General features: G+C 42.3%; 47 protein-coding genes. 22 read left to right on the forward strand and 25 right to left on the reverse strand.

Features of this window, described 5'->3' with window-relative positions; all coding sequences use genetic code 11:
• Positions 1-205: 205 nt before the first annotated feature.
• A complete protein-coding gene (locus tag FRX45_RS19735) occupies positions 206-613 on the reverse strand; it encodes a DoxX family protein (RefSeq protein WP_152270207.1) in 408 nt (135 codons plus the stop codon).
• A gap of 188 nt (positions 614-801) precedes the next feature.
• Here FRX45_RS19735 and FRX45_RS19740 point away from each other — a divergent pair, with 188 nt between their 5' ends.
• From FRX45_RS19740 to FRX45_RS19750, 3 genes are all read left to right on the forward strand, one after another.
• Positions 802-3,840: a tetratricopeptide repeat protein gene (locus FRX45_RS19740; protein ID WP_152270208.1), complete on the forward strand. Its 3,039-nt coding sequence runs from the start codon at positions 802-804 to the stop codon at positions 3,838-3,840.
• A 36-nt stretch (positions 3,841-3,876) separates the two neighbouring features.
• A complete protein-coding gene (locus tag FRX45_RS19745) occupies positions 3,877-5,550 on the forward strand; it encodes a hypothetical protein (RefSeq protein ID WP_152270209.1) in 1,674 nt (557 codons plus the stop codon).
• Positions 5,551-5,666: 116 nt separating this feature from the next.
• On the forward strand, positions 5,667-6,338 hold the full coding sequence (locus FRX45_RS19750) for a hypothetical protein (protein WP_152270210.1): 672 nt from the start codon (positions 5,667-5,669) through the stop codon (positions 6,336-6,338).
• Positions 6,339-6,360: 22 nt separating this feature from the next.
• Here the strand turns inward: FRX45_RS19750 and FRX45_RS19755 are convergent, their stop codons facing one another.
• From FRX45_RS19755 to FRX45_RS19770, 6 genes are all read right to left on the reverse strand, one after another.
• Positions 6,361-7,017: a hypothetical protein gene (locus tag FRX45_RS19755; protein ID WP_152270211.1), complete on the reverse strand. Its 657-nt coding sequence runs from the start codon at positions 7,015-7,017 to the stop codon at positions 6,361-6,363.
• 259 nt (positions 7,018-7,276) lie between these two features.
• Positions 7,277-7,942 carry a hypothetical protein gene (locus FRX45_RS19760; protein ID WP_152270212.1) on the reverse strand — a complete coding sequence of 222 codons (666 nt, stop codon included), beginning with the start codon at positions 7,940-7,942 and terminating at the stop codon, positions 7,277-7,279.
• A 145-nt stretch (positions 7,943-8,087) separates the two neighbouring features.
• Positions 8,088-9,815 carry a sodium:solute symporter gene (locus FRX45_RS19765; protein ID WP_152270213.1) on the reverse strand — a complete coding sequence of 576 codons (1,728 nt, stop codon included), beginning with the start codon at positions 9,813-9,815 and terminating at the stop codon, positions 8,088-8,090.
• Entirely contained in the window at positions 9,812-9,934 is a 123-nt protein-coding gene (locus FRX45_RS23750) for a hypothetical protein (protein ID WP_262884219.1), read from the reverse strand. The genes FRX45_RS19765 and FRX45_RS23750 overlap by 4 nt, the downstream gene beginning before the upstream one ends.
• A gap of 7 nt (positions 9,935-9,941) precedes the next feature.
• Positions 9,942-10,103: a hypothetical protein gene (locus FRX45_RS23375; protein WP_193311786.1), complete on the reverse strand. Its 162-nt coding sequence runs from the start codon at positions 10,101-10,103 to the stop codon at positions 9,942-9,944.
• Complete coding sequence (locus FRX45_RS19770; protein ID WP_152270214.1) at positions 10,081-12,636, reverse strand: PIG-L family deacetylase; 2,556 nt, start codon at positions 12,634-12,636, stop codon at positions 10,081-10,083. The genes FRX45_RS23375 and FRX45_RS19770 overlap by 23 nt, the downstream gene beginning before the upstream one ends.
• 151 nt (positions 12,637-12,787) lie before the next feature.
• Between FRX45_RS19770 and FRX45_RS23380 the strand changes: the two genes are divergently transcribed.
• Positions 12,788-12,961 carry a hypothetical protein gene (locus FRX45_RS23380; RefSeq protein ID WP_193311787.1) on the forward strand — a complete coding sequence of 58 codons (174 nt, stop codon included), beginning with the start codon at positions 12,788-12,790 and terminating at the stop codon, positions 12,959-12,961.
• Positions 12,962-12,985: 24 nt separating this feature from the next.
• Here FRX45_RS23380 and FRX45_RS19775 read toward each other — a convergent pair whose 3' ends face one another.
• Positions 12,986-14,230: a DEAD/DEAH box helicase gene (locus tag FRX45_RS19775; RefSeq protein ID WP_152270215.1), complete on the reverse strand. Its 1,245-nt coding sequence runs from the start codon at positions 14,228-14,230 to the stop codon at positions 12,986-12,988.
• A gap of 385 nt (positions 14,231-14,615) precedes the next feature.
• Positions 14,616-14,855: a hypothetical protein gene (locus tag FRX45_RS19780; RefSeq protein WP_152270216.1), complete on the reverse strand. Its 240-nt coding sequence runs from the start codon at positions 14,853-14,855 to the stop codon at positions 14,616-14,618.
• A gap of 428 nt (positions 14,856-15,283) precedes the next feature.
• Here FRX45_RS19780 and FRX45_RS19785 point away from each other — a divergent pair, with 428 nt between their 5' ends.
• Positions 15,284-16,645, forward strand: coding sequence for an acyl-CoA dehydrogenase family protein (locus FRX45_RS19785; protein WP_152270217.1), 1,362 nt, complete (start codon positions 15,284-15,286; stop codon positions 16,643-16,645).
• Positions 16,646-17,004: 359 nt separating this feature from the next.
• Here the strand turns inward: FRX45_RS19785 and FRX45_RS19790 are convergent, their stop codons facing one another.
• The 3 genes from FRX45_RS19790 to FRX45_RS19800 are packed head-to-tail and all read right to left on the reverse strand — an operon-like array spanning position 17,005 to position 18,788.
• A complete protein-coding gene (locus FRX45_RS19790) occupies positions 17,005-17,655 on the reverse strand; it encodes a carbonic anhydrase (RefSeq protein WP_152270218.1) in 651 nt (216 codons plus the stop codon).
• Between the two features lie 41 nt (positions 17,656-17,696).
• A complete protein-coding gene (locus tag FRX45_RS19795; RefSeq protein ID WP_152270219.1) occupies positions 17,697-18,419 on the reverse strand; it encodes a YebC/PmpR family DNA-binding transcriptional regulator in 723 nt (240 codons plus the stop codon).
• Between the two features lie 48 nt (positions 18,420-18,467).
• Positions 18,468-18,788, reverse strand: a complete 321-nt coding sequence (locus FRX45_RS19800) for a YbjQ family protein (protein WP_152270220.1) — start codon at positions 18,786-18,788, stop codon at positions 18,468-18,470.
• A 205-nt stretch (positions 18,789-18,993) separates the two neighbouring features.
• Here FRX45_RS19800 and FRX45_RS19805 point away from each other — a divergent pair, with 205 nt between their 5' ends.
• A complete protein-coding gene (locus FRX45_RS19805; RefSeq protein WP_394350043.1) occupies positions 18,994-20,193 on the forward strand; it encodes an MFS transporter in 1,200 nt (399 codons plus the stop codon).
• 76 nt (positions 20,194-20,269) lie between these two features.
• Positions 20,270-20,551 carry a DUF721 domain-containing protein gene (locus FRX45_RS19810; RefSeq protein ID WP_152270222.1) on the forward strand — a complete coding sequence of 94 codons (282 nt, stop codon included), beginning with the start codon at positions 20,270-20,272 and terminating at the stop codon, positions 20,549-20,551.
• Between the two features lies 1 nt (position 20,552).
• Here the strand turns inward: FRX45_RS19810 and FRX45_RS19815 are convergent, their stop codons facing one another.
• Positions 20,553-20,987 (reverse strand): CBS domain-containing protein, encoded by a 435-nt coding sequence (locus FRX45_RS19815; RefSeq protein WP_152270223.1) that lies wholly within the window; start codon positions 20,985-20,987, stop codon positions 20,553-20,555.
• A gap of 275 nt (positions 20,988-21,262) precedes the next feature.
• On the opposite strand from FRX45_RS19815, the gene FRX45_RS19820 reads away from it, so the two are divergent.
• From FRX45_RS19820 to FRX45_RS19835, 4 genes are all read left to right on the forward strand, one after another.
• Positions 21,263-22,951 (forward strand): T9SS type B sorting domain-containing protein, encoded by a 1,689-nt coding sequence (locus FRX45_RS19820; protein WP_152270224.1) that lies wholly within the window; start codon positions 21,263-21,265, stop codon positions 22,949-22,951.
• A 9-nt stretch (positions 22,952-22,960) separates the two neighbouring features.
• Positions 22,961-23,983: a PorP/SprF family type IX secretion system membrane protein gene (locus tag FRX45_RS19825; protein ID WP_226805473.1), complete on the forward strand. Its 1,023-nt coding sequence runs from the start codon at positions 22,961-22,963 to the stop codon at positions 23,981-23,983.
• Positions 23,984-24,010: 27 nt separating this feature from the next.
• Positions 24,011-26,050: an OmpA family protein gene (locus tag FRX45_RS19830; RefSeq protein ID WP_152270225.1), complete on the forward strand. Its 2,040-nt coding sequence runs from the start codon at positions 24,011-24,013 to the stop codon at positions 26,048-26,050.
• Positions 26,051-26,183: 133 nt separating this feature from the next.
• Complete coding sequence (locus FRX45_RS19835) at positions 26,184-26,627, forward strand: hypothetical protein (protein WP_152270226.1); 444 nt, start codon at positions 26,184-26,186, stop codon at positions 26,625-26,627.
• Between the two features lie 105 nt (positions 26,628-26,732).
• Here the strand turns inward: FRX45_RS19835 and FRX45_RS19840 are convergent, their stop codons facing one another.
• Positions 26,733-28,154 (reverse strand): Gfo/Idh/MocA family protein, encoded by a 1,422-nt coding sequence (locus FRX45_RS19840; protein ID WP_152270227.1) that lies wholly within the window; start codon positions 28,152-28,154, stop codon positions 26,733-26,735.
• A gap of 185 nt (positions 28,155-28,339) precedes the next feature.
• Here FRX45_RS19840 and FRX45_RS19845 point away from each other — a divergent pair, with 185 nt between their 5' ends.
• The gene (locus FRX45_RS19845) at positions 28,340-29,068 is read left to right on the forward strand and encodes a copper homeostasis protein CutC (protein ID WP_152270228.1); all 729 of its coding nucleotides are present in this window, start codon (positions 28,340-28,342) and stop codon (positions 29,066-29,068) included.
• A 349-nt stretch (positions 29,069-29,417) separates the two neighbouring features.
• On the opposite strand, the gene FRX45_RS19850 is transcribed toward FRX45_RS19845, so the two are convergent.
• Entirely contained in the window at positions 29,418-30,728 is a 1,311-nt protein-coding gene (locus tag FRX45_RS19850) for a PQQ-dependent sugar dehydrogenase (protein ID WP_226805474.1), read from the reverse strand.
• Positions 30,729-31,088: 360 nt separating this feature from the next.
• Here FRX45_RS19850 and FRX45_RS19855 point away from each other — a divergent pair, with 360 nt between their 5' ends.
• A complete protein-coding gene (locus FRX45_RS19855) occupies positions 31,089-32,288 on the forward strand; it encodes an NAD(P)/FAD-dependent oxidoreductase (protein ID WP_152270230.1) in 1,200 nt (399 codons plus the stop codon).
• Between the two features lie 155 nt (positions 32,289-32,443).
• Here the strand turns inward: FRX45_RS19855 and FRX45_RS19860 are convergent, their stop codons facing one another.
• Complete coding sequence (locus tag FRX45_RS19860) at positions 32,444-33,811, reverse strand: hypothetical protein (RefSeq protein ID WP_152270231.1); 1,368 nt, start codon at positions 33,809-33,811, stop codon at positions 32,444-32,446.
• Between the two features lie 155 nt (positions 33,812-33,966).
• A complete protein-coding gene (locus FRX45_RS19865) occupies positions 33,967-34,980 on the reverse strand; it encodes a LacI family DNA-binding transcriptional regulator (RefSeq protein ID WP_152270232.1) in 1,014 nt (337 codons plus the stop codon).
• 114 nt (positions 34,981-35,094) lie between these two features.
• On the opposite strand from FRX45_RS19865, the gene FRX45_RS19870 reads away from it, so the two are divergent.
• From FRX45_RS19870 to FRX45_RS19890, 5 genes are all read left to right on the forward strand, one after another.
• On the forward strand, positions 35,095-36,843 hold the full coding sequence (locus FRX45_RS19870) for a DUF4091 domain-containing protein (RefSeq protein ID WP_226805475.1): 1,749 nt from the start codon (positions 35,095-35,097) through the stop codon (positions 36,841-36,843).
• 117 nt (positions 36,844-36,960) lie between these two features.
• Positions 36,961-38,415 (forward strand): glycoside hydrolase family 32 protein, encoded by a 1,455-nt coding sequence (locus tag FRX45_RS19875; protein WP_152270233.1) that lies wholly within the window; start codon positions 36,961-36,963, stop codon positions 38,413-38,415.
• A gap of 34 nt (positions 38,416-38,449) precedes the next feature.
• Positions 38,450-39,889 (forward strand): alpha-L-fucosidase, encoded by a 1,440-nt coding sequence (locus tag FRX45_RS19880; RefSeq protein ID WP_226805476.1) that lies wholly within the window; start codon positions 38,450-38,452, stop codon positions 39,887-39,889.
• Positions 39,890-40,037: 148 nt separating this feature from the next.
• Positions 40,038-40,733 carry a DUF1345 domain-containing protein gene (locus FRX45_RS19885; protein WP_152270234.1) on the forward strand — a complete coding sequence of 232 codons (696 nt, stop codon included), beginning with the start codon at positions 40,038-40,040 and terminating at the stop codon, positions 40,731-40,733.
• A 155-nt stretch (positions 40,734-40,888) separates the two neighbouring features.
• Entirely contained in the window at positions 40,889-41,962 is a 1,074-nt protein-coding gene (locus FRX45_RS19890) for a fatty acid desaturase family protein (protein WP_152270235.1), read from the forward strand.
• 37 nt (positions 41,963-41,999) lie between these two features.
• Here the strand turns inward: FRX45_RS19890 and FRX45_RS19895 are convergent, their stop codons facing one another.
• The gene (locus FRX45_RS19895; protein ID WP_152270236.1) at positions 42,000-42,431 is read right to left on the reverse strand and encodes an META domain-containing protein; all 432 of its coding nucleotides are present in this window, start codon (positions 42,429-42,431) and stop codon (positions 42,000-42,002) included.
• Between the two features lie 259 nt (positions 42,432-42,690).
• Between FRX45_RS19895 and FRX45_RS19900 the strand changes: the two genes are divergently transcribed.
• Complete coding sequence (locus FRX45_RS19900) at positions 42,691-44,985, forward strand: glycosyl hydrolase family 95 catalytic domain-containing protein (RefSeq protein WP_152270237.1); 2,295 nt, start codon at positions 42,691-42,693, stop codon at positions 44,983-44,985.
• A 419-nt stretch (positions 44,986-45,404) separates the two neighbouring features.
• The gene (lhgO, locus tag FRX45_RS19905) at positions 45,405-46,625 is read left to right on the forward strand and encodes an L-2-hydroxyglutarate oxidase (RefSeq protein WP_152270238.1); all 1,221 of its coding nucleotides are present in this window, start codon (positions 45,405-45,407) and stop codon (positions 46,623-46,625) included.
• A gap of 35 nt (positions 46,626-46,660) precedes the next feature.
• Here lhgO and FRX45_RS19910 read toward each other — a convergent pair whose 3' ends face one another.
• The 3 genes from FRX45_RS19910 to FRX45_RS19920 all read right to left on the reverse strand — a co-directional run bounded on the left by FRX45_RS19910 (position 46,661) and on the right by FRX45_RS19920 (position 50,004).
• Entirely contained in the window at positions 46,661-47,758 is a 1,098-nt protein-coding gene (locus FRX45_RS19910; protein WP_152270239.1) for an acyltransferase family protein, read from the reverse strand.
• A gap of 317 nt (positions 47,759-48,075) precedes the next feature.
• On the reverse strand, positions 48,076-48,945 hold the full coding sequence (locus FRX45_RS19915) for a DUF6089 family protein (RefSeq protein WP_152270240.1): 870 nt from the start codon (positions 48,943-48,945) through the stop codon (positions 48,076-48,078).
• 153 nt (positions 48,946-49,098) lie between these two features.
• Positions 49,099-50,004: a nucleotidyltransferase family protein gene (locus tag FRX45_RS19920; RefSeq protein WP_152270241.1), complete on the reverse strand. Its 906-nt coding sequence runs from the start codon at positions 50,002-50,004 to the stop codon at positions 49,099-49,101.
• Between the two features lie 324 nt (positions 50,005-50,328).
• On the opposite strand from FRX45_RS19920, the gene FRX45_RS19925 reads away from it, so the two are divergent.
• Positions 50,329-51,228: an SMP-30/gluconolactonase/LRE family protein gene (locus FRX45_RS19925; protein WP_152270242.1), complete on the forward strand. Its 900-nt coding sequence runs from the start codon at positions 50,329-50,331 to the stop codon at positions 51,226-51,228.
• Positions 51,229-51,244: 16 nt separating this feature from the next.
• Here FRX45_RS19925 and ruvX read toward each other — a convergent pair whose 3' ends face one another.
• From ruvX to FRX45_RS19945, 4 genes are all read right to left on the reverse strand, one after another.
• Entirely contained in the window at positions 51,245-51,658 is a 414-nt protein-coding gene (gene ruvX, locus FRX45_RS19930) for a Holliday junction resolvase RuvX (RefSeq protein WP_152270243.1), read from the reverse strand.
• A 109-nt stretch (positions 51,659-51,767) separates the two neighbouring features.
• Entirely contained in the window at positions 51,768-52,946 is a 1,179-nt protein-coding gene (locus FRX45_RS19935; protein WP_152270244.1) for a CPBP family intramembrane glutamic endopeptidase, read from the reverse strand.
• Between the two features lie 136 nt (positions 52,947-53,082).
• The gene (locus tag FRX45_RS19940; protein ID WP_152270245.1) at positions 53,083-54,015 is read right to left on the reverse strand and encodes a UbiA-like polyprenyltransferase; all 933 of its coding nucleotides are present in this window, start codon (positions 54,013-54,015) and stop codon (positions 53,083-53,085) included.
• Positions 54,016-54,084: 69 nt separating this feature from the next.
• Positions 54,085-54,651 (reverse strand): RNA methyltransferase, encoded by a 567-nt coding sequence (locus tag FRX45_RS19945; protein ID WP_226805477.1) that lies wholly within the window; start codon positions 54,649-54,651, stop codon positions 54,085-54,087.
• A gap of 363 nt (positions 54,652-55,014) precedes the next feature.
• Between FRX45_RS19945 and mutS the strand changes: the two genes are divergently transcribed.
• Positions 55,015-57,621 carry a DNA mismatch repair protein MutS gene (mutS, locus tag FRX45_RS19950; protein WP_152270246.1) on the forward strand — a complete coding sequence of 869 codons (2,607 nt, stop codon included), beginning with the start codon at positions 55,015-55,017 and terminating at the stop codon, positions 57,619-57,621.
• Positions 57,622-57,671: the final 50 nt, after the last annotated feature.

The raw sequence follows: 57,671 nt of genomic DNA on the forward strand, positions 1-57,671 counted from the left end.
AGCAAAAGAAAGCAGAAAAAGAATGACAATCTATACAGTAAAAATTAATGAAGATGACCCATTAAATAAACAATTAAATTTGTTTGAACCATTATAAAATATGTCAACCTATTTTAGGTACACACAGTCGGTATGAGCCAGCTATCAGCAAGTGAATACAGATAACACACTGAAAGCAACTTCTTTGTATTGCACACCTCATACCTTACTTCCCCATCATTCCATCCACGCTGGCTTTGCCGGGGCCCAGTAAAAATATAGCTATAAAACCGGTAAGATATAAAGCAGCCTTTTCGCCGCCTCCGAAGATGGCAGCATCATGGGCCTTAAATAAAGCAACAGCCATCCCAATAATGAGAGGCAATACAGTAAACCTGGTAAAGAGACCTATTATAACGAACATGGCGCAGAAGAATTCTGCAAAAAGACTAAGAGAAAGTGAAAATGTACTGCCTATTCCCAAAAAATTGATGAATGTATTTTTCTTCGCCGCAAAATGTACCAGTTTATCGTAACCGTGCGGCAACATCATTAAGCCCAATCCTGTGCGAAGCACTAATACAGCAATATTAAAAGCCCAGTCGGTATACCCCGTAGATAAAAGTTTTTTCATTTTTTTATTTTACTGCGCAAAAATAAGAGATACCAACCTTTTATCCACAAGTGTTTTGGAATGGTTATTGCAAAATTTGTTCACAGTACCTTAGCGCTGATTTTTACTTTAAGAAATTTGTAACAAAAGAGGATTGAACTTCGTGCAATCTGCCAACAGCAGCAGCGTTGTACGATAACACTACATATATGCAAAGACGCTTTATTTACATTACAATGGTACTGGTATGTATTACAGCCGGGGCCCTTGCGCAGCAAACAAGAATTTATACCGATCCTCAGGCCAATTATAAACAGGCCAAAGCATTTTTTCAGAAAGAACAATACAGCCTCGCTTATCCCCTTTTTAAAGAACTGAGAAACGGGATGCGCTCCACAGATCGCAGCAATAACAGTATAGCATACGATGATGTGCACTTTTATACCATCGCCTGCGGATTACAACAAAACGAAGTTTTCGCTGCAGAAGATGCAAAAAATTTCATTGAGGTGAATTACAATCCATCGCTTAAACAAAGACTGAGCTTTCATCTTGCAGAATATTATTTCCGGCAAAAAGACATGAAAGAAGCGTTGGCATACTACGAACAAACCAGTGCAGCGAGCCTGAGCAACAGACAGGTTGCCGATATGAAATTTCACCAGGGATATGCTTATTTTACACTACAACAGTTTGATAAAGCATCTCCCCTGCTCGAGTCCATAGCAAAATCTTCTTCCGATCCCAATTACAAAGATGCCAATTACTATTTCGGGCTGATTTCCTACGCCAAGCGCAACTACCGGGAAGGTTTAAGCGCTTTTCAGAAAGTGGAAAATGACGACCAGTATAAAAACGTAGTTCCCTTTTATGTGGCCAATATTTATTACGTGCAGGGGCAAAAAGATAAGGCCCTGCAATATGGTGAATCGGCTCTTGGTAAAACAAGCGGTTACTATGATATTCCAATGAAAGAACTGATAGGGCATGCCTGGTTTGAAAGAAAGGAATATGCAAAAGCCCTGCCTTACTTAGAAGAATATGTAAATAAAACAGATAAGGTAAGCCGTGAAACCCTTTACCAACTCAGCTATTGCTATTACCAGGGCAAACAATTGAATAAAGCGGTAGAAGGCTTAAAACAACTGAGTGGCGGCGAAGATTCACTCAGTCAGAACGCCATGTACATTTTAGGCGATGCCTATCTTAAATTAGGCGATAAAGCCAATGCAAGAAATGCGTTTTCATTTGGCGCTACCAATAATACAAACCCCACACAACGGGAAGTATCTAAATTCAATTACGCCAAGCTTTCGTATGAACTGGGGTACCAGGATATAGCACTAAACGAGTTCAAAAAATTTTTGGACGAATATCCCAATTCAACCTACCAGAAAGAAGCAGCCGAAATTGCAGCAGCGCTTTTAGCCAATACCAACAACTACCGCGAAGCCCTAAGCATTCTTGAAAAAATACAATCGCCTCCCGAAACGGTAAAAAGAATGTATCCCAAAGTGCTGTACGGCAGAGCAATGGAACTGATTAACGACCAGGACCTTAATGGCGCAAAAGCAGTGTTGGATAAAGCGCTTAAAGACCCTTTTAATGCACCGGTATTGCCCGTTATTAATTTTTGGGAAGGTGAAATAGCATACCGGCAAAACCGCCTTGATGAGGCTATATCCTTTTATAATGACTATCTCCGCAATCCGTCTTACTCAAGCGGGGAAGTTAGTGTTATTAATGCCAAGTATAACCTGGGTTACTGCTATTACCGCAAACTAAATTATCAGCAGGCATTGCCTTTTTTTGAGCAGGTGAGTAAAAATCCTTCTTTAAATGCCAAACCCGTTGAACAGGACGCGTACCTGCGCCTGGGAGATTGTTATTTTATGAACAAGGATTTTACCAAAGCCAGGGCTGTATATAATACCATCATTCGTTATTCCTGGCCTTCGGGTGATTATGCAACCTATCAAACGGCGATGATAGCGGGAATAAATAGTGGCAATGAAAAAATTAACCTCATGAAGAGCATTGAGACCAAATACCCTTCTTCGGTGCTCATACCTGATGTGAATCTCGAAATCGCGAAAACGTATCTTGCGGATGAAAGATACCGCGAATCCGTACCCTATTTAAACAATGTAATCAATGCCCCGGTAGCAGGTAACCTTAAACCGGAAGCCCAGCTAAAATTAGGTCTGTCTTATTTAAACCTGAACAACAATAAAGAAGCCCTCAATCAGTTCAAAAAACTGGTAGCGGATTATCCAAATACACCCGAAGCAAACGAAGCTATTGAAAATGTAAAAGCTATCTACACAGCGGATGGCAAAACAGAAGCATACGTTGATTTTATGAAAAGTGTAGGCCGTTCTGTTACTGTTGACGAAGAAGATAATCTTACTTACAGGGCCGCAGAAAATAAATATGTAGATAAAGATTTCAACAGCGCGCTTACTGCTTTTAACAATTATCTCAACAAATTTCCTGATGGACAGCATGCCTTAGATGCATGGTTTTTAAGAAGTGAAATTTATAACCAGCGCAAAGACTGGCAAAATGCAGCAGGCGGCTATGCAGAAGTTGCAGGAAGGGGCGCCAGCAAATATGCTGAAAGATCTGCTTCACAGGCAGGGCGCATTTACTACTTTGAATTAAAGGATTATGCAAAGGCAGAACAATATTTTACTGTGCTTAAAACATTGGCAGCAGGGGGCGAAAACCGGCTGGAAGCAATGCGGGGACTGCTGCGCAGCCAGTACCAGCAAAAGAAATGGGAAGAAGCTGTAGCGAATGCACAGGAATTACTGAAGGAGAAAAACACGAGCGTGGATGATAAAGTGCTGGCCTATATGACAACCGCAAGAGCCGAACAAAACAAGTCACAGTACGCCGAAGCTATACAGAATTTCAAAAATGTGGTAAGCATTAATAAAGCGTCCTTTGCCGCCGAAGCCCGGTATGAAATTGCCAGTTGTTACTATTCGCTTGATGATCTGAAAAACGCGGATAAAGCGGCTTTTGAAACCATCAACAAGTCGGGCTCATACGATTTCTGGATTACGAAGGCCTATATATTACTGGGCGATATTTACCTGAAACAGAAAGATTATTTTAACGCAAAAGCCACATTACAAAGCGTGGTAGACAACAGCAGTATAACCGAACTGAAGAATGAAGCAGCAGAAAAATTAAAGACAGTGATCAGTGAAGAGAAAAGTGAAAGTAAGATTGGGGGGTAGTTGATTTGTTTTTTACAGATTATAAAAAAGATGAGAATGCAAAACAAGATATATATCAAAACATTTCTTTTGCCGGCGTTAGGATTTTTATCCTGCTTAACCGCTGTGCAGGCCCAGGATCCGCTGAAAAAGCAAACCATTGAAATCACCTCTTCTTTTAAGCCGGAGTTAAAAAACGCCGCTAAGATAAATTTTGTTGCCGCTCCGCCGGTGCCTGATTCATCTAAACCAAAATTCAATTACAATATTCCCGTTACCAGTTTATCGCTGGTATACCAGCCCCTTGCTGTTAGTCCGCTGGCGCTCAACATAGACTCTTCCGGCAAATGGGCAGCCAGCAACTTTGTGAAATTAGGTTATGGAAATCTTCAAACTCCGTTTGCACAGAGCGGATTGAGTTTTAACAATGGTACAAATGCCAATCTCAATATTTTAGCGCATTATATTTCATCAAAAGGAAAATCTCCCCAGTACCAGGAATATACGGATGCCGGTGCAAGCGCCTATGGCAGTATCGTTACTGCCGCCAGGCAGGAGCTCTATGGTAAAGTTTCTTTCGGTAATAACAAGTACTACCTGTATGGTTATGATCATACTGCGTACCAGTTTGATAAGGGAGATCTTCTACAAAGATTTCTCAGCTTTGACGCAAATGTTGGCTTCAGAAATACAGAACCAACAGAGTTTGGTTTAAAATATCATCCGGATGTAAAACTCTCGTTCTTCAACGACAACCACGACGGGAAAGAATTTAATGCGGTGGCCGACTTACCATTAGAAAAGGCCATTGGCGATGCTTTGAGCATTAAGTTGGGTGTGAATGCTGATTATTCCCAGTATTCGCGCAGCACAGCGCCATCAATAAACAATACAATTGTCACTGTTCCTTTTGCCCTGCAATTCAAAAATGAAGCCGTTAATATCCACGGCGGTGTTATTCCTTCATGGGATAATTCCACGTTTAAATTAATGCCCGACCTCCTGGCAGATTTTAAATTAGGCGGCGAAGGACTTATTGTTCAGTTAGGCTGGCTGATGCATTATGATAAAGGTTCTTACAGGCGGTTTGCTTCCATCAATCCCTACCTTGCCCAACCAGACCAATTATTGAACACACGTGTAAATGAAACATTCGGCGGTATTAAAGGAACATTCCTGGAACGCTTCTTTTACAATGCAAAAGTGGGGCTGGTACAGTTTTACAATATGCCTTTATTTGTTAATGAGTATGGTGTACCGGGGTCCGTTGGATTTCCTTCTGCAGGAAATAAGTTTTCCATACGCAATGAAGAAAAGCTGAATGCTTTTCAAATGCACGGCGAAATAGGTGTAGTGCAGGCTGAAGACTTTTCGCTTGCCGGTCGTTTTAACTGGTTGCTCTTTAATAAACAAAAAACAGAACCGCAACCCTGGGGTGTTACGCCAAGAGAATTTAGCGCTGCCCTGCGGTGGAGAATATTAAGAGACCTTTGGTTCAAAAGCGATCTTTTCTTCTTTGAAGGAGCCAAATACCTTAAAAACGATGGCAGTGTAGGCACAGGCAGGCACCCGGTAGATCTTAACGCCGGACTTGAATTTAGAATAACCAAACAGTTTAACCTTTGGTTACAGGCCAATAATGTTTTCAATAACAAATACCAGCGCTGGAACCAATACGATGTATATGGCTTTAATATGCTTGGTGGTATTACATTCAATTTTTCGAAATAGCATAGTAAATCAAAGATCATTTATCCGGTAAACCGGCTGATCATTCCATTTCCGGTTCATCCTGCTGTGGCAAAAAATATTATCTTAGTGTATTGCAATCCGATTAAAGCTTTTACATGTTTCATATTCTGCATCAATATCTCATACAACATAAATCATTAAGTTTACCGGGGCTTGGCACCCTTGAGCTGCAGAATATTCCGGCTATAAGTAATTTTTCGGATCATATGATTGAGCCGCCTATGCAAAAAACAATCTTCGATGACATGCATGACGCGCCGGATAAGGATCTCTTTCAATATGTAGCATCGCGTTTGCAGGTAGAGGAATGGGAAGCCATTAAACGCGTAAATGACTTTTCGTATGAATTGAAAAATAAACTGAAAGAAGGTGATGAAATTGTATGGGACAAAGTAGGCGTTTTACGATCAGACCTAAGTGGCAGTATTACGCTGGAAGCCAGAACCATAACGTACGACTTCATGGAGCCTGTACCCGCAAAGCGGATCATCAGAATCAATGCCAATCATACCATTTTAAGGGGGGATACAGAAGTAAGCGGGAGCTTCATTCAGCACCGGGTTACGCACGATGATACCGATCCTGCCGGTGAAGTGTACATCGCTCTAAAGAAAAGATGGTGGATATGGGCCTGTGCTATAGGCGGGGCGGCGTTGTTGCTGTTGTTTTTGCATTTCTACAAAACAGGTTTCACACTCAACAGCCTGCACAATACCGAAAAAACAACGGTAAAAGAAGCGCCTGCAACCTACCTGCAGCCCGAATAGACTAACTGTTTTTGAGAGGAGCTTAATATCCGGTGGTAATGAATAACCAGGCTACAGCCAGCAAAGATGCCGCTCCAATGATCAGCACGATCATCTCCATTTTATTGTTGTTGCTTAGCGAAAAAATTAATTGCCAAAGGCTGGATTTATGTCGCGCCGCATAAGCGGGTTGCATAAAACCAGTCATCACTTTCTTCATTTTTACATCCTCCGGTATATAACTTGCAGGAGCAATTTCGTTTAAAGCGGAACTCTCGTTTACTTCTTTCTCGCGCACCTCCACCTTTACCATATTGGGCTGAGCTGTAGATTTTATTGTTCGGATCTGGATATGGTCAACCTTTGGTTTAAATGCCACAATATGACCAATATGCCTTACAGGCGGCTCATCATTTGAAATATTTTCATCATTCATAAAAAGGCGGTCAGCCCTGGTTAAGGATGCGTGTATATCTTTCATATTCACTATCCTGCTTCCAAAATTATCCATGCTGTTGGGCATCATTTCTACCGGGGGCGCAAATGCTGCCAGCTCATTGATCTCCGATGGATACTTCCAGGAAAAGCTTTTATTTTCAACCCAAACCAGGTCATAGGCCTTTAAACCCATTGTTTGTAATTCTTCAAGTGAGTAATGACCCAATTCGGTATTATTCCGCAATAACAAATATTCTTTCATGAACATACAATTTTGATCAGAGGTTCAATGCGAATATTTCAAAGGAAAGGATAATAGTATATAATGAATAACATGCTGCAATATGGCTATTCAGAGGAGAAGGATCTAAAGTTAAACAGGAGATATACAGTATAAGTTCAACAAAGGTATTGGAGTGTGGCTGAAAACAGTACAGTTTACCGGTAAAATTAGGTAAACTGTACGTTAAGATACTATATTAATAAGACATTTTATGAGGCAGTATTGATTTTTTGCTTTATCATAATTTAAAGTTCAAATGACCTGCTGATGCAAGGGTTATCAAACCCATCAGCATTGCGCTCAATCCGCCTCTTAAAATATTTGATTTTTTGTTTAAGATATTTTCCTTGTTTATAACTTTCTCCTTTTTATCCCTCACATTCCACACTGTTGTAAAGTTGTGAAAGTCAGCCTTGTATTCAGGGGTATCTACAATTTGATCTGAACCCAATACCGTATAAGAATGGTTCAATATAGCATTAGCAGCATCCACCGCATCCTGTTCTGCATCATCTTCTATAGCCACTTCATTATCAAACCCGTAAACAGGCAGTCGGAAATTTTGGGCTCTTACAAGATATTCATAACCGGGGGTTACATCACACAACACAGCATCGGGCTCCTGTATATATTCAATATTCACTTTTTTATACTCCATTTCAGCTATATGAGCATCAAAATACAGGATCTGCTTTTCTTTGCGGTTATTAACCAATGTACCTTCGGTAAACCCGGCTTTTGGCACAGATTCCCTGAATTCAATCATTTCTGAAGGATATTTCCAGGTAATGCTTTCTCCTTCTGCCCAGATCAGGTCAAATTCCCGGAGATCCATTTGTAATAAGCAGGTTGCAGTGTAAGGCCCCGTTTGTTTGTTGTTCCTGAGTAATAGATACGTTTTCATAATTACAGATTTTTTATAGTGGCTTTACAAAGGCAATGGATAAATAGAAATTCATTAACTGGTGTGAAGATACACACCAATGCTATAGCCGTGCAACGAAATCGGCCAACCTGCATCATTTTTCGATTAATGGAAAAAACGCACTTTACTGCTGTGCAACTGTCTTATTAAAAACGAAAAGTTGCAATACCCAGCCTATCATCATTACAGCCAGAGCGCCAATGGCATTCAGCCATAAAAAGCTGAGATTAATGATTTTCTGCTCATTGAGTATGAATAGTGTAACTACCAGTATTTCACCCAGGATGGCGCCCCAGAAAACGGCATTTCCTTTTACAGGCTTACTGTAAAAAGCCATCAAAAATACACCCAGGATCACCCCATAAAAAAGAGAGCCCAGTATATTTACCGCTTCAATTAAACTATTGCCGAGATTATAGGCAAACTGGGCCACCACAATACAAAATATACCCCAGGCTAAAGTATACCACCGCGAAACCCGGTAATCACCCGCATCGTCAAGATTTTTGTTGATAAACTTTTTATGAATATCTACAATCGTACTTGATGCAAGGGAATTGAGGGCAGCAGCTATACTACCCCAGGACGAAATAAAAATTACGGCGATCAGTAAACCAATTAATCCTTTGGGCAGGTAATCCAGTACAAAACGGAGGAAGATATAATTCGCATCATTGGAGTCCCCTCCCACTTCGGGCTTCACTACCAGTCCTTTAAAAGCGGTGCGCAGGCTGTCTCTTTGCCGGTTAATATGGGTAAGCTGTGTTCGGTTTTCTGCCGAAATATCGGCTGTTCCATTTGCCGCGATAGATTGTATCAATTGTTTTTTCTGCAAATCAACCGCCTGATAATGTTCCTGTATTTCCAATAGCGCGCCGGCGTATTTTGATTCACTTACTTTTTGAACCTGTGTTTGGTTAAAAAACAAAGGGGCATCATGAAACTGGTAAAAAGCAAAGATCAGCACACCCAGCATCAGGATCAGGAACTGCATGGGCACTTTAATCAATCCGTTCATCAATAGGCCCATCCGGCTTTCTTTAATAGATTTTGCCGTAAGGTAGCGCCCTACCTGGCTTTGATCGGTTCCAAAATAAGACAGGGCCAGAAAAAAACCACCAATTATTCCGCTCCATAAATTGTACTTGTCGCTCCAGTCAAATCCACCTCCTTCTTTAACGCCGGTTGTAATTACGTTGGTTTTCCCCATAGCTCCTCCTACCTGCAGGGCATCAAAAAGTCCTATCCCTTCGGGTAAATATTTTACCACCAGCCAACCCGCAATGAACATACTGGCAAAAATGATAACGATTTGCAACTGCTGTGTATAGGCTACCGCCTTTGCTCCTCCCGCCATCGTGTATATAATCAGCAGTCCGCCCATGAAAATATTGGTCCAGTAAATATTCCATCCCAATAAGGATGAAAGAATAATGGATGGAGCGTATATGCTGATGCCTGTAGACAGGCCGCGCTGCAATAAAAAAAGAAAAGAGGTAAGCGTTCTTGTTTTTACATCGAATCTTTTTTGAAGAAATTCATATGCTGTATATAACCTGAAATTATGGAAGATAGGAACAAAGGTTACACACAGAACGATCATGGCTAAAGGCAGTCCGAAATAATATTGTACGAAGCGCATGCCATCGGTATAGGCCTGCCCCGGCGCCGATAAAAAAGTAATAGCGCTGGCCTGCGTGCCCATGATGCTGAATAATACAATGTACCAGGGCATTTCGCGGTTGCTCAGGAAATAGCCATCGAGGTTCCTGGTGGTACGGCTCTTGTATACGCCATAAAGAATGATTACAGCAAGCGTTATAACCAGCACAAACCAGTCGGGGTAGCTCATGAAAAATATTTCGTGAAATAAATGAACAAGATGATCAGTAATACCAGCATGCCTATAACAATAAGGTACCACGCATTCCAGCTTTTAAATACAGGCGGGCGTTCCTCTGGTTGATGCATATCTTTTTTATTTAAATGAGCGGCGCAACAACAGCGCCACAATAATACCCATTAATATTCCATAGCCCACTTTTTTAAAGATCAGTGTAACCAAAATGCCCATTCCCACTCCAATGATCACTCCCACTGCAGAGCCTTTATTAATATTATTTCTTTTTTGCTGTGCCATTTGTTTTTTGAAAATTAGGATTAGAGACCAAATTAGCAAATAATCTGTAAGCGCCGCCAATACCGGCAGGTAATTGCCGGAAGAAAACCAAACCCGTGTAAATAAACCTGCCTTCTCCATAGCGGCCCACAATTAAACTTCCCTGCTGCTCTTCTTCCCCGGGATCCTTCATGCCGAGGATGCTTTTATATGCTTTATCCGGTTCTTCAGCAAAATAGATCCCTCTTTCCTGTATCCATCCATCAAAATCCTTTGAAGTGATCTTATTGGGCCAGTTCAGTACGGGATCTGCAGGCTGCAGAAAATGAACGGCGGCTGTTTCATCGGTTACTCTCGCTCTTGAAATTTCAAACGGATAGGGACCAATCTTTGCGTTAAGCGGCCCGGCATAACTGCGGGTATTGTATTGCACTACCAGGTTACCCCCTCTTTTTACATAATCCATCAGCTCTTCATGCACATTATTAAGCCATTCGTTCACATTATAGGCGCGAACGCCCATAACAATAGCATCAAAATCATTAAGATTACCGGCAAGAATGTCCTTATGCGTTAAAAAGGTTACTTCATATCCCATTTCCTGTAGTGCATCCGGTACCCTGTCGCCTGCACCGGTAATGTATCCAACTTTCTTTCCCGCCGTAATAATTTCATCTTCTATCACCTTTACTTTATTCAAATAAAAATAGGTAATGGCGGGTATGTGGTTATATTCAATTTTGCGAATCGTATAGCTTTGATACCTTTCTTTATAAGGCGCTCTTATATCAGCAAAAAAACGAAGTTCTTTGTCCCCGGCTTTTTTTAGTATATCATTTGTTTTTAAAGCATAGCTGATCGCGTCACTTTTTTGAAGTGATAAGGCGGAGTCGGTTAATACACTGTTCTTTACCAGCTCAGTTCCCTTATACTCATATTGATAATAGTATGCTTTTGCTTTTTGAAGCGATGTTGCCAATGATGTTACATTCAATTTTATGGCTGAAGCAGGTTGCTTATTCAGCCTGGTGAAAACAAACTGCGGCGACTCGCTCAGCGATAAAACCGGCACCACGGGCAGGGGCTGATATACTTCCCCCCGAACCGGATCGGTATATTTGTAACGAACCGGTGTTGAAAAATGAAAAACCTGGTTGTCTATATCAACCGAAACCGTCATTTCATACGCAGAGGGACTTTCGGGCAAGCCAATGAGCGATTGATCATCCACTATAAAATGACCTTCATTCAATCCTTTTTCCAGCCAATACGGTTGTGATACCGGCATATTAACGGGCACAAAAATGGTTTGGGTGTAGGAAACCAACTGGTTAGCAGGCAATGGCGCCGGAAGCTGGTAATCAAAAGGCCGGACCACAGTACCCGATATGTGCAATCCTCCCCTGTTAATAATGTTAATGTTTATGCGCAAAGAATCGCCAGCCGCCACGTAGGGTACACCCGCGGTAGCCTCAAAATATAAACCGGAGCAGGCCTGAATCAGTTCCGACAATTCCTTCAGCTTTTGAGTTTGCCAATAGGGAGAAAGCCCGTTAGTTGCCGCCAGGTTTTTATACAGGCTCGCCAGGTCCGGTACAGATTTTTCCGGGTGCTCATACGAAAAGCCATTGATCAACCTGTTTATCCGCTCCGCAAGTTGCAGGCGATCCAATACTCCAAAACCCGCAGTCCGGTTCCAACCTGTTTCCACTCCGTCCATCAGATCGCTTTTGGGCGTATCGCCGGCTACTGTCGCAAAATATTCCCATGCCGATCCCCGCTGGGCAGCCACGCCAAAGCCCTGGCTTTTATGCTGACTGCGGCTTTGAGCGGCTATCTCCCCATAACCTTTTCCTAACAGTGTATTGTAACCGCCAACATCCATTTTAAACTGGTCGTTGCTCTGGGTATTGTTTCCCCCAAAATTGAAAGTATTCCATAAAATGCGCTTCGCCTGCCAGGGTTGAACACCCTTCTTTAATTGCTCAGGAAATTTTTTCGGATCGGCGGCAGCAATAAAAGCCTCATGTGCGAGCACCGCTGAAGCAGAGTGGTGCCCATGACCGGCACGGCTGTCTTCCGGGAAACGGGTAATGATCACATCGGGTTGAAACTTACGGATCACCCAAACCACATCGCCAAGGATCAGCTCTTTATTCCACTTTTCCAAAGCCTCTTCCGTGCTTTTGGAAAAACCAAAATCATAGGCTCTTGTAAAAAATTGTTCTGCGCCATCAATGCGGCGGGCCGACAGCAGCTCCTGCGTTCTTATTAAACCCAGTTCAGCGCCCTGCTCATCGCCAATTAAATTCTGCCCCCCATCGCCGCGGGTAAGACTGAGATAACCTGTGCGGTATAGTTTTTCATTGGCCAGATAGGCCAATAATCTTGTGTTTTCATCATCGGGATGCGCAGCGATGTACAAAACGCTTCCCAATACATTCAGCTTTTTTAAGCGGAGTAAAATTTCAGAGCTGTTCAGCGAAACGGGTGGTTGGGCCTGTGAAATAAAAAAAGAAAAAAGAACTAAAAAAAATACTGTCATTTTCTTCATGCTGTTCAACTTTTATCCGGTTATCCTTACCACTCCCGGTCCCTTACTTCAACAGGAAATGTAAATTTAATGATTACACTTCAAAACGAATGATATGTGGATGGTTAAATAGCGGGATAGGCTGGCGCACAACTTCCCCATAAGCGTACCAATGACAGATAAAATTAAATCAGAAGCCAGAAATCCGAAAGGAATACAAAAGCATCAAGAAACAAATTACAAGAACCAAACCTGCCTGCGGCAGGCAAGCCTGTCCTTTGTGGCGGATAAATTGAAAAAGCCAGAAGCTATAAATCCGAAATCAGAAGCGAAAATGCAACCATAAATCATAAACCATAAACTAAAAATTTCAATACGTTTTTTGCCTGAAAAGCTTTCTGTCTCTACCGGTTCCTACATTTTTGAAGCTGTTGACGTGGCTTGCTGAAGGCGCTTTATTTATATTGCTATGAACAGAACCCATGTCAAAAGGATGACCACTAACCACAGGAATCGTTCTTTGGTTAAGCTTTTGAATATCATTCAATAAAGGCTTTTCGCCCTGGTCGCAAAAAGAAATGGCAATACCACCCGCACCGGCCCTTCCCGTGCGGCCTATACGATGTACATAGGTTTCAGGTACATTCGGCAGGTCAAAGTTAATTACGTGGGTGAGCTCTTCAATGTCAATACCACGCGCTGCAATGTCCGTTGCCACCAGTACGCGGGTCTTCCTGCTTTTGAAATTCTCAAGTGCCCTTTGACGCGAATGCTGCGATTTGTCGCCATGGATAGCCTCTGTACGGATGCCGGCAGTATTAAGCTTATACGCCAGCTTATCCGCGGCATGTTTCATTTGGGTAAATACCAATACGGTTTCAATAGACTTGTCCTGCAACAAATGGATCAATAATGATTGCTTGTTTTTTTTCTCTGCAAAATAAACGGATTGCTCAATGATCTCTACTACAGAAGATGCAGGGGTAACTTCCACTTTTACCGGGTCTTTCAACAGTACAGATGCCAGCTTACTAATGGCGGGAGGCATGGTTGCAGAGAAAAAAAGTGTTTGACGTTTGGTGGGCAGGTGAACAATGATGCGTTTTACATCATGTATAAATCCCATATCAAGCATACGGTCTGCTTCATCCAGTACAAAATATTGAATATGGTTAAGTGATACGATTTTCTGTTGCATCAGATCCAGCAAACGGCCTGGTGTAGCCACTATCAGGTCTACCCCTCTGCGGATAGCCTGCACCTGGCTGTGTTGCGGAAGGCCACCAAAGATCACCGTGTGTTTTACATTTAAAAACCTGCCGTAAGCCTGAATGCTTTCACCAATCTGTATAGCCAGTTCCCTGGTGGGCGTAAGTATTAAAGCCTGTGGCTGCTGCAAAAATTGAGTAGTTTTTTTCTGCTCATGGATCAGTTGCAAAACAGGAATGGTAAAGGCTGCTGTTTTTCCGGTACCTGTTTGGGCACAACCCAACAGGTCTCTTTTTTGTAAAATAGAAGGAATTGATTTTTCCTGGATTGGGGTAGGCGTTGTATAGCCTTCTTTGCTCAGGGCCTGTAATACAGGTTCTATAAGCTGCAAATTGTTAAATGACACTTGTAATTTTTTTTAGTAATAAAAGAGTGATAAGGCTATCAAAAAAATGATTGATACTTTATCTGCCTTAGGTTAAGCGGTCACTATGTTGGAGGAGAATGAACTACTACACAAACGGAGAAAGCAATAACATTAAGAGCAGCGAAGATATAATAAATAAACAAGAGAAAAAAATGCTATACAGGAAAATATTGCAACGCACCTGAATAAATAACATAAAATGCATACCTGGCGTATTTTACAGGGAATGAGTGCCGGTTAATACCCAATCTGGCAGGTTTAGTAGCCTGGCTTTTTTGTGTGGTGGATTATTGTTTAATATTCCAATGGATTCATCCTTGTATGCCGTATCCGTATTACACGGATTCCAGAAGTATCAACTTTCTTACCATGTCTGTATTTCTTTTTCCAATGCTTCCAATGTCGTAAATTCTCCTCTGCCGATACGCTCCATCGCCTCGTCAAGCTCACGGTTATATTGCTCAATGCTAATATGCCTTACCGGCTTACTGTCTGATTGTAAAAATGATTTCATCATTTCCACCAATGACTTCTTTTGCGGTTCGTTGAGCAGTATAAAATACCGTATTAACTCTTTGTCTAATACACTTGCCGTAATATTCATGCTTCTATAAATTTAGTTTAAAAAATGATAGTTAAACGGGTGATATTGGAGTAATATCTGTGTGGCTTTTGCCACACACCTCTCTATTGTATTGTCACCCTGAGTTACGAAGGGCCTTGTTTGGCATGCCCACTGATCGTAGCAAAGACAAACTCTTCCCTGCCTGCGGTAGGCAAGCTTCGTTAGAGTGACAGGTGGAAAGGTTATCCTGCTGAAGCACAAAGTGTCTGTCTGCAAGGGGGCAAAATACACACAACGGTTAATTGTTTATTTGATTGAAGTGGAGATAAAATATTCACTGCATCAGCATGTCAACCCATATCTGCCACAACCTCTTTTGCATATTAACGTAGTAGCACACAATACAAATTCATTTACATTTATAGTTTATTGGCAACATTACTATATTCAATATTAAATCATCGTTTATGGCCGGAACACTAAGTAAAATTAAGCAGGCATATCAACTATTTAAGACAATTGATTTCGATCAGCTTGGCAAGATCTCAAAAAAGGTTGACCTGCAAAAATTAATGGAAGGGTTTTCAAGGCTTGATGATAACCAGTTGAAGGGCCTGCAAAAACTGATGGAAAGCAATGGCAAACCTAAAAAAGCATTGCCTGAAATAAATGGCGATTTTTATGAGCTGTCGCTCCGGCTCAATGAGGAAGACAGGGCTGTTCAATTGCAGGTGAGGGAATTTATGGAAAAAGAAATTGCCCCGATCGTGAACAATTACTGGCTGCACGATGATTTTCCTTTTGAAATTATTCCAAAATTTGCAGCGCTTAATTTATGTGGCGTTACGTATAAAGGCTATGGCTGTCCGGGTAAATCTTTTTTAATGGAAGGCATTATCGCTATGGAAATGGCAAGGGTTGACGCTTCCATCGCTACATTTTTTGGCGTGCAGAGCGGACTGGTCATGGGCTCCATTTACCTGTGCGGGTCGGAAGAACAAAAAACATACTGGCTCCCGCGCTTGCAGCAATTTAAAGCTATAGGCGCATTTGGCTTAACGGAACCGGAGGTTGGCTCCGGTGCGGCAGGCGGACTAACTACTACCGCTAAGCGCACCGGTGATAAATGGACCCTAAACGGACAAAAGAAATGGATCGGCAATGCCACTTTTGCTGATGTTACCATTATATGGGCCAAAGATGTGGATGACAACCAGGTGAAAGGCTTTTTGGTTACCAAGGACGCTCCTGGCTTTAGCGTGGAAAAGATAAAAGGAAAAATGGCCTTGCGGATTGTTCAGAACGGGTTGATTACGTTGACCAATTGTGAGGTAATGGAAAAAGACAGGTTGCAGGGGGCCAGCTCATTTAAAGATACTGCCAGCGTATTGCGCATGACAAGAGCCGGAGTAGCGTGGATGGCGGTGGGCTGTGCAAGAGGCGCCTATGAAAATGCGCTGGATTATACACGCAAAAGAAAACAATTCGGCAAACCCATTGCCTCCTACCAGTTGATCCAAAATCATTTGGTGGAAATGCTGTCGAACCTCACGGCTATGCAGTCGTTGGTATTCAGGTTGTCGGAGCTGCAGGACCAGGGCTTACTGAAAGATGAACATGCTTCACTGGCAAAAGTATTTTGTTCTTTGCGTACACGCGATATTGTGAGCAAAGCAAGGGAAGTAATGGGTGGCAATGGCATTTTACTGGATTATAATGTAGCGCGGTTTGTAGCGGATGCAGAAGCCATTTATTCTTACGAAGGCACAAAAGAAATCAACTCACTGATCGTGGGCAGGGCTATTACGGGGTTTAGCGCGTTTGTGTAATAAGCTGTCAGCGGTTAGCTGTTAGCGATCAGCAATTCACGTTTATCGTTTATCATTTCACGAGTTAGGATGTGAGAGGTCAGCGGTGAGAGCGTACATTCAATCCATCGTTAGTACTCACCCGCATAAAAAGGTGCATTCAGCCTGTCATTAGTTATTATCCTCTGACGGCTCACTGCAAAAAACCAAATTACAAAAAACAAGATCCAAATAAAATATAAATTCAAAAAATCAGAAAACGAAAATTCCGAATTCCGAAGCGAAATGCAATCATAAACCACAAACCATAAATTATAAAATCTGAAGAGTATTCATTTTATCGTTAGTAGTAACTTACCTGATCGCTGATACCCCAAAAACTACCGCTTCCAGTTGGTGTCGGTAAGGTTATAGATCTCCTGTATGTCACGCAGTATTTTTTCGAAGTCGAGCTTCAGATCTTTAAGCAAACCGGTTTTTAAATCAAAAACCCAGCCATGTACGACGGGGTAGCCTGTTCTTACATACTCCTGCTGCACGCTTGCTAATTTAATTACGTTTACGCACTGCTCCTGCACATTCAGCTCAACCAGCCGGTCGTACCGCTGTTTGTCATCCGTTATAACGTTCAGTTCTTCTTTATGCAGGCGGTAAACGTCGCGGATATTTCTTAACCAGGGATTAAGGATACCCATGTCTTTGGGTTGCATGGCGGCTTTTACGCCACCGCAGTTATAATGGCCGCAAACAATAATGTGCTTAACATCCAAGTACCGCACACCATAATTGATTACTGCCATTACATTTAAATCTGTTGCGCATACCAGGTTGGCTATGTTGCGGTGCACAAACACTTCGCCCGAGTCGAGCCCCATGATCTCATTCGCAGGCACGCGGCTGTCGCTGCAACCAATATAGAGATATTCCGGGTTTTGATCAGAGGCCAATTTTTTAAAAAAGTCAACATCCAAAGCGGTTTTAGAAGCGACCCATTTCCTGTTGTTTTCAAAAATCTGTTCGTAAGTGGTCATGTTAAATAAAGGCGCATTGGCAGGCTATGCCTGTCTTCTGCTTATTGTAAGTTGTGAAATACTTTCTGTACATCTTCGTCCTGCTCCAGGCGGTCTACGAGCTTAAACACTTCCTGCGCCTGTTCTTCGGGCAATTCCACCGTAGTGGAAGGAATCCATTCCACTTCGGCGCTAATAGGTATAATATGCTTTTCTTCCAGCGCTTTTTGCATATTGCCAAAATCTGTAAAGCCTGTTCGCAATACCAATACGTCCTCACCATTGTCACCAGTGCCTTCACCCAGCTCTTCCAGTCCATAATCAATGAATTCCAGTTCAAGCTCCTCCGCATTCAGCCCTTCCGGCTTCAATTTAAATACGCCCATTTTTTTAAACTGGAAAGCTACGCTACCACTGTTTCCCAAAGTGCCGTTGCCCTTATTAAAATGCGATTTTACATTGGCTACCGTACGCACATGATTATCTGTTGCGGTCTCCACCAGCACAGCTACACCATGCGGGCCGTAGCCTTCATATAATATTTCTTCAAAATTTTCCATTTCCTTGCCCTGCGCTCTTTTAATAGCTGCTTCTACCCTGTCTTTGGGCATGTTCACACTTTTTGCATTTTGCATACAGCGGCGCAAAGCGGGATTGGTGCCAGGATCAGGTCCCCCGGCCTTAACGGCAATGGCTATTTCTTTTCCAATACGGCTGAACTGTTTTGCCATGCGATCCCAGCGGGCAAACATGGTTGATTTACGTACTTCAAATATTCTTCCCATTGATATCGTTGATTGTTTAACTGGTTGATTTGGTGATTGGTTGATTGGTTAAACATATTTTACCGCGGTTCCGCTGGCAATAACCATCAGCATGCTTCCACCGCTGCCTATGGTTTCAAAATCAAGGTCAATGCCCACCACCGCATTTGCGCCTAAACGCTGTGCTCTTTCGGTTAGCTCCTCCATTGCTTTTTGCCGGGCCTCATCCAGTACCTTTTCGTATGTGGCGCTGCGTCCGCCAAAAAAATCACGCAACCCGCCCATAATATCTTTCAAAAAATTAGCTCCTATAATTACCTCGGCCGAAATAACGCCCAGATACTGTTCAATCTTTTTCCCTTCTATATTCGGCGTAGTTGTGCAAAGCATTTTAAATTATTTTAGCGTTGCAAATGTAAGATAATGGAGTGAAAATGTTTGAGGGTGCACGCATTTCTGCCCAGATATCAAATATCCGGGAAATTATCGGCCATGTGAACAAATCCATTATCATTTTCCCAAAAATGTAAATCTGCATACCTTCAGTTTTTAAAATTTTGATTGATTTCAGGCTAAAAAAATACATCTGAAAAACATTACACGAACAGTCTGGACCTTATCGCTGGTGAGTTTGTTTACAGATACCGCCAGTGAAATGCTCTATCCTGTACTACCCATCTATTTACAATCTATCGGGTTTTCCATTGTACTTATTGGCGTTCTTGAAGGTGTAGCGGAAGCAACTGCAGGGATAAGCAAAGGATATTTTGGAAAACTTTCAGACAATTCATTCAAAAGAGTGCCATTTGTACAAATAGGTTATGCTTTAAGCGCTATCTCTAAACCCATGATGGCAATTTTTACTTACCCACTCTGGATATTTTTTTCGAGAACCATTGATCGTTTGGGTAAAGGAATACGAACCGGTGCAAGGGATGCCATTTTATCGGACGAGGCTACCCCGGAAACCAAGGGCAGGGTATTCGGGTTCCATCGCTCCATGGATACTTTTGGCGCTGTATTAGGTCCATTGCTGGCACTGCTGTTTCTTTATTTTTACCCCGGGCATTACAAAACTTTATTTTACATCGCTTTTATACCAGGGATAATTGCCGTTCTTACATCATTATATCTCAAAGAAAAAAATCCGCCTGTTCAAACAGCCAAAGCTACGCCCCCTTTTTTTTCATTCCTGAACTATTGGAAAAAAAGCCCGCAAATCTATCGCAAAGTGGCTACAGGGCTTTTGGTATTTACTCTTTTCAACAGCTCAGATGTATTTTTATTATTGAAAGCAAAGGAGGCAGGGTTAAGCGATATGCTTGTAATTGGCGTATATATTTTTTACAATCTTATCTATGCTTTATTTTCCTTTCCATTAGGCATTATAGCAGATAAAGCAGGGTTAAAGAAGATGCTTATTTTCGGACTTTTTATATTTGCCACAGTATATTTTGCCATAAGCCATTTCAGTAATTTTTATATACTGGCAGCTATTTTTTTTCTGTATGGAATATACGCGGCGGCAACAGAAGGTATTTCGAAAGCCTGGATCAGCAATATCACCGCCAAAAAGGATACAGCCACGGCTATTGGCACTTATGCCGGCTTTCAAAGCATTTGCACCTTGTTAGCGAGCTCTTTGGCCGGCTTATTCTGGTACCGGTTTGGAGCAAGTGTAACTTTTATTATAACAGGAACAGCAACACTATTGGTTATCCTGTATTTTTTATTTTATGTGAAGGACCGCGAATCCAAAAATATAATGCATCAGCAAAATGACAACGGGAAATAAACAAAAAGATGAAGCGTAAAAAGAATAAACATGCTGTTTAAATTAGAAAATACCCGAATCGTCCTACCTTAGCATTATGAGTGAACTTTCCATGGGTGATGCATTGAAAATGTTTCTTAAGAAAAGCAGGCTGAAAGGAAACATGCAGGCCATGCAGATAACGGATATATGGGCCGAACTGATGGGTAAAACGATTGCCCGGTATACCGATAAGATACAGATCATGAACCGCACTTTATTTATCGCTACATCCGTGGCTCCTCTTAAAAATGAATTGCTCTTTCAGAAAGAGAAAATTATTCAAAGAGTGAACGAAGCCCTTGGCGAAAACCTTATTACAGAAATTGTGATCCGGTAACCTACACCGAATGAATATAACTATGCAACTGGTCTATGGTTTCCTGCTGCGCAAGGATGGTTTCTTTTACAATATCCAGCACCGAAATGACCCCATAAAATTCGTTGCTTTTGAATACAGGCAAATAGCGGATATTATGCGCTGTCATTATACTCATGCATTCTTCAAGCGTATGTTCGGGAGTAATCCGGGGTAAATGTTCCAGCATAATTTCACTTACAGGCGTTTCACCCGATGATTTCCCCAGCAATATCACTTTACGGGCATAATCTCTTTCTGTAGCCAGCCCGCAATATTTTCCTTCACTATCCACTACGATCACCGATCCTATATTTTTTTCCGACATGATCTTCAGGGCTTCCAGTACAGAAACATCCGCATCAATGGTAATGTTGTGATGGCCTTTGCGTTTAAAGATGTGTGCAACCGTTCGCATAATGCAAGTTTTAGTTAAAAAAATAATATGGATACGGATATGTTTCAAAAGATACGATAAAACCCTGAAACCCGGAAAATTTGATCATTACGGAGCAATCGTTTAAAGATAATACAGCGGCCAGCCATGTTACATCATTTGTAGTTTCCCGGAATGCTTAAAATATCAGCAAAAAATATTGTTGACATACAATAACTTCCGAGGCTGTAAGTTAATGTACATAGTGACTTTTGAAGAAAGACCAAAGTATAATAATCCAATACCTGTTGATAGTAATGAGAAACCATTTCCTGTTCGTTTCATTGGTGGTTTGTGTGCAGTTCAGTACCGCAGGCACGGGTCCGCAAAAAACCATGAATGTATATGGCGTTCCTGCCGGGGTAAATTACAGGAGCGACAACCAGCCCCGTTCAATTCTACCAGCCAGCATTGCAATTTCGGAGGCATTTCCTGCTGAAGATCAGGGCCTTTTGTGGGCGATAGGCAACAATACCATTGGCAGTGATCAAACCATTTGCTATAATAGCGCTCCTGTTGCTTTAACAGGAAGCGTACCTACAGGCGGAAACGGGAGCTTTAGCTTTCAGTGGCAAAGTAGCACTGTTTCCGGGAGCACCGGATTTGTGGATATAGATGGGGCAACAAGCCAGGGATATAGTCCGGGGCTTTTAACCCAAACCCACTGGTACAGAAGAATAGTACATTCCGGCGCGGAAAGCAATATTTCGGCCGCTGTACAAATTGCTGCGGATCCCCTGCCGCCTGCAGCCATAAGCTATGACCAATCGCCTTATTGCGGAACCGGCACAGCCACTGTAACCCAAACCGGCCAGCCGGGCGGCACTTACAGCGCTTCTTCCGGACTATCCATTAATACTGCCACCGGGGTGGTAAATCTTGCTGCAAGCAAACCCGGATCTTATACCGTTAATTATACCTTTAGCAGTGGCGCATGCACCGGCACAGTTACCACCAATATAGATGTGGGCGACCCCCTGCTTATTATTACCAATCCTTTACCGGTATGCGGATCACCTACGGCAGATATTACAGTATCATCTATTACTCTGGGCAGCACCAATGGCTTAACCTATCGTTATTTTACGGATGAAACAGCTACAACAACACTTGATAATCCCGCTGCTGTTACCGCAAGCGATACTTTTTATATACGGGGAACCAGTGCAAGCGGCTGTTTAACAGACGTTGAACCCATAGTAGTTGTGCTTAATGACCAGCCGGTTATTAGCACTGATGATACGGTTGTAGCCTGTAAGGGCTTGCCGGTTACCCTAACAGCATCTTCGCCGGGCAATGAAATAACATGGCAGAATATAGGACCCGGAAATAGCATTGTTGTGCAGCCGGTTGTCAACAGCATGTATAAAGCAATAGCCGTAAATGAATCGGGTTGCACAGATACCGCCATTGTAAATGTACAGGTGCGGGATTTTTCCATTTCCCTGAAAGCCAATCCCAGCCCCATGCTCATTGGTATACCTGCAACACTTACTACTTCAGCCAATGCCAATTATGAAGTAATTGGCTGGAAACCGGAAATATATTTCAGCAATCAAACCGCAAACACGCAGTCGCTTATTATTAATGATACCACGGGTACGTTTTATGTTATTGCGAGATCGGAAGATGGTTGTATAGACACAGCGAATGTGAAAACAGCAGTTGATAACAAAGACTTTTTTATACCCAATGCATTTACGCCTAACAGGGATGGCAGAAATGACATATTTAAAGTGTACGGATCTTCGGTAACAGCAGCGGAAATAAAAATATACAATCAATGGGGCGCTATGCTTTACGAAACAAAAGACAATGAAAAAGGTTGGGACGGAACGCATAAAAACAATCCGCAACCGGTAGGCTTGTATGTATACGTAGTTAAGGTTCGATTATCCAATGAAGATACATTCATTAAAAAAGGTACTATCCGGCTGATAAGATAAATGAATGTAATGAAGCACTATAAATTTTTTGCGATGAAAAAAGGCATATTTCAAATATTATTCACCATACTGATGGGCATATGTGGCTGGCATAGCAAGTGCTATGCACAGGTAGATCCGCACTTTTCGCAATACTTTATTCAGCCTATGGCGCTAAACCCGGCGCTTACCGGGGCCATTGAAGGCGATTACCGGGTATCGGCAGTATGGCGCAGCCAGTATGGCAACACCTTCTCAACCAAAGGCATATCCGCAGAAATGCCCACCAGTAAAAACATTAACCTTGGCGTTAACCTGCTAAATCAATCTTCTGCCGATAAAGCCTATAACTATACCAATGCTTACCTGAGCATAGCCTACACGGGTGTACGGTTTAAAGATCACTACGTGGCAATGGCCATGCAGGCAGGTATGCTGAACAGGAGCTTTAATGTAAACAAACTGCAATTTGGTGAACAATGGGTATCGGGCATCGGGTATGATCCTTCGGCTCATTCATCAGAGGTATTTCAGAAACCAAATGTATTTTCCTTTGATGCCGGTGCAGGACTGGTTTACTACGATGCCACTGCAGATAAAAAAATAAACCTCTTTGGAGGATTTTCTGCATTCCATATTACACAACCCAAAGACCCTTTCATTTCCGGAGGCGATAAACAGTCATTGCCTGTACGTTACAGTTTGCATGCAGGAGCAAGAATTATCCTATCCGACCTGTTAAATATTGTACCCAATGTATTGTACATGCGCCAGGGCGAAACAGAAGAAAAAATGGCAGGAGCTTATGTGCAGGTAAATGCCAGCGAGCAGGTTGACCTGATGTTTGGAGCGAACCTCCGTTTCCAGGATGCGATTGCACCTTTTGCAGGATTTTATTACAAAGGCTTCACTGTGGGCATGAGCTATGATACCAATGTATCAACCAAAGACGCTATGGAAATGAACAGGAACAGCATTGAAATATCGCTTTCGTATACGTGGTGGCGAAAAAACAGCATGAAAACAAAACCTTTTTATTGCCCCCGTTTTTAAAAACAAAGGCATACAAATAATAATCATATGCACAAAAACAGCAGGCACCTGGTGAACAGAAAAACTTTTTTATTGTTGGGCAATGCCACAGCAATCCTCTTTTTTTTGGTTTGCACTTTGGTGGTGACTGCTCAAAATGACAGTCCGGGCTATTATACCAAAGGGGAAGCATTGTTTAAGCAGAAAAAATATTATGAAGCCATACAGTATTATGAAAAATACCTGAACACTGAAATAAAAACAACGCCACGCTCACAGCCTTTTGCAGTAAAAAAGAAAGCGCCCGGAAAATCAAATCTTAATATTCACAATGAAGTGGTTTACGGCCTGGCGGAAAGTTACAGGATGATCAATAATTATACCCTGGCGGAAAAATGGTATAAGGAAGCGATGTCATTTTCCAGGAAAGCGTATCCTGCCTGCCCCTACTGGTATGGCGTTTCATTGCGTGCCAATCAAAAATACGAAGAAGCATTTAATGCGATCACTGCTTTCAGGGAATCTTACACTAAAATGGATGAATTGCTGGTGGGCGCAGATAAAGAACTGGAAAATCTCAAATTCATAAGGGAACAATTGTTAGAAGAAAAGGATGGATTTTTTGTAGAAAGAAAACAAATGCCGGTAAATACCTCATCTTATGCACTATCGGTTTCACAAACAGATCGTGTTGTTTATACTGCTGTGCATGAAGATAAAACGAATGACCTGTATGTTGCCCGGTTGTATGAAGCGGGCCTGCAAGATGGCGCTACAGGAAAAACGAAAATGATTGAATTAGACGAAGCGCCGGGCATTCATAATGGCATGGCTGCATTTTTAAAAGAAGGCAAAAAAATATTCTTTACCCGGTGGATGGTAAACAGCGGGGTTACCACCTCAGCCATTTACAGCTCCGATAAAACGGATACCGGCTGGACAAAGCCTGTACCCTTACCCGAACCAGTAAATATGGAAGGCTCAAACAGCGGGCAGCCTTTTATTACAGCAGATGGAAAATATCTTTTATTTTCTTCCGACCGCGAAGGAGGCATTGGCAAATATGATGTCTGGTACACGCCGCTGGATACCAACGGTAATGCGTTGCTGGTTGCCAATGCAGGTAATATTGTGAATACAGCCGGAGATGAAGTGTCTCCCTCCTATCATTATACCAGCCGGTCGCTTTTGTTTTCGAGTAACGGGCATGTAGGTATGGGTGGTTATGATATTTTTTCCGCCAAAGGAGATTTTCAACTATCCAACTGGGATAAACCTGTAAATGCCGGCAAACCCATTAATTCATCCAAAGATGATCTGTATTTTATAAGCACCGATGAAGATAACCTTTGGAATACCGGCTGGTTAAGTTCGGACCGGGCAACGGATTGTTGTCTTGAGCTTTTTGCTGTGCGCCAGGATAACGCGCAATATGTATCCGGTTCGGTTACAGACTGCAATAGCCGCCAGCCTTTGCCGGGCGTAGCGTTAACCATAAAAGATCCAAAAGGCGGAAAAGTATTGCTGAGACAGCAAACCGGCAGCGATGGTTACTATAGCTTCGAACTGAAAAATACTTCCCGCTTTGAAATTACAGCGGAAAAAGACGGATACAATCCTGCGATTGAAAGTTACAAAGTATATTTTGATGCCGGAACAGACAGCGTAAATAACAACAACATATGTCTCTCTTTAATAACACCACCTGTCGCAAATGCGGGAGGATATGATTTGAGCGAATCAGCCACTTTGGCCAAATTCTCTTTTAACCAGTCTGCTTTGGGAAATTCATCCTTTTATGAATTGGACTCGCTTGCGGCATTGATGCACCAATTTCCTTCCGTCACCATTGAAGTGGGTGGTTATACCGATGGCAGGGGCTCGGAAGCCTATAACTTAAAGCTGGCACAAAAACGGGTAGATGCCTGTATCCGTTACTTAGTTAAAAAAGGCATCCGCAAAAACCGGCTCGTGGGCAAAGCATACGGCGAATGCTGTCCGCTTGAAGCTGAAAAAATAAATGGCAGGGATAATCCTATGGCGCGTGAAAAAAACCGAAGGGTGGAATACAGGGAGGTGAAAAAGTAAGATGGTAAGAGGTAATCAAGGAGTGTAGGTAAGCCAATCAACAAACCAACAATATAGGGGGTTACAAATTTGATATTGCCGGTTATACCAATAGCCGTTCGTTCTTATTATTAACCAACTCAAAAACATTGTCATGAATGAGATATTGCTTTTCCTGCTGATCGCTTTTACGCTGATCACTTTTGTTTCTTTAAACAAAAAAATTGGGAGTGTTCCCGGAGATATTATATTAAAAAGAACAGGAGAATACCCTGTTGGCGGAATTACCAAAGTAATTTATTCTGGCATGATAAAAAAAGCCCAGTCGGATTACAGCAGGCTGTGGTCGGTTACTGCTATAGCCGGCAGGGGCCCGGAAACAGCAAACCAGCAAAACGAGATTACTGTTGTTTATCATCAACCAGGCAATGGACCCGGATTACAACCCTATTACCAGTCATCCGGTACAGGCAAAGGATTTGATGCTGTAAGCAATAAAACAAATGCCTTTTTACCCTGTGATGATGTATGTGTAATTTCATCTGTAAGCGATTTCCATTACCGCCATGTACTGTTACCATTGGATGAAGTGGTATAATTTAAATCTATGGCAACCTGGCTTATAGTAAAAAAAGGCGCCTTTCGGCGCCAAATAACGGTGGTTTATCAATCAGGAATGTTTTTAAATTTTAATTGTTCAATATCATCCATTTTTTACTTCTCTTACTGTGGTATTTCCTCCGCCTTCCAATGTAAGATTTACAGGTTTATTGGTTTTCCAGTTGCCCCTGCTGAAGTCGGGCACGTTTACTGACTTTGAATTTTTGGCTACCGATTGTTCACTAAGCGGTCCAATTACACTCCATAAAGCACCATCATATACGTTCTGGTCTAAAGGCAGTCCATTGCGCAAACAATCAATGGTACGCCAATCCATCATAAAGTCCATGCCTCCATGACCGCCTACTTTTTTTGCGATATCGCCCACATGCTTTACGATCTCAGGCGTATATTTATCGTACAGTGCTTTTAATTCTTCAGGCTTGATCCATTCATGACCGAAAGCGATCCGCTCGGGCTCGGGATATTTCTGGGCAACACCTTTGGTACCACTGATCAAATGAAGACGGGAATAAGGGCGGGGTGAAGTAACATCATGCTGCAGCATGATCGTTTTCCCTTTATTGGTGCGGATAATGCTGGTATTCATATTGCCGCGGTAAGACTTTCCAACAAACTCATTGAAAAAAGGATCTTCCGCCGCTTTTTCTTTTGCCGTTGCACCCATCATAAAATCATTGGATGACATGGAAACCATATGATCCATTTTATCGCCCCGGTTAATGTCTAAGCATTGCGCTATTGGTCCTAACCCGTGTGTGGGATATAAATTACCATTGCGGAATTCATTTTCTCTTAAACGCCACATTTTGGAATAGCTGGTTTTCCCGAAATTGGAACTCAGCAGGTCATGTATGTACGCGCCTTCGGCATGTATCAGCTCTCCAAACAAACCATTACGCGCCATATTTAAAGTAAGCAGTTCAAAAAAATCATAGCAGGTATTTTCCAGCATCATGCAATGCTTTTTTGTTTTTTCCGATGTTTCCACCAGTTGCCAGCATTCATCAACAGTAACGGCAATGGGTACCTCCGATGCAGCATGTTTTCCGTTCTTCATGGCATATACTGCCATAGGCGTATGCAACTGCCAGGGTGTGCAGATGTATACAAAGTCAATATCATTGCTTTCGCACAAAGCCTTCCATCCTTCTTCGCCCGTATATTCTTTGGCCTTTGACAAACCTTTATCCGTAATCGTTTTTTGAGCCAAAGGAATTCTTTCGGGACGGTTGTCGCACAGGGCAACAATTTCAGCATTTTCAATAAAAGATAAACGACCCACAGCGCCCGAACCGCGGTTTCCCAGCCCGATAATACCAATACGCACTTTATCTATTTTAGGCGCTGCGTAACCGCACATGTTAAACCCGCTTTTTCCGGTATAGGGTAATAACTCCTCTTTTTCCATCGAAAGGTCTTTGCCCATCACGGGTAATCCTGTAGCAATCGCGCCGGTTCCTAAAGTAATATTGCGTAAAAATTTTCTGCGGTTGGATGTCATGACAAGTAGTTGAATGAATAATTTTGTGTGCGCTAATATCCTCAATTTGTGCGAATAAAAACGCATTACCTGAAATTTGAACAATCGTTTGTTTTACAAAAAATATATTCAGTAATGGATTTGCTATCTTTCAACTTCAAAATAACATTCATATACCGTTCCATTTACTACCCACAACAACCGTTATGAATTATACGCTCGAGGTCATTGCCTTTACAATTGAATCTGTGCTGCTGGCGCAGCAATCAGGGGCGCATCGTATTGAATTATGCGATAATCCCGCTGAAGGCGGTACTACGCCCGGTTATGGTATGATCAAAACTGCAAGGAAAAAGACCTCACTCCTGCTCTATCCCATCATTCGACCGCGCGGCGGTGATTTTTTGTATGGTGATGAAGCATTTGAGGTCATGAAAAGGGATGTGCTGCTTTGTAAGGAATTGGGCTGTGATGGTGTGGTAATAGGGTTGTTACAACCCGATGGAAGTGTTGATAAAAAGCGAACTACAGCATTGGCGGAGGCGGCCTACCCACTGGGCGTTACCTTTCACCGTGCATTTGACCGCGTAGCCAATCCGTTTGAAGCTTTGGAAGATATAATAACCACCGGATGCGAACGGATCCTTACCAGCGGATTGAAACCTACGGCAACAGAAGGCGCAGAAACGCTTGCACAGCTTGTACGGCAGGCCAATGACCGCATTATCATTATGCCGGGGTCAGGTGTAAGATCAGAAAATATTATTGCCTTAGCCCGGCAAACAGGGGCTATAGAATTTCATTCTTCGGCAAGAAAAACAGCAGACTCAAAAATGAAATATTTAAATACTTCCATGAACGAAAATCTGCAAACCACCGAACTGGATACAACGGAAGTGAGGGGAATGATAGCGGCTTTACAAACCTTAGGGTAATTTGGGACCTGCCTACAGGCAGGTTTGAAATTTTAAATTTGAGATTGAATCCGGTCAGCCACCAGCTACAACCTGAAGAAGATGTATCCATCCTCCTTAGTACTTATTTGCCAATAGCTGAAAGCCGAGGGCTCGTACCTGATAAGCTTAAGGCTTCGGATTTAAATTTATCCGCCACGGCGGACAGGTTTGGTTCTTGTTTTTTGTGGTTCTTTGCTCTCCTAATGCGGTCTGACCCTTCTTGCGTCAGGTGGCGACCACATCATCGGACTTCGGATTTTGTATTCATTTCGAATTTCGATTTTTAGATTTCGGATTTATTTGGTTCTTGTGATTTTATTCACACTGTCTATTCAGCACTCACCCTCCATATTATATCACTGGTATCATCGGTAACCAGCAAAGAACCATCAGGCAGCATGGCCAGTCCTACCGGGCGCCCATGTACTTTTTTCCCGTTGGGCTCTATAATAAAGCCGGTAAGAAAATCTTCTTCCTTACCGGCTGGTTTTCCATTTTCAAAAGGTATAAAAATTACTTTGTAGCCAGCCAATACCGACCGGTTCCATGAACCATGCTGGGCAATAAATGCACCGTTCCTGTATTTTGACGGAAATTGGTTGCCTGTATAAAAAAGCAGCCCGAGTGATGCAGTATGCGATCCTAAAGCAACATCCGGCACTATGGCTTTTTTCACCAATTCGGGTTGCTGATCTTTGGCTTCAATCCGCGGATCAATATGTTGTCCATAATACACATAAGGCCAACCGTAAAACCCACCTCTTTTTATGCTTGTAATATAATCGGGAACAAGATCATCACCCAACTCATCTCTTTCGTTTACCGCCACCCATAAAGTTTTTGTACCGGGCGCCCATCCCATACCTACCGGGTTGCGTAACCCGCCTGCATATACTTCAAGTCCCGACCCATCGGGATTAATTTCCCATATCCTCGCCTTATCTTTATCTTCCTCCAGTCCATTTTCTGCTACATTGCTGCCAGAACCAATAGCGATATATATTTTATTTTTTTTGCTGTTGGTAATAATGTTTCTTGTCCAGTGTCTGTTATTTTTCCCTGCCGGCAAATCAATTATTTTTTTCCCTTCTCCCGTTACTTTCAATGCGTCTTTTTCATAAGGAAACATCCACAGGGCATCTGTATTTGCTACATACAATTTATTTTTCAGCAATAACATCCCGAAAGGCTGATTGAGCCCGCTTAAGAAAGTCGCTTTGATATCTGGTTTACCATCTTTATCCGTATCTCTTAAAATGGTAATTCGATTGGCACTTTTACGCATGTCGTTTGATTTATTGGCGCCAATAATTGCCGCACCTGCTTTCTCAAGCAAACCATGCTCTGTATTGGATTCAGCCACCAGCACATCACCATTGGGTAACACGTACATCCAGCGTGGATTTTGCAGGCTGTCTGCATAGCGGCTTACCACAAATCCTTCCGGCGCTATGGGTGCTTCTGCATCCTTCCATCCTACCACATTACTGAAATGCATAACCGATTTGGTGGCGTATGGCTCAGGAAGTGAATCTCCGGATTTTACAGGCGTGGTTTCGTTTACAGCGGTTTGTTGTTTAGCCGTGGTACATCCGCTAATGAAAAAGAAACACAGGAGACAATATTTTATACTTTTCATATGCATTCACTTTACAGCTTTAGGATACAGACATCAACAATATATTATTATAAAAATTCATGCCTGTTTATATTGGTTGAGAAAACAAGCGTTGATCAGCTATTGTGTAAACCATAAATGCGTAAATAAATGATTGTCTGCATGCTTATGGGTAATATTCTGCACATCATGTGCATTTAATACCACAAGAAGAAAGAGATGAAGAGAATGGGGGAATTGAGAAATCGGGAACCATTAATAAACAGAATATGGGTCAGTTGCTTTTCAAAATTTCTTATTCAAAAAGATATGGCATGACTTTATAGCACATTGAAGTGTTTTGCAGGCAATCTTTCAAAAAAATCTTCATTTAGTTATACTATGGATCTCCGCTCTCACTATCCCTACTGGCTGCTCAGGCATGGAATCATTAATACCTATCCGCCCCTTACAGAAAATATTAAAACTGATGTAGCGATTATGGGAGGCGGTATTACAGGTGCACTCATGGCATGGCATTTATGCCAGGCAGGCATTGAAGCCGTAGTTGTTGATAAACGACATATCGGTATGGGAAGCACTGCCGCCAGCACAGCTATGATCCAGTATGAAATTGATATACCGCTTTATAAATTGGAGAAAATAGCAGGCGAAAAAAATGCAGCGCAAAGCTACCTGTTGTGTTACCGGTCTGTTTTGGATCTGAAAGCTATATGCAAAAGATTAAAAGGAGATACCGGCTTCGCACTCAAACCCAGTTTCCAGTATGCATCATTTAAGAAAGATGCTGCCGGTTTAAAAAAAGAGCAAGCCTGCCGTAAAAAGATTGGCATACAAACAGAATGGCTGGATGAAAAGGCGATGCTGGATAGGTTTGGGATTGAACAATATGGCGGATTATTGTCGGAAAGGGGGGCCGAATTAGATCCCTATGGTTTTACACATGCATTGTTGTATGCAGCTATACAAAAGGGATTAAAAGTATTTGACCGCACCAAAGTAACGGACATTGAACATTCACATAAAAAAGTAATATTAACCACGGAAGATAAAAAAAAGATACAGGCAAAATACCTGGTGATAGCCTGCGGATACGAATCGCAGCAATATATTTCTAAAACAGTTCAGCGCCTGCATGCTACATACGCCATCGTCAGCGAGCCGCTTTCTGTTGCTAATTTATGGTACAAGAACTGCCTGATATGGGAAACGCAAACGCCCTATTTATACTGCCGCACTACAAAAGATAACCGCATTATTGTGGGTGGCAAAGATGATGACAAATCACCTGCTGCCCGCGATGCCGCATTAACCCAAAAAACAAGGCTGCTGGAGAAGGCATTTCATAAGTTGTTTCCGGGTATTGTTTTTAAAACAGATTTCGAATGGGCGGGCGCCTTCGCTTCAACCAAAGACGGATTGCCTTATATCGGTTCTATACCCGAACACCCAAGAACTTTCTTTGGCCTCGGCTTAGGGGGAAACGGCATCACCTTTGGAATACTGGCGGCACAAATTATACGAGACAGGATTCAAGGGAAAAAGAATATTTCAGAAAACCTTTTTGGATTTAACCGCTAAGGCACAATTTTTGAAAGCACTTGTAGCACGTTTAGAGCAACAGCAACAGAACAAGCCGAAGGGAAGATATTGAAGCGCGAAGGGAAACATCCCTTTGAATCTTCCATCGGCAATTAGCCGGGTTACTAACCCGGCTTTTTTATTATTGTGCCACCTTACATTCTCATTAAAAAAGGATACAAACGCAAATAAATTTCAAAAGCCATCGGATGTTTGCCGTACAAACTATAAAGCTTTTCATCCGTTCTGTATAATGTAAACTGTGTGCCTCCGGCCACTCTTATTTTATTAATGTGCAATAAGTCGTAATGAATGCCAGCCGTAAAAGCATGCACCGGAAAAATGGCATCATGTCCATAAATTGTTTCATCCAGTACCAGTTCTTCAACCGATTTTTGAACATATTCGTACCTGCCATACAGCGCCAGTTTATTCCTGCGCCACGATCCCTCTAACAAAAAAGCATTTTCAGCATCATGGTTTTTACTTTTGTTTATGCCCCATACTGCTGTTGCGTTAACCCATCCATTTTTAGCCAACGGTAAACTGTATATGGCCGAAGCAGTAGTTCTGTTAACATCTTTGTTTACATGTAAGGGTTCCGGTTCTTTAATAAAGGCATGCGATACCTGCAATGCCCAGTTGTTTGCTGGATTATAAGACAGCCTGCCACTCCAGCTATCAAAGCGGGGTTTATCAAAATCATACCGGTGTTCATCAGGTTCTCTGCCTGTAAAAGACGAACCTTCTATTTTAAATTTACCCAAACGCATGCCCGCGGTTGCCACACCAAAAGTAATATGAGTGGCATCCGTCCAGTGATGTGAAAGCGGCGCATCCGGATTGTACAATGCCGCCGGGCGATGCATAAAAGCAACAGGTCCCAATGCCGGCTCACCGGGATAACCCAAATAAGCGAACACATCTGTATGCTTTGAAAGGGCATAAGTGTAACTCACCGATAATTCCGAAAACAGGTCGTGCGGATGCTGGCGGTCAACCAGTGGTTTTCCTTTATAGCTTTCACCACTTTGAAACAACAAAGGATATCCAGAGCCTCCTGCAATCAGTTCGTCAAGGGAAAGCATGGCACTGAAACGGACCAATCCTCTGTCACCCACTTTTCTTTGTCCCATGAACATAAACCAGTTGGGCGCATCAAATTTACTGTCTCCTCTTGAACCTTTATTACTAAAATCCTGGTTATTGTACCTCAAAAAGATATTGCCATGCAGCATATACATCCATTTTTTTGAATGATACATCACACCATACATAGGCGATGCATCCGGCAGCCAGCCTGTACCTGAGCCATTGCGGCTCATAGGCAGGTTTAAAGAAAAGGCATGGCTCATATTGCCCATATCATGTTCAGGCTGCATACTGTGATGCTGATGCGGCGGTGTGGTATCATTTGTCATTTTCATTTTGCCGGAATCTTCTTTTACCGGCTTATGATGCTCATGCTGGGCATATGTATTGACTGACATCAATAATCCCGTTAGAAAGAGTAAATTTTTCATTGTAGTAGCTTTACAGGAAATAAACGATTGTATAAAGATGATTGTATTTCATACAAAATTCAATCCATTATACCGCAGTTTTGGTACAGCATTATGGAAAGGATTTATATAATTCCGGAAATGCAGTGAAAGGAATAAACAGGTGAAAGAAAGAGTCAACGTACAATTAACTCGCTTTTCAGCACAATATTTTCATAAGGCAAACTACCTTCAGGCGATTTTGTATTAAGCAGCTTGAACAACAACTCTGTTGCCCTGCTGCCCTGTTCATACGGAAATTGCTCCACGGAAGCAATAGGTGGAAAATCAAGATAACTGGTGATGGGCCAATTGGCATAACTTACTACACTGATATCTTTATTGATCTTCAGTTTTTTACTTCTCACGTACTGAATAGTATCCAGGGCCACATTATCATTAAAAGCAAGTATAGCAGTGGGTTTATTTTTGAGTGATAATAATTTTTCTATAGCCTGTTCCGTACTTTCTTTGGAAAGATCTGTTGTTGCGATCAATGATTCCTGTACAGGAAGTTTTTTATTTTTATGAGCAGCATAGTACCCTTCTAATCTTTCATTTTTAATATTTAGAGATAAAGGACCCTGTATATAGCCCACTCTTTGATGGCCCTTGCGAAATAAGAATTCCACCGCGTCAATCGTGCTATAATACAAACTGCACCATACCGAATGGATATTGGGCACATCAGGCACCCTGTCGAAAAAAACTACAGGTATATTGTATTTATCCAATTGTTCAAAATGTTCAATGCTTTTGGTTTGTTTTGAAATAGATGCCAGTACACCATCCACCCTGTGTTTGCGCATGGTTTCAACAATCCGTTCTTCTCTTTGCAGTTCATCGTGCGATTGTCCGATCAGCACATTATAATTATTTTTGAAAGCTGTATCTTCTACTCCGCTTATAGCTGTTGAAAAGAATTCTTCACGGAGATTGGGAAGAATAAGTCCGAGGGTAAATGTTTTGCCCTGTTTAAACTGGATGGCCGTTTGATTGGGCTCATAATTCATTTCTGCTGCCAGCTTTTGCACCTGCATTTTAGTGCGCAGGCCTATGCTGGGGTGATTGTGCAATGCTCTTGAAACGGTTGAAACAGAAATATTGAGCTTTTTTGCAATTTCCTTTATCGTAGGTACCTTCTTCTCCATATGTTTAGCTAAGATAACAGCATATTTTTGGGTATCAAAAACAATCATGCAATCGTTTGCCCGGGTTCTTTTCCTTTTATTACCGTAGTTTTAGCTGATTCAAAATTTACCATCATGAAAAGAATGATATTGCTGATAATTGGTGTTGTATTATATACTATGCTCTTTGCACAGGACAAGAGTTATAGTTCTGAAGGCAACAATTATTTCACTGAAACTGCAATGCGGGTTACAGTATCGGTTGAAGAATGGGAAAAACTTCAGCAACCCGTGATGGTAAGCTTTGCCAGCAGCAATACCCGTTATGCCAAAGAAAAAGTTCCGTTTAAAAACGTTCGGGAAAGCTGGAGTGCCACAGCATGGAAGGGAGAAAAGGTGCATACACAACTGCTGGTATGGACAAACCAACCTGTTGCGCAGCTAACGTATACACTTAGCCCCCTGGTAAATGCAAAAGGTCAAACCATTCCGTCTCCGGATATCAAAGCCGGGTTCGTTCGTTATGTAATAACAGACGAATTTGCCAACGGTTGCGGCTATCGTAAACCGGCAGATTTTGATTCATCGCTGGCAGCAGACGCCATAGACATTATTTCTGCTATCCCGGTTAAAGCCAATACTGTGCAGCCCATATGGCTGAGCGTTAAAGTTCCGCAGGAAGCGGCTGCAGGCAATTACAAGGGAAGCATTTCTGTGAAAGCAGATAAAACCTATACCTTACATTATACCGTTAAAGTAATTGACCGCACATTGCCAGCACCCGATAAATGGACATTTGATCTTGACCTCTGGCAACACCCTGCCGCGATTGCCAGAGTACATGGTGTGCCATTGTGGAGCGATAAGCATTTTGAGCTGATGAAACCTTATTACACGTTATTAGCCGGTGCAGGACAAAAAAACATTACCGCAAGCATTATGGACGAACCATGGGGTCATCAAACCTATGATGATTTTCCCGGGTTAATCAAATGGACAAAACGCAAAGACGGATCGTGGGTATATGATTACAGCCTGTTTGATAAATATGTTTCCTTTGTGATGAGCTGTGGCATTAACAAACGCATTAATTGTTATACCATGGTGCCGTGGGCTTTATCGTTCCGTTATTTTGATGAAGCGGCCGGAAAGGATACCACCCTCAAAGCGCCTATTGGCTCGGTTGAATATAACACACACTGGACAAGCATGCTGAAGGATTTTACGCAGCATTTAAAAAACAAAGGTTGGTTTGACATTACTACTATTGCTATGGATGAGCGCCCCATGAAAGACATGCAGGTGGTGATTGCATTGCTCAAAAGCATTGATCCGGGCTGGAAGATCGCACTTGCAGGCAACTATCATCCCGAAATTGAAAAAGATATTTTTGATTATTGCTTAGCATCCAACCTGCAATTTGACGATGCGGTGTTAAAAGAACGTGTGGCACAAGGAAAGCCCAGCACGTATTATACTTGTTGCGTTGAGCATTACCCCAACGGTTTTACCTTCTCTCCTCCGGCCGAACATGTGTGGCTAGGCTGGTATGCCGCTGCAAAAGGTTTTACCGGCTACCTGCGTTGGGCTTACAACAGTTGGGTAGCAGACCCGCTCAGGGATTCGCGCTTCCGCAGTTGGCCCGCAGGCGATACGTACCAGGTTTACCCCGGACCGCGAACTTCTATCCGCTTTGAAAAACTGATTGAAGGCATCCAGGATTTTGAAAAGATAAAACTGCTGCAAAAAGCATTTACGGCAAAAGGCGATACACAATCGTTAAAAAAATTAGACGAAGTTTTACAGCAATTCTCAATTGAAAAACTAAAAACAATACCGGCAGAAGCGATGGTGCAACAGGCGAAGAAAATATTAAATGAATAACAACTGAACTACAAAATAACCGGAATAAAACCAGCACATCTATTAACAGAAAAGAGAAATAGCCTTATCTTTCATCTGTATTCGATACTCATTTTCTTAACATACCAGAGGAAATTTATGCGTCACTCATTCCTGTTTCTTTTTGCCGTTGCTGCAACATTGTCGGGTATTCCTGGCTTTGCTCAAAAAAATGTGTCTTATTATAATGAACCTTACCGGCCGCAATTTCATTTCACGGCAGAAAAAAACTGGCTGAACGATCCGAACGGACTGGTATATTATAAAGGCGAATACCATCTTTTTTACCAGCACAACCCTTATGGCAAAGGCTGGGGCAATATGCACTGGGGGCATGCCGTAAGCAATGACCTGCTGCACTGGAAACACCGGCCATTGGCCATTTACCCGTTAGAAGGCACACCCGATCATTATAAATGCCCCGCGTTTTCGGGAAGCGCAGTGGTAGACCGGAATAATACTTCGGGATTACAAAAAGGCAATGAAAAAACGATTGTAGCTATATATACAGCGATGCATTGCGGCCAGCGGGTCGTGTACAGTAACGATGCAGGCAAAACCTGGCAACCCTACCCCACCCCCGTGATACCGGTTATGAAAAACGGAACGATGGATGAACGCGATCCCAAAGTTTTCTGGCATGAGCCGGCAAAAAAATGGGTTATGGTTTTGTATATCGGCCCCGATAAAGATCAGCAGGAAAGAGGAATCGCCATATACAATTCTGCCAACCTGCTGCAATGGGAACAGAAAAGTTTTATCAAAGGAATGTATGAATGCCCCGACCTTTTTGAACTGGCCGTTGATGATAATCCTGCAGAAAAAAAATGGGTACTGCATGGGGCAGACGGCGGTTATTTTATTGGCAGCTTTGATGGCAGCACTTTTATACCCGAAACGGAAAAGATAAAGATGGATCTGGGCAATAATTTTTACGCCGCTCAATCCTATAGTGATATTCCCGCTGCAGATGGCAGGAGGATACAAATCGGATGGATGAACGGCGGCATTTATCCTGACGCTCCGTTTAACCAGCAGATGGCTTTTCCCTGTGTGCTTACTTTAAAAAGATTTCCGGAAGGTTTACGGGTATGCAGGAACCCTGTGACGGAAATAAAAAACATTTACGGGGAAAAATTCGTCATCACAAACAAGATGGTGCAACCCGGCTCCAATATATTATCTGCAGTAAAAGGAGATGCATTGGATATACATGCAGTAATAGAACCTGGCACGGCCGGATCATTTGGTTTTGTAATCCGTAAAGGCAGTTATGAAACAAGCGGTACCCCTGTGCGTTATGATGCCAGAAATAAAAAATTAAGCGTCCTGGGAAAGACCGTTGACCTTGAACCCGTGAATGGAAAAATTGAATTACGCATACTGGCAGACAGGGCTTCCTTAGAAGTGTTTGCCAATGGCGGCAAAATATCGTTATCCGGTTGCTTTATTCCTGTATACACTTTTAATGACCTGGAATTTTTCTGTGAAGGCGGAAATGTGAAAGTGGAAAGTATGGAAATATATAAACTAAAATCTGCCTGGCAGAAATAATGGTCATCATCAATATTTACCTGAATACGCAAACATGAAAAAGATTTTTTTAATTGCCTTGATGTGTGCCCTTTTTGGTATGTCCTGTAATACAGCGCCAAAGCAGGAAAAAGCTCCGGAAGCCATTGGACCGGTTCCTACCGTGCAACAGCTTGCATGGCACGATCTTGAATTTTACTGGTTCATTCATTTCGGTCCCAATACTTTCACCGATAAAGAATGGGGCCATGGAGATGAGCCTGCAGATGCATTTAATCCCACAGGGCTGGATTGCAATCAATGGGCAGGCATTGCCAAACAATCCGGCGCCAAAGGCATTATCCTTACAGCCAAACATCATGATGGATTTTGTTTATGGCCGAGTAAATATTCAAAACATACCGTGCGGGAAAGCAAATGGGAGAACGGGAAAGGTGATGTGGTAAAAGCTTTATCTGAGGCCTGCAAGGCCAATGGGTTGTTATTTGGAATATACCTTTCGCCATGGGATCGCAACCATCCGCAATATGGCACACCTGAATACAATGACGTATATGTAAACACCATGACGGAAGTAACAACCCAGTACGGTCAATTGTTTGAGTTTTGGTGGGATGGCGCCAATGGCGAAGGCCCCAACGGCAAAAAACAGGTATATGATTTTAGCCGGTTTGAAAAAGAAATAAAAAAACTGGCGCCTGATGCGGTGGTGTTCAGTGATATTGGCCCCGACATCCGGTGGGTGGGTAATGAAAGAGGCATTGCCGGTGAAACCAACTGGAACTTGTTGGATACAGCCGGATTTACAAGAGGCGCCGGGGCTCCGCCGCAGGACACCCTAAACCAGGGCAATGTGAATGGCAAAAACTGGATCCCCGCAGAATGTGATGTGAGCATCCGGCCGGGATGGTTTTATCATGCTGAAGAAGATGACAAAGTAAAAACGCCTGAACAACTGTTTGATCTTTATCTTAAATCCGTTGGACGGGGCTCATCCTTTTTATTAAATGTTCCGCCCGACAGAAGAGGGCTGATACACGCCAACGATTCTGCGGCTTTGGCAGGATTTAAAAAATACCGCGATGAAAGCTTTGCCAACAATCTTTTCAAAAATATAAGCGTCCGCTATACAAATGCCGCCGGCGAGCCGGTTACAACAAATTTCGACAATGGCTTCAATGCAACTTATATTAATACCGGGGGCGATAAAAACATTATTACAATTGATCCCGGTAAAGAGGAAACCATTAATTGTATTTTGCTGAAAGAATACATCGCTTTGGGACAAAGTATAAAACAATTCAAATGCCTCCTGAAGAAAGGAGATGAGACCGTTAAAACCATTGATGGCACCACAATCGGGCACAAACGATTGCTTACTTTTGATGCTACTGCCGTTACCTCTGTTGATATTGTAATAGAAGGTACCAAAGGGAATGCTTTAATAAGTGATATTGCCGCTTACAGGATACCGGACCAGTTGGTGGAGAAGTGAGAGGTGAAAATTGAGAAGTGAAAGATACAGTTGCAGGTTACAGGGCCCATGTTACAATGAAATAACCCTGCAACCTGTAGCTTGAGACCTGAAACCCCTATAGCTAACCCGGCAGTAGTATTAAACATCATTGTTTAAAAACAGTACCATGAGCAGTACCGCGGATAAAGAAAACCTCCTGTGGCTTAACCGGCTGCATGTTGTTTATAAAATAATGATCTGCGCCGGTATAGCAACGGGCTTGTCGTGGCTGACCTCTTTTCCGCATACACATTTGTCCGGCTTATCGCATATTATGCTGGGATGGGATGGTTTTTGCTTTTTGCTGCTGTTATTTTACTGGCATTCCTTTTTCACTACACCTCAATTGCATATACGCAAACAGGCCGCCAAGGAGGATCCAAGCCGTGCTATTATTTTTTCCATTATTCTCATTTCAACTTTCGCGAGTATGCTGGCGGTTATATTATTGCTTACTGCCAAAAAGCAAAGCCCTGCCGTTAAAGAACTACATTTACCTATTGCTATAGCGGCAATGATTTTATCATGGATGCTGGTACATACGGTTTTTGCCGTACGGTACGCCCATTTGTATTACGGCAATCATGCATCGCATCCGCAAACGCATGCCGGCGGCCTGGATTTTCCGGAAGATGATCAACCCGATTTTCTTGACTTTGCCTATTTTTCCTTTGTACTGGGTATGACTTTCCAGGTATCGGATGTTTCGGTAACATCCAAAAAAATAAGACGATGGGCCTTGTGGCATGGCCTGATCGCGTTTGCCTATAACACTGTTATAGTTGCGCTTACGATAAATATTATAGCAGGATTGGGGGAATGAGCATCACTTGTTTGCGGTTCAATCGTCCTATTCGCTTTAACCCCTTCGCTTCCTGGTGGTTAACATTGTGACAAGATTGGCAAGATCACTGCTTGTTCCTGTATACATTTAGCTTATCTTCATACAATTCGCGTTAAATAAACACAATTCAATTAATGTCCAAAGTATTATTCAACAACAAAAATGCCATCTTCTTTTCGTCGCTTAAAGCATCAGTGGATGATTATTTTAAACAAAGAAATTTAAGAAAAACAGGTAACTGGTTACTGTATACTAAAACACTTACCCTTATACCTGCAGCCGTTGCTATATATATCGCTCTTCTTTTTGTTTCCATGCCGGTAGTGCTGACCATTGTTATGGGAGGAGCATTAGGCTTTTTAATGGCCTGTATAGGATTTAATGTAATGCACGATGCCAATCATGGAAGCTATTCCAGCAAAAAATGGGTGAACAATACCCTGGGGCTTTCCATAAATGCACTTGGCGGTAATAATTTCATATGGAAGCAAAAGCATAATATTATCCACCATACTTATACCAATGTGGATGGAGTTGATGATGATATTGCCAAAAGCCCTTTTATACGCATGTGCAGAACGCAGGTATGGAAGCCTATGCACAAAATCCAGCATCTCTACACGCCGTTCTTATACGCAGTAAGCTCATTGTTATGGATCCTTTTCCAGGATTTTGAAAAATATTTCAAACGGAGGGTAAACACAACCGTATTAAGCAAAATGTCGGGTAACGATCATTTTGTTTTTTGGTTCAGTAAAGCCATGTATGTATTATTTTATATTGTTTTACCTGTTCTTTTGATGGGCTGGCAGGGCTGGCTGGTATTTTTCTTAAGCATGCATATTGGTCTTGGTTTTGTGCTGGCTATTGTATTCCAGTTGGCGCATGTGGTAGAAGAAACAGAATTTGAAGCGGCAGGTGTTGATGAGACCAAAATGATAGAAAATGAATGGGCGGTACACCAGGTAAAAACCACGGCAAATTTTTCACCCGGCAATAAAATCATTTCCTGGTTTGCCGGTGGATTGAATTACCAGATAGAGCATCACCTGTTTCCCCGCATCAGCCATGTGCATTACCCGGCCTTAAGTAAAATTGTTGAGGCGCAATGCAGGGCTTTCGATTTACCGTATAATAGTATTCCAACCATGGGGCAGGCCGTATATTCTCATTTTCGCTTTATTAAAGAACTGGGGCAAAAAAAATAGCGCTGCATTCAGCATTGTAATACGCATCAGAAAATCATTACTGTTCTTTTACGAAACGCAACATAGGGGTATCATCCATCATAAAAGTGAGGGTGCCGTCCTGCACCGAATACTGATTAATTTTTCTCAGTGTATTCAGGAATACCCGTTCTCCTTCGCCAGGGCATGCCATTCTGGTCATGATCATATCATCAGAAAAAAAGATTTTCCGGTCATCAGCCTGTAACTTCCCTCTGTAAGAATTGCAACTGGTGTTTCCACTAAAACTACTGTCTGTTGTATTAAAAGTTATTACCGGTCTTTTATCGGGATACAATCCTCCAAAAGCAATCCGCGGTCCCGATATATATTCCAGTTGCCATGTGCCATTAAGTTCACTTTGCCCGGTTTTACCGTTGCTTACGTTTGTACTTTTACAAGCAGCTAAAAAAACAAAAGCCGCAATAGCAATTACAATAGTCTGTTTCATAACATTATTATTTATTGTGCAATAATTGATTAGTATGGTGTGTAATTTCTGCCTGTTTGCCATTTGTACTGATAAGCCCTGTAAATATACTTCCCTAACACCTGAATATTAATCTTCAAATCAAATGCCATTTACTATAACATTGATATTTCTCAGGTGCCCTTTACTGGTAGTTTCACCCTTCATAAAAGAAATTACCATTAAGCTTAAGTAATTAAACAATCCGTTGTCCGAGTAAATAAAATCCTTAATTTCCGGGATGAATAAAATAGTTTCCTGCACCTTGACCTTACTGTTGCCGCTGTTTCTTTTAGCGCAGCCTGCCCGGCAACACGATCTTTATTTCAAACAGCTTGCTACCGTTTGGGACGAAGCCATTCCCCTGGGCAACGGTACAGTTGGCGCTTTAATATGGCAAAAAGGCGATCATTTGCGTTTTTCATTAGACAGGTCGGACATATGGGACATGCGCCCGCTGAAAGGATTGCACCGGAAAGAATTCAGTTACCAATGGATAGAAGAGCAGATAAATAAAAAAGATTACAAGCCGGTTCAGGAGTATTTTGATGCTCCTTACGACAGGGAGCCGGCTCCTTCCAAAATACCGGCTGGCGCACTGGAGTTCAAAATACCGGCCGATACAAAAGTAAAATCCGTACGGCTGATGCTGGCAAACGCATTATGCGAAGTGCAATGGGAAAATGGCATGATATTGAAAACGTTTGTGCATGCTACAGAACCTGTTGGATGGTTCAGGTTTGAAAACTTTTCGGAAGATTTTATACCCCGGCTTATCGCGCCACCTTACCAGTCTGATATAAAAGAAGGCGGGGAAGTAAATTCTTTAGTGGGTGATGACCTTGCAAGATTAGGATACAAACAGGGCAAAATACAACAACAGGGTAACAGCATTACTTACAGGCAGGAAGGATGGGGTGGCTTTACTTATGAAATAACAGTACAATGGAAAAAAATAAATGCTGCAACTATTGAAGGCGTATGGAGCGTATCATCACAATATCCCAACAAAAAAATAAACCCTGCAGCATCGGTTGTGGTTAACAACAGTATACATAAAGGGTTTAAACAAAATTATACAGCCCATCTTACCTGGTGGAAAAGCTTTTGGAGCAAGTCTGCCATTCATGTGCCCGACACCCTGCTGGAAAAGCAATGGTACCTTGAACAATATAAATTCGGATCTGCCGCAAGACGGGGGGCGCCACCCATTTCTTTACAGGCGGTGTGGACGGCAGATAACGGACGAATACCCCCATGGAAAGGAGATTTCCACCACGACCTCAATACACAATTGAGTTACTGGCCGGCCTACAGCAGCAATCACCTGGAGGAAGCATTGGGCTATATAGATCATCTTGATGAAAACAAGCCTAACTATAAGCGCTACACGAAATTGTTTTTCGGTAAGGAGGGATTAGCAGTGCCGGGCGTAACCACCTTAGATGGAACAGAGATGGGCGGCTGGACACAGTATTCGCTTTCACCAACCGTATCTTCCTGGCTGGCACATCACTACTACCTGCAATGGAAGTACAGCATGGATAAATCATTTCTTAAGAACAGCGCTTATCCCTGGCTGAAAGAAACCTGTACATTCCTCGAAAGCATAACGGTTAAGGATGAAAAAGGATTAAGAAAACTGCCGCTCAGTTCCAGCCCGGAAATAAACGATAACCGCATAGATGCCTGGTTTCATCAAAACACCAATTACGACCTTGCTTTAATGAAATTTAGTTTTACAGCAGCAGCGGAAATGGCCCGTGCTTTGGGATTAACAAAGGAAGCGACCCGCTGGGAAAAAATACTTTCCGAATTCGGAGACTATTCCATTACCGCCAATGACGAACTGATGTTTGCTCCTACCCTGCCCTACAATCAGTCGCACCGGCATTTTTCGCATCTTATGGCCATTCACCCTCTAAGCCTCATTAAATGGGAGGACGGCGAAAAAGCACAATCCATTATTAAAAATACGATAGCGCTTCTTGAAAAGATCGGACCGGATTACTGGTGCGGGTATTCGTACTCCTGGCTGGGTAATATTATGGCAAGAGCCAAAGACGGTGAAGGCGCTGTAAAAACGCTACAAATTTTCGCTAAAGCATTTTGTCTTCCCAACAGTTTTCATGTTAATGGAGATCAGACAAAATCCGGTTATTCCAAATTTACCTATCGCCCGTTTACGCTGGAAGGAAACTTTGCTTTTGCCGCAGGCCTGCAGGAAATGCTATTGCAAAGCTATGCGGGCTTTATAGAAATAATGCCTGCTGTTCCGCAGGCCTGGAAAGACATTTCGTTTAAGCAACTGAGAGCTGAGGGCGCATTTTTAGTAGATGCCCGGAAGGAAAACGGGAAGATAAGGGAAATAAAAATCGTTGCAGAAAAAGGAGGAAAAACCAGGCTGAAGCTCCCTTTCGAGCAATGGAAGATTGTATCTGCCAAAGGCATAACCACAGGCAAAGCGGTTAATGGATTTATTGAACTAACCTGCAAAGCAGGAGGGGTTATTATTTTAAAAAACGATTCGGAATAAATACAAAGCATCAAATAGCAAAAAACAAGAACCAAATAAAAACTCAAATACAAATCAGAAGCCGGAAATCCGAAGGAATACAGATTAAAAATAACAAGAACCAAATCACAAAAGACAAATAAAATTCAAACCTGTCCGCCGTGGCGGATATTAAATCCGAAATAAAAGCTGGAGTTGGAAAGAAAATGGAATCAGGTGAAAGGTGAAAAGAGAGAAGTGAAAATATATCTTTTGCATTCCTGCATGCGTTGCGCACTTTGCGTGAAACAATCCGAAGCCGGAAATCCGAAGTACGAAGCGGAATTCCAACCATAAACAACAAACGATAAACTACAAATCCTAAATATGTATATGTGTACTTTTTGTAACACCAAACTTCTCGGGTAACTTGCGCCCTGAAATTAAGGCACGACATAACTATGGATACATTATCATTTGACATTGTTGTTATTGGCGGCGGATGTGTAGGATTGGCTACAGCTTATAAGATCAACAGCAGGTATCCTCACCTGAAAATAGCGGTATTAGAAAAAGAGAACCGTGTTTCGGCGCATCAAACCGGCAGAAATTCGGGAGTAATCCATTCCGGCATTTACTATAAACCCGGATCCTATAAGGCAAAAAATTGTGTGGAAGGGCGAAGGGAACTGGTGGCTTTTGCAAAAGAATACGGCATACAGCACGATATCTGCGGTAAAGTAATCGTGGCAACACAGGAAGATGAGCTGGCGCACATGAATAAAGTATACCAGAACGGAATAGCTAACGGTGTGGAGGATATCCGGCTGATAACAGCGCAGGAAATAAAAGATATTGAACCTTACTGCGAAGGTATTGCCGGTATATGGGTGGGTTGTACAGGCATAATAGATTATGTGGGACTTACAGAAAAACTTGCTGAGTTACTGGAACAAAAATTTGAAGGGAGTAAGATTTTCCTGAATACGGAAGCCAAAGATTTTATTAAGGAAGGCGGAAAAACCATTATAAAAACCGACAGACAAAATTTTGAAGCAAAATATATTGTAGCCTGCGCCGGCCTTCAAAGCGATCGCATAGCCCAAAAAGAAGGAACCCGTTCTGATACCGCAATCGTTGGTTTTCGCGGCGATTATTACGACCTGAGCGAAACAGGAAGAAGCAAAGTAAAGAACCTCATCTACCCGGTACCCAACCCACAATTTCCATTCCTTGGCGTTCATTTTACAAGAATGGTGAACGGCGGAGTGGAATGCGGGCCAAATGCGGTATTTGTATTTAAGCGCGAAGGCTATAAAAAAACCGATTTTAGTTTTACGGATACCGCGGCTGCATTATCGTATGGTGGCACGTTGAAATTTTTTGCCAGGCACTGGCGCTTTGGATTAGATGAATACCGGGGTGCTTTTTCAAAAGCTTATTTCCTGAAACGGTTACAAAAACTTATACCCTCATTAACTTCAACGGATATTATACCCGGCCGTGCAGGCGTACGTGCCATGGCGCTTTCGCGGGAGGGTAAAATGATTGATGATTTTAAGATAGAGACAAGTCATAACGCCATCCACGTATTGAATGCCCCATCGCCGGCAGCTACGGCAGCACTGGCTATTGGTAATGCCATACAGGAAATAGCAACAAAACAATTCCATCTTTCATAAAACGGCTTTCAGCTATCAGCCATTAGCGATCCCAATCACAACTTAATAAATATCTTCTTCCGGTAAAGTATATAAGCGGGAACAAAGTTAACAGCAACAAAAAACAACGCGTATAACCAGCTTGCCAGTTCGGGTTGCATTCCCGCTTGTACCAGTTGGTTAACCACCAGCTCATTAAGGGGAAGCCCGCCAAATTCCAACCTGTAAAAAAACAAAGCCAGCACATCCGCAAGCACATATACCGCAATGGCGTTGGCACCAAATATAACGCCGGTGCGTACTCCTTTTTTATACCCCAGTATATCCACTGTAAAATACAATGCGCCCAGTAATAAAGCACCCAGACCTGAGGTTACCAGCACAAAAGAACTTGTCCAAAGGTTTTCATTTACCGGGAAAGTGAGTCCCCAGAAATAACCTGTAATAACAGCAATAAGCCCTGCCGTCATAAGATAGTTTACTTTTTCATTGGGGGTGAATTTGCTCATTATTAATCGCCCGGCAAGCATACCTGTAATACCGCTTACAATAGAGGGTATGGTACTAAGGATGCTTTCGGGATCCCAGGTACCCTGCCACATTTTTCCCGGCAGGTATTTACTGTCTACCCAGGCCACAATGTTCACTCCTGGTTCCAGCATTACTTTACCAACGCCGGGGGTAGGGATAAGCGTTAACGCCAGCCAGTAGGCCACGAGCAAAACTGCGGCTATCCATGCCTGTTGTTTCCAGTTGGTATTGAGAAAGAGGATAGCGCAAACCATAAATACAATGGCAATCCTGTGTAATGTTCCTGTCCAGCGAACTTCACTGAAATCAAAACCGGGCATCAGGTTCAGGAACATGCCAACGGCAAATATTTTAAAAGAGCGAAATATGATCTTTTTGTATAAGCTGCCTTTAGCCGTACCATCATTTAACCTTTTAGTATAGGCAAAAACGATAGAAACGCCGATGACAAAAAGAAAAACTGGCGCAATGGTATCGGTAAAGGAAAACCCATTCCATTTGCTGTGCCGCAACGTAAAAAACACATACTGTTCATTTCCGGGAAAATTTACCATGATCATTGCGGCAATGGTAAAGCCACGAAGGGCGTCAAGCGAAATAAGCCGGCTGGATTGTAGGGACATACAATAAAGTTGGACAACTATTTTATTATTCCGGGGCACACTTGCAGCTATATATCACATAGCAATCCCTTAATGCTTCAGTAACAAAAGAGCGGGTTTACCTGTAATGATACTGCCTGGTTAATATGAAAATGTGGAGAACGGAGCGGGATTTATTTTGGAATTACAGGATTTGAGAAGCATTAAACGGGAAAATGAAGAGATACGAATTGAAACGAAACCGGTAGTTCACAGCCAGTGGCTGAATTCTAACCGTTAGTCCCCTGGTATACCTTACATCTCATACTTACGCCTTATACCTCAAACCTTATACCGCATCAATATACATTCTTCGGGCAGGGTATTCCCTTTCCTCTATTGCCGCTGCTAAAATCGCGGTCATTAAACAGTTTGTAGGTAATTGTGATCCCCGAAAAATAATACCAGTCTTTGGTTTTCGGATTTCCCCTCACGGTTCCTGCCGCCGGATAAACAGGGCTGCCATTTTTCAATTCGCCACCACGGTATGCCATTTCCACAGCTTTAGGTCCCCTGGCTGCCAGTAAAATACTACGATCAGCATATTTGGTACTTACATCGTCTAAGTAATCGGTAAAGGTTTTATTGAATCTAAATTCCCAGCCTAAAGAAACATTGCGGGTAACAGCAAAGCGTATCCCGCCTCCAAAGGGAATAGAAATATTCTGGTAATTATATTTTTTCCTTCCGGGATATTCGGGTAATCCCTGTCCCTCCGTACCCAAATTATTTAAGCCTATTTTCTTACCCAATGAGTCATAGGTATAAGGCCCCATATTAAAAACCGAAACGCCTGCAAACAAATATGGTGTATATCTTTTCTCCATAATATCAAAAAATTCGTATACACCCGTAAGGCTGGCGTCATATATTTTAGAATAAAAGCTCAGGTTACGCTGGCGACGCTGCAAATTGCTGCTATAGCTGTCGGCACCCTGAATATTCCCGTAAGTAATAAGGCCTCTTAAAGAGATCTTATCGGTGAAGGCGTAACTTGCTCCTAATGCACCAGCAGGTTTCGCCTGGGAAAAAGTATAAGTATTTTCCTGTAATTCGCCCTGGTAATTGGCCAAGCCACCAAAAGCTTCTATGCTCACATTTTTTAATATACCCTGAGAATATACAGCAGTTGCGCTAAGCAATAATGCTAAAATAAATATTTGTTTCACCAGCATTCTTTTATAGGTACGGTATAATAACGCACAAGTTGGGTAAAAATTAAGTTACGCGTAAATAAAACAATAACAGACCTAAAATAATGCCATTTTATCTTTTCCTTCTTTTATGCATTGCAATATAAATCTTAATGTGCCGGGAAATTGTTAAACATTTTCCCACAAACTTTGAGGATACTCTCCATTGGCAACCAATGCGTTAATATTGCTTTCTACGTCGGGAGCGTCTTCTTTATATGTTACCCCAAACCATTCGGAATGGGTAGGAATGACTTTTAAAGCATTACCGGGTATTTTGATGAATGCTGCCCCAACATCCACTACATATATCTCGGCTTTGGGCTGGTTAAGGTTCTTTTGTAAAAATGTGTTAAACATTTCTTTGCATATGCTGAAAACATAGGGCGTAAAGCACCAGAAATTCATAGAAACTTTTGAGTCCGATGGAACTTCCGTCTTAGTACCCTCTTCCTCATATACAATTTTGGTGCCGTCACGGTATATTTTGGTACGTTCCGCAATTTCTACCAGATTTCCCGCAGCATCTACCTTACATACCCCCCTGCTAACGGAACCGTTATCCGAAAGGGTTTTAATTAATTCATATCCTATTAAGCCGAAAGTATGATCATTGGCTTCCTTCGTTAAAAACTGATATGCTTTTTCAAAAGCATCCCGCCCATAAAAATCATCCGCATTAATTACAATGAACGGTTCATGTACCGCAGTGGAGGCACATAAAACCGCGTGTGCCGTTCCCCATGGCTTCGTTCTATCTGCCGGTATATCGTAACCTTCTGCAAATGATTGCATGTCCTGGAATACATAATCAATAGCAATTTCCCCTTTTAGCTTGGGTTCAAAAATGGCTTTAAAATCATCGGCAAATTCTTTCCGGATAATAAATACCACTTTGCCAAATCCGGCACGGCAGGCATCATAAATAGAATAATCCATGATCGTTTCGCCGGAGGGACCAAAGCGCTGTATTTGCTTTAAGCTACCATACCGGGAGGCCATTCCCGCTGCCATAATTACCAATGTAGGTTTCATCCGTATATTTTTTGTTTTTTTAATGGTTGGATGCCTGCCTTGCCGGCAGACCGGGAACGCCGTTATACATCTTCCCTGTATATGAAATTTTGCACCGGCGTTTCATCCTGTTTACGCTCTTAAACTTGATTGATATACTTTTCCACTTCTCCTTTTATTCTTCAAACATGTGCGAAAATAAAGAATTAACACTAAACAGGGGTTAACCAATGACAGTTAATATATTTAGCTAATGTAACAACACATGTGTTTCTTCCTTATTTTTATCGCGATAGCAGTATCTGTAAACCCTTTATCACGCTGTATTTTTTATCCCTTTGTACCATGTATTATCCTTATTCAGAAAAAGCAACACTTGAAATAGATGCCAAAGCACAACTTGGTGAAGGCGCATTGTGGCATCCTACAGAAAACAAATTGTATTGGGTAAATATTGAAGGCAGAACGCTTCATGTATACGACCCTGTTACCAAAGAAAATCAATCTTTTTTTGTAAAAGAAAGAGTAGGTACTGTTGCTCCGGTAGAAAGCGGCGGCGCTTTGGTTGCCCTGCAAAACGGCATCCATTTCATAAATACCCAAACAGGCACGTTACAATTCATTGTCAACCCTATTACCAACAGCGATATCCGTTTTAACGATGGCAAATGTGATCCTTCGGGCAGATTTTGGGTGGGCAGCATGCACCTTCAGTTTACAGAAGGAGTAGCTTCGCTATACCGGATGAACAGGGATAAAACGGTGCAAAAGATGCTGGATGGGGTTACGGTCTCTAACGGTATTGCGTGGACGAAGGATAAAAAAACAATGTATTATGTTGACAGCCACCTGCGCAGAATAGATGCTTTTGACTATAATGATGCAGATGGAGCCATCACCAACAGAAGAGTAGCAGTAACTATACCGGAGGGCAGCGGTTCGCCCGATGGCATCGCGCTGGATACGGAGGGCAAAATCTGGGCAGCGCTCTGGGGCGCTAACGCAGTGGGCAGGTTTGATCCGCAGACAGGCAAACTATTGCAGAAAATTGATGTACCGGCGCCTAATGTTTCTTCCTGCGCTTTTGGAGGAAAGGACTTAGGCACATTGTATATTACTACCGCCCGCGGAGAATTATCCGAAGCGCAACTGGCAGCCTACCCGTTAAGCGGCGGATTGTTTTCCGTACACCCGGGGGTAAAAGGAGTGGCTGCGGAATTTTTTACAGGAACGATCAATGAATAAGGTCTATGACGCACTATCACTGGTTATGATGTAAATACTCCTGCAGGATGATAGTGGCTGCAATTTCATCAATTATAGCCTTATTGCGGCGTTGTTTTTTTTTCATCCCCATGTCTATCATAGCCTGCACAGCCATTTTAGAGGTATACCGCTCATCTGCTTTCTCAACAGGTATGCCGGGAAAAGCTTTTTTTATTTTTTCAATTACGTTTCGCACCGGTGCAGTGGCATGTGTATCTGAATCATCAAGATTTTTGGGTTCCCCTATAATTATTTTTTCAACCGCTTCTTTTTTGAAATATGCTTTTAAAAATTCAATAAGCTTTGGTGATTCAATAGTAGTTAAACCGGTGGCAATGATCTGCAAAGGATCGGTAACGGCAATGCCGGTTCGTTTTAACCCGTAGTCAATAGCGAGAATGCGTGGCATAAAGCAAAGATAGGTTGTATTATTTTTTTGAACACATAGGTTCTCTTTCTATTGTGCTCCTACTGTGGATATGTGTTTTTTGGGGGGAGTTGCAAGAACGTTGATTGTTTTATTTCGCCAGCTCAAGTCCGAATAGTAAGGGGGTGGCATTTACCAGGGCATGCAAAAGCGCCGCGTAAAAAACATTACCGGTTTTAAGGTACACATATCCATAAGCCCAGCCGCCGATGCTTGCCAGTCCAACGAAAATAATGGAACCCGCATGCGCATGCACCAATCCAAAAACAACACTGGTAATAGCAAGCGCCGTATAAACACCCATTTGGGCTTTACCTGTTCTTTCCATACCATAAGCTGCAGCACAAAGCAATACTGTAACCAGCGCAGGGAACCATTGCATATCACCGTTTAATGAGTACCCGGTAAGCAGTGCAAGCGCCGTCAGGATTGCAAGTCCCCACATCCAGTATATCTTCCATGAACCTGATTGTCCAATACGTTTAGCCAGCATATTTTGCAGCAACCCCCGAAAAACCAGTTCTTCGAAAAGCGCAGTATGTAAAAAAATGCTCAGTGTTCTTCTTATGATTTTCTCAACGGATAAAAAATTAATGCTGTGCCGGCCTGATAACGCAATAAAATGAAGAGCATACCCAATCACAAACGCAAAAGCATAAAAAGCAAGCCATACCCATAATGTAGTAAAAAGATATCTCCATTTAAAAAGAGGGTAAAAGCCCACATCGCGGATATGCCGCACCGTTACAAAGGCAAATACCGCCGACAGCATAACCGATATACGGTAAACGGAATCGAATCCGCTGCCATTAAAAGGCAGATTAGACGGCACGGCTTCAAAGAGTGTAACAGGAAAGAAATACAACACAAAAGTGATGAAATCAAGCCAGCCTGTTTTTTGAGCTTTATTTTTGTTTGCAGCAAATAGCAATACCGGGAAAAAAAGAAGACAAGGAACAAGAAAAACGGTTCCCTGCAAAGGATTTTCCCCATTAATTGTTATATAACTGAAATACAGCAGCACAAGCAACACAGGGAAAAGGAATATCAGCCGGATATCTCCTTTCATTTTTTCCCGCAGCCAGTCAGAAACTTCGGGTTTTCCTACAGAGCATAAAATAAAATATAGTATAGCAAAATAGGGAAGCGCTATTAAGATATCAGAAAGGGGATTATTATTCCATGTAAAGCAAACAAACAATAAACACAATAAGACTGTATAAATGCCGCTCCGGATTAACGACCTTTTGAATAATACCTGGGTTGTCATGTAAAAAAGGAGAGATTTAGGGATTGGCCGTCAAAGCGGACCATGGTATAAATATCGGTTATTTTATGAGTATTCAAAAAATGTTTACCCCATAGCCAGGAAGATTTAAAAATCGGGAAATAAACCGGCAGGCACGTTACCTTAAAAAAATATCCCCGATCACGAAAATAGCAAATACTACGCTGGCTATACCATTGGCAGTCATAAATGCCACATTAACTTTCCGCAGGTCATCCGGCTTAACAATGGAGTGCTGGTAAATAAGCATACCCGCAAAAACAGATACCCCTATCCAGTACCATATACCAAAACCACCGTATACGCCCGCTGCAATAACGAGCAAAGCAGATAAAGCATGCATAACTTCAGATATCCGTAACGCACTCTTCTTACCCAATGCCACAGGAATGGAATAAAGATTTTGCGACTTATCAAATTCCTCATCCTGCAGGGCATAAATGATATCAAAACCACTCACCCAAAAAAGAACGGTAAAAGAAAATAAAACCGGTAGCCAGTCAAATTGCCCCGTAACCGCCAGGTAAGCCCCAATAGGCGCCAGGCTTAATCCTAACCCCAGCACAATATGGCATAAAGGAGTAAAGCGTTTGGTATAACTATAACCCAATACTACAAACAGCGCCACAGGCGCTAAAAAGAAACAAAGCGTATTGATTAAAAAACAGCTAACCATAAACAGCACACACGACAATACCGTAAACAACAAAGCATGATTGGCCTTAATGATACCTGCAGGGATTTCTCTTATTGCCGTTCGCGGGTTCCTGGCATCAAAGCTCCTGTCTAAATACCGGTTAAAAGCCATGGCAGCACTGCGGGCAGTGATCATGCAAACCAGAACAAGAAACAGTTTGATTAATAACTGACCTGACGATATATAAATCAAATTGCCGGAAGTATGCAATCCGGGCAAAGGCGTTCTGCTGTTATCCCTGACAATGAAATCTGTTTGAAGCACCCCCAGGAAAAAGCCAATCATTGCAAAAGGCATTGCAAAAATGGTATGGGAGAATTTGATCAGCGAAAGGTAATTCTTCACTTTGGTCATGTTACAAAGTTATGAACAGTAAATGGAATTTACAGGTATGTATGTAAATGTGAGACTAAAAGCAAAAGCTTATAGCGGCATTTTTACAGCTCCGTTTATCAGCTTTACCAGTTCCCACAACACAATTCCTGCTGCTACGGATATATTTAAAGAATGTTTTGTACCCGCTTGCGGTATTTCGATACAGCCGTCACAAAGTTTCAATACTTCCGCATCTACCCCACCCACTTCGTTACCAAATATTACGGCAACTTTTTGCGTGGTATCGTTTCCTGCAAGTGTTGTCCAATTGAGTTTGTCTAATGCTATACTGCCTTCTGCCTGTTCTACCGCCCAAATCGCATATCCATTTCTTTTTAATGCGTATACTGCCTCCGTCGTAGAAGAATAGTACGACCAATGAACGGTTTCCGTTGCGCCCAATGCCGTTTTATGAATATCCCTGTGCGGCGGCCGGGGTGTATAGCCACAGAGACAAATGGATTCTATCAAAAAGGCATCAGCAGTACGAAAAACACTGCCCACATTGTGCATACTGCGCACATTATCCAGCACTGCCACTACAGGGCTTTTATCTGATTGTTTAAACTCTTCCACCGTTTTACGGTTCAGCTCATCCATGCTTAGTTTTCGCATGGCGCAAAGATAACGGGGATTGAAAAAATTTGAGATAGGAGATTTGGTTCAGGTTGCAGGTTGCAGGTTTCAGGAATATCCGTTTCAATTTGAGCTATCATTTATTAGTTGTGGTTTATTTTTGTACCGCGTTTCGAATTTGAAACTTTCAGCCATTACCTACACTGTTGTTCGCTTTTATTCAATAGTTGAAGTGGGAAGAACCTATGCCTGAGGTTGTCATTAAGCACCGCCCCTCTCCACGCGTGGAGAGGGACTGAGGGTGAGGGGTTCTTGTTTTTTGCTATTTGGTGCTTTGCATTCCCCGGAATTTCAACATTCGCTCTTTATTTGCCATGCAGTTCCTTATTTTTGCCCTCCTGTATGGCAAAAGCAAGTTCAGATACACCATTAATGCAGCAACACCGGGCTATCAAACAAAAATACCCCGATGCTATATTATTGTTTCGTGTAGGTGATTTTTATGAAACCTTTGGCGAAGATGCCATTATCACTTCCCGCGTACTGGGCATTACTTTAACTAAAAGAAACAACGGGGCCGCAACTTCATCCGAGCTCGCAGGTTTTCCGCACCATGCCTTAGATACTTATTTGCACAAATTAGTTAAAGCCGGTTACCGGGTAGCCATATGCGACCAGTTGGAAGACCCCAAACAGGCCAAAGGCATAGTGAAACGTGGCGTAACGGAAATGGTTACCCCCGGCATAGCCACCAACGATAAACTGCTGGAGCATAACAGCAATAATTTTTTAGCCGGCGTTTACTTCGGTGAAAATATAATTGGTACTTCTTTTCTTGATATTTCTACAGGTGAGTTTTTTGTGGCGGAAGGCAATGCAGAGTATGCTGATAAACTGTTGCAAAGTCTCAAACCGGCTGAAGTTGTTTTTCAACGGAGTTTTCAGAAACAGTTTAAAGAAACGTTTGGCGCAAAGTTTTACACCTATACACTAGAAAGTTGGTTATTCGACAAGTCGTATGCGGCAGAATGCTTACTGAAACATTTTGGAACGCATTCCCTTAAAGGTTTTGGTATTGAAGATATGCATGCCGGCATTGTGGCGGCAGGCGCCGTATTGCACTATCTTAAGGATACCGAACACCCCAACCTGCAGCATATTACTTCGGTGCAGCGCATTGATAAGGACGACCATTTGTGGATGGACCGTTTTACTATACGTAATCTTGAATTGCTGGGGAACAGTTCAGACAGCAGCCAGACCTTACAAAAAGTAATGGACAATACGGTTTCGCCTATGGGCGCCCGTTTGATGAAGCGATGGATTGTGCTGCCGCTCAAAGATATCAGCCGCATTAATGAAAGACTGAACCTGGTAGAATATTTTATTAAAGACACAGATTCCAGGAATATGGTGGCCCAGCATATTAAACAATGTGGCGATGTAGAACGCTTAGTGAGTAAAATTCCCATTAAGAAGATCAACCCCAGGGAAATTAAACAGATCGCCCGGGGGTTACAGCATATTGAGCAAATAAAAACCATTTGCATCAACAGCAGCAATGACTACCTGAAACGGTTAGCCGACGGGCTCAATCCATGTCATTATATTGCTGAAAAGATCAATAAAGAGATCATTGATAATCCTCCGGCTCAATCCAATAAAGGAAATATTATTAATAAAGCCGTACATGCGGAGTTAGACGAATTGCGCAGTATTGCTACCGGCGGAAAAGAATATTTGCTGGAACTACAGCAAAAAGAAACACAAGCCACAGGCATTTCCTCCCTTAAAGTGGGGTTTAATAATGTATTTGGCTATTACCTTGAAGTGACCAATGTTCACAAAAGCAAAGTGCCGGAAAACTGGATCCGCAAACAAACACTTACTAACGCCGAGCGCTATATTACACCTGAATTAAAACATTATGAAGAAAAGATTACCGGTGCGGAGGATAAGATATTCCAGATAGAGCTCGAACTCTATGATAAATTACTATTGGAACTGCAGGACTATATCGCCCCTATGCAGGTAAATGGCAATACGCTGGCGATATTGGATTGCCTGATCTGTTTTGCCAATAATGCCTTACAATACAACTACAAAAAACCCCAACTGCACGATGGCCGTTTGCTTGAGCTAAAAGAAAGCCGTCACCCTGTAATAGAACGCAACCTTCCTGCGGGTGAACAATACATTGCCAACGACATTGTGCTTGATCCTGAAGACCAGCAGATCATCATACTTACCGGTCCTAATATGAGTGGCAAGAGCGCCCTGCTGCGGCAAACCGCCCTTATTACATTAATGGCGCATACCGGAAGCTTTGTGCCCGCCGCCAGCGCACATATACCGGTAACCGATAAAATATTTACAAGAGTTGGCGCATCGGATAACCTGAGTGCGGGCGAATCTACCTTTATGGTGGAGATGAATGAAACGGCAAGCATCATCAATAATATTTCCCCGGCAAGTTTGATTTTACTTGATGAGATAGGACGGGGCACTTCTACCTATGATGGCATTTCCATTGCATGGAGCATTGCTGAATTTTTACACAATTCACCATTTGCACCCAAAACATTGTTTGCCACGCATTACCATGAACTGAATGAACTGGAAAATAAATTGTCCCGGGTAAAAAACTATCACATCACCAATAAAGAAGCAGGAAACAAGGTGATCTTCCTGCGAAAATTAGCGCCGGGTGGCAGTACACACAGTTTTGGTATTCATGTAGCCAAAATGGCGGGCATGCCTCCATCCTTAATTGACCGCGCCAACACCATTTTAAAACAGTTAGAGGATAAGCACGCCGATAATAACGGCAATGCGGTAACCCAGGCCGTAAAACAGCTATCCGCTCCTCAGTTGCAACTTTCTATTTTTGATATTCATACCGAAACTTTTCAGAACATCAGGCAAATATTAGAAACCCTCGACATTAACCGGCTTACCCCGGTGGAAGCACTGTTAAAATTGAATGAGATAAAGAATCTATTGAAATAACAGACAGGAATGTAAAGTTTATCATTCCCGGTCTGCAATTCACTCATCGA

Origin of the sequence: Agriterribacter humi, assembly GCF_009192765.1 — a bacterium.
Classification (GTDB): Bacteria; Bacteroidota; Bacteroidia; order Chitinophagales; family Chitinophagaceae; genus Agriterribacter; species Agriterribacter humi.

Bases quoted from the DNA above. Each gene is read 5' to 3' on its own strand.
- FRX45_RS19940 (WP_152270245.1), bottom strand. From the start codon at position 54,015: ATGACCAAAGTGAAGAATTACCTTTCGCTGATCAAATTCTCCCATACC.
- FRX45_RS19945 (WP_226805477.1), bottom strand. From the start codon at position 54,651: ATGCGAAAACTAAGCATGGATGAGCTGAACCGTAAAACGGTGGAAGAG.
- FRX45_RS19740 (WP_152270208.1), top strand. From the start codon at position 802: ATGCAAAGACGCTTTATTTACATTACAATGGTACTGGTATGTATTACA.
- FRX45_RS23750 (WP_262884219.1), bottom strand. From the start codon at position 9,934: ATGCATCAACCAGAGGAACGCCCGCCTGTATTTAAAAGCTGGAATGCG.
- FRX45_RS19925 (WP_152270242.1), top strand. From the start codon at position 50,329: ATGTATTATCCTTATTCAGAAAAAGCAACACTTGAAATAGATGCCAAA.
- FRX45_RS19890 (WP_152270235.1), top strand. From the start codon at position 40,889: ATGTCCAAAGTATTATTCAACAACAAAAATGCCATCTTCTTTTCGTCG.
- FRX45_RS19760 (WP_152270212.1), bottom strand. From the start codon at position 7,942: ATGAAAACGTATCTATTACTCAGGAACAACAAACAAACGGGGCCTTAC.
- FRX45_RS19860 (WP_152270231.1), bottom strand. From the start codon at position 33,811: ATGAAAAATTTACTCTTTCTAACGGGATTATTGATGTCAGTCAATACA.
- FRX45_RS19755 (WP_152270211.1), bottom strand. From the start codon at position 7,017: ATGAAAGAATATTTGTTATTGCGGAATAATACCGAATTGGGTCATTAC.
- FRX45_RS19770 (WP_152270214.1), bottom strand. From the start codon at position 12,636: ATGAAGAAAATGACAGTATTTTTTTTAGTTCTTTTTTCTTTTTTTATT.
- FRX45_RS19780 (WP_152270216.1), bottom strand. From the start codon at position 14,855: ATGAATATTACGGCAAGTGTATTAGACAAAGAGTTAATACGGTATTTT.
- FRX45_RS19865 (WP_152270232.1), bottom strand. From the start codon at position 34,980: ATGGAGAAGAAGGTACCTACGATAAAGGAAATTGCAAAAAAGCTCAAT.
- FRX45_RS19765 (WP_152270213.1), bottom strand. From the start codon at position 9,815: ATGAGCTACCCCGACTGGTTTGTGCTGGTTATAACGCTTGCTGTAATC.
- FRX45_RS23380 (WP_193311787.1), top strand. From the start codon at position 12,788: ATGACAGATAAAATTAAATCAGAAGCCAGAAATCCGAAAGGAATACAA.
- FRX45_RS19900 (WP_152270237.1), top strand. From the start codon at position 42,691: ATGAATAAAATAGTTTCCTGCACCTTGACCTTACTGTTGCCGCTGTTT.
- FRX45_RS19910 (WP_152270239.1), bottom strand. From the start codon at position 47,758: ATGTCCCTACAATCCAGCCGGCTTATTTCGCTTGACGCCCTTCGTGGC.
- FRX45_RS19810 (WP_152270222.1), top strand. From the start codon at position 20,270: ATGAGTGAACTTTCCATGGGTGATGCATTGAAAATGTTTCTTAAGAAA.
- ruvX (WP_152270243.1), bottom strand. From the start codon at position 51,658: ATGCCACGCATTCTCGCTATTGACTACGGGTTAAAACGAACCGGCATT.
- FRX45_RS19935 (WP_152270244.1), bottom strand. From the start codon at position 52,946: ATGACAACCCAGGTATTATTCAAAAGGTCGTTAATCCGGAGCGGCATT.
- FRX45_RS19875 (WP_152270233.1), top strand. From the start codon at position 36,961: ATGCGTCACTCATTCCTGTTTCTTTTTGCCGTTGCTGCAACATTGTCG.
- FRX45_RS19795 (WP_152270219.1), bottom strand. From the start codon at position 18,419: ATGGGAAGAATATTTGAAGTACGTAAATCAACCATGTTTGCCCGCTGG.
- FRX45_RS19785 (WP_152270217.1), top strand. From the start codon at position 15,284: ATGGCCGGAACACTAAGTAAAATTAAGCAGGCATATCAACTATTTAAG.
- FRX45_RS19800 (WP_152270220.1), bottom strand. From the start codon at position 18,788: ATGCTTTGCACAACTACGCCGAATATAGAAGGGAAAAAGATTGAACAG.
- FRX45_RS19790 (WP_152270218.1), bottom strand. From the start codon at position 17,655: ATGACCACTTACGAACAGATTTTTGAAAACAACAGGAAATGGGTCGCT.
- FRX45_RS19835 (WP_152270226.1), top strand. From the start codon at position 26,184: ATGAATGAGATATTGCTTTTCCTGCTGATCGCTTTTACGCTGATCACT.
- FRX45_RS19750 (WP_152270210.1), top strand. From the start codon at position 5,667: ATGTTTCATATTCTGCATCAATATCTCATACAACATAAATCATTAAGT.
- FRX45_RS19895 (WP_152270236.1), bottom strand. From the start codon at position 42,431: ATGAAACAGACTATTGTAATTGCTATTGCGGCTTTTGTTTTTTTAGCT.
- FRX45_RS19845 (WP_152270228.1), top strand. From the start codon at position 28,340: ATGAATTATACGCTCGAGGTCATTGCCTTTACAATTGAATCTGTGCTG.
- FRX45_RS19870 (WP_226805475.1), top strand. From the start codon at position 35,095: ATGAAAAGAATGATATTGCTGATAATTGGTGTTGTATTATATACTATG.
- FRX45_RS19840 (WP_152270227.1), bottom strand. From the start codon at position 28,154: ATGACATCCAACCGCAGAAAATTTTTACGCAATATTACTTTAGGAACC.
- FRX45_RS19880 (WP_226805476.1), top strand. From the start codon at position 38,450: ATGAAAAAGATTTTTTTAATTGCCTTGATGTGTGCCCTTTTTGGTATG.
- lhgO (WP_152270238.1), top strand. From the start codon at position 45,405: ATGGATACATTATCATTTGACATTGTTGTTATTGGCGGCGGATGTGTA.
- FRX45_RS19745 (WP_152270209.1), top strand. From the start codon at position 3,877: ATGCAAAACAAGATATATATCAAAACATTTCTTTTGCCGGCGTTAGGA.
- FRX45_RS19855 (WP_152270230.1), top strand. From the start codon at position 31,089: ATGGATCTCCGCTCTCACTATCCCTACTGGCTGCTCAGGCATGGAATC.
- FRX45_RS19735 (WP_152270207.1), bottom strand. From the start codon at position 613: ATGAAAAAACTTTTATCTACGGGGTATACCGACTGGGCTTTTAATATT.
- FRX45_RS19920 (WP_152270241.1), bottom strand. From the start codon at position 50,004: ATGAAACCTACATTGGTAATTATGGCAGCGGGAATGGCCTCCCGGTAT.
- FRX45_RS23375 (WP_193311786.1), bottom strand. From the start codon at position 10,103: ATGGCACAGCAAAAAAGAAATAATATTAATAAAGGCTCTGCAGTGGGA.
- FRX45_RS19825 (WP_226805473.1), top strand. From the start codon at position 22,961: ATGAAGCACTATAAATTTTTTGCGATGAAAAAAGGCATATTTCAAATA.
- FRX45_RS19815 (WP_152270223.1), bottom strand. From the start codon at position 20,987: ATGCGAACGGTTGCACACATCTTTAAACGCAAAGGCCATCACAACATT.
- FRX45_RS19830 (WP_152270225.1), top strand. From the start codon at position 24,011: ATGCACAAAAACAGCAGGCACCTGGTGAACAGAAAAACTTTTTTATTG.
- FRX45_RS19850 (WP_226805474.1), bottom strand. From the start codon at position 30,728: ATGAAAAGTATAAAATATTGTCTCCTGTGTTTCTTTTTCATTAGCGGA.
- FRX45_RS19820 (WP_152270224.1), top strand. From the start codon at position 21,263: ATGAGAAACCATTTCCTGTTCGTTTCATTGGTGGTTTGTGTGCAGTTC.
- FRX45_RS19885 (WP_152270234.1), top strand. From the start codon at position 40,038: ATGAGCAGTACCGCGGATAAAGAAAACCTCCTGTGGCTTAACCGGCTG.
- mutS (WP_152270246.1), top strand. From the start codon at position 55,015: ATGGCAAAAGCAAGTTCAGATACACCATTAATGCAGCAACACCGGGCT.